Source organism: Citrobacter sp. MNAZ 1397 (assembly GCF_023613995.1).
GTDB classification, from domain to species: domain Bacteria; phylum Pseudomonadota; class Gammaproteobacteria; order Enterobacterales; family Enterobacteriaceae; genus Phytobacter; species Phytobacter ursingii.
The window spans coordinates 115343-173013 of the sequence record NZ_JAKIVH010000001.1 but is presented as its reverse complement, the minus strand read 5'-3'; the positions used below and the strand labels follow the sequence as shown (position 1 = coordinate 173013).

Below are 57671 nucleotides of genomic sequence, written 5' to 3'. Positions count from 1 at the left end.
GAAGCACTGCTGAATACCCGGGGGACCACCTGGCGTAAACTGGATGAATCGCTTCGCGCAACCATCACAAACGCGGATTCCGCAGCCGCGCTGATGTTAGAAATGCCGGCAATTATCAAACGCCCATTGCTCTGGGCGCCCGGTAAGCCTATGCTGCTGGGTTTCAATGAATCCAGTTATGAGACGTTTATCAACGAGGTGTAGTTTATGTCGTGCCCGGTTATTGAGCTGACGCAACAGCTTATTCGTCGCCCTTCTCTGAGCCCCGATGATGCAGGGTGTCAGGCGTTAATGATCGAACGTCTTCGCGCCATCGGTTTTACCATTGAGCCGATGGATTTTGGCGACACACAGAATTTCTGGGCATGGCGAGGACAAGGTGAAACACTGGCCTTTGCCGGACACACTGACGTTGTGCCTTCCGGTGATGCGGACCGCTGGATCAACCCGCCGTTTGAACCGACCATTCGCGATGGCATGCTGTTTGGTCGCGGCGCGGCCGACATGAAAGGCTCGCTGGCAGCCATGGTTGTTGCCGCTGAACGTTTTGTTGCGACTCATCCAAAGCACAAAGGCCGTCTGGCGTTTCTCATCACCTCTGATGAAGAGGCCAGCGCGGCAAACGGCACGGTGAAAGTGGTTGAAGCCTTAATGGCGCGCAACGAACGCCTGGACTACTGCCTGGTGGGCGAACCCTCCAGTACCGAAGTGGTGGGCGATGTGGTTAAAAATGGCCGCCGCGGTTCACTGACCTGTAACTTAACCATTCACGGGGTGCAGGGCCATGTTGCCTATCCGCATCTGGCTGATAACCCGGTACACCGCGCAGCGCCAATGCTCAATGAGTTGGTGGCGATTGAATGGGATCAGGGTAATGAATATTTCCCGCCGACCAGCATGCAGGTCGCGAATATTCAGGCAGGCACTGGCAGTAACAACGTGATTCCGGGCGATCTCTACCTGCAGTTTAATTTCCGCTTTAGCACCGAGCTTACCGACGCGATGATCAAAGAACGCGTTGCCGCACTGCTGGAGAAGCATCAGTTACGCTACACCATTGACTGGTGGCTTTCTGGTCAGCCTTTCCTTACCGGTCGGGGCAAGCTGGTGGATGCGGTGGTAAACGCCGTTGAGCACTATAATGAGATTAAACCGCAGTTGTTAACCACTGGCGGGACGTCAGATGGTCGCTTTATCGCGCGGATGGGTGCGCAGGTGGTGGAACTGGGGCCGGTTAACGCCACTATTCATAAAATCAATGAATGTGTGAACGCTGCCGATTTACAGCTGCTCGCTCGTATGTATCAACGCATTATGGAACAACTCATCGCCTGACGGGGAGGAACGCATGGACTGGCTAGCGAAATACTGGTGGATTCTGGTGCTGGTTTTTTTACTCGGCGTACTGCTGAATGTGATCAAAGATCTCAAACGTGTCGATCACAAAAAATTTCTCGCCAACAAACCCGACCTTCCACCGCATCGTGATTTTAACGATAAGTGGGATGACGAGGACGACTGGCCGAAGAAAGACCAGAAAAAGTAACCCTGCCCGATCTGCCCGGCCGCAGTGCGCGCCGGGCACGTTTTAATTAGATCAATTCAATAATGTCATCATCATCCGGTTTCCCGCCACTCAGCGCTTCATCAAAATAGTGCTTCGGTACGGTATAACGCAGGTGATCGAGGGCGAACTGCAAACTGCGATCGTCTATCGCATGCCCCAAATCCTCCACAATATCGAGCGTCACATCGCCGCCCGCACGCAGCAACGCTTCCTGAGCGGCAACCGCATGCGCCAAATCAATGACACGATCTTCACCACCGTGAATCAGGTGGATAGTCGACGCCGTCGAGGCCGTTTGCGGCAGGCTGGCATAGCGTCCATTAAAGGCGATTACGCGGGAGGCCAAATCGGGCTGCGCTTTCACACCTTCCAGCGCCATGATGGAGCCTTGCGAGAAACCAATCAGGGCCGTGGCCAATGCATTAACGCCGCTTTGCTGTTGCCAGTAGCGAACCGTTTCAATAAATACCGGCATGATGGCATCAATACGCGCCTGGCGATTTTCTTCGGTAACGCCCTGCACGGAGAACCACTGACGTCCGGTCGGCCCACAGGGTTCTATCCCCCCGACGCTGACAATCAACGCCTCCGGAAACAGCGGCGCGAAGTAGCTCGCTATCTGCCCCATGTTCGCCGGGTTATCGCCAACGCCATGAAAGAACAGCAATAATTGTTTCGCGGCGCTTTCCGGTTGTTGAACAACAAAATGGTCATGTTTCATGGCGGTCTCCTTAATTCGTTGCCTGCAGTGTACGCCGGGGAAGAATAATCACCATGCCATTTAACTGAATGAGTTAGTTAAAAAAATTGCAGTTGCCGCACCTGCTCTTTCAGTAAAACGATGCGTTCGGGGTCGAGTGAGGACAATGCCGATGCGGCCTCCTGGCGCTGCGTTGCAAGTAACGCTTTACGCCCGGAAAGCGCCAGCGCGCTACAGATATCTGCCTCACTCCGCTTCCCGGTAAGCTGCATACGTAATGCGCTGAGGGGTAAATCAACCTGCATCAACAATCTTTGCAACGCTCCTGCTGCCGAAGAAAGCGGGCGATGGGCAAAGGCAAACCCGGCCAGTTCCTGCCAGTCATCATCATTAAGGGTAGTCTCTGGATTAAGAGTCAGGGGCAACGTTTCCTCTTTCCATGCATCAAGCCAGGATAAATCTCGCGCCAGCCTGCGCTGCTCATTGTCGGCCAGCGCCTGCCCTGCTGCCGTCAGCGGCAGTATCGCCATGGCGGTATAGCAGCCACTGCTCGCCTCCCGGTGGCTACCGAGTCTGACCAGATGGAACCCGCATCGCTGCCAGAAGCGCCACAGATCTGCCGTATAGCCGAAACTGACCGAGAGATAATCGCAACCCGCTATATGGTTACGCGTATGTGCAATTAAAGCCTGTCCCAGCCCTTCCCGCTGACGTGACGGATGGACCGCAATGCGACTGACGCGTAAAGCGCGCAACGTCGCCGCAAGCGGGCTGCCGCCGTGGGCGGCCAGCGACTGCGCCACCAGATTACCGCGAGGACGACGAAATCCCGCCCAGACCGCCTGGCTGAGTCCGGCGGACAATCCCCCCTCTTCCACCAGCCAGAGCGCTGCCAGTAATGCATCAGGGGTTTTCGTCAGCCAGAAATATTGCCCTGGCGCGTCCATCATCCGGCGCAAATCCAGCGGTGAGGTGCGGTAATGGGCGCTGGCAAGCAACCGATACAGCGCGGCGGGAAGCGCCGGTTGTGTGGACCACGCCGATGCCTGGAGCGGCAGGATAGTCGCCTCACCCGCCGGTTGCTCCAGCGCCGACGCATCGTCAAACAACAGCACCGTGCTGATAAACGCTTCCAGCGGGCAGCCCTCGGCCCAGCGCAATGGCGTATGCAACTGGCGGTGGATGAGATGAGGAAAACCGGCACAGAATTTCAGTAAGAAGCCCTGCCCGGTCCCTTCGTAGCCCTGCACCGTGGTGGTTAGCAGGACATAACGAAACGCCGACACGAGCGTCGCCAGCAATGGTCCCGGAATGGCCGCCGCCTCATCAACGATAAGCCAGTCCGACAACGGTTCCCCCTGCGCAACACGCGCTCGTAACGCATCCGGAGCGACGAAATTAATCTCCCCGGCATAGTGGGCAAGCACATCCGTTGCGGCACGCCCCGGCGCAGTCACCGTGGCCGTCGTTGCCAGACGCGCAATATGCATGCCCGCCAGCGCCGATTTGCCTCGCCCGCGAGGTGCCGTCACCACCATAACGCCCGGCGGCATGTCGGCGAGTTCAGCCAGAACCTCAGCCTGTTCGCGTTCGGGCGCGCCTGTTGCTGCATGCCAGGCAGGGCGCGCAGTAAATGCAGGCAGAGGGAATTGAAACGAGCGTGACCAGAGAATGACGTTTTCGTCTTGTTGCAGCGCCCGACAAAAGTGTTCGACAAAGCGCGGTGTGGCAATCGGCTCGGCGGTATCACTCCAGCGACAACTGTCCTTATCAGGCCGTTGCGCCCACTCGGTAAGCGGTGGCGTCAGCAGCACCAGAAAACTGCCTGGTTTCAGCGTACCGCTGAGCGCCGCCAGCGCGGCGACATCAAAACCGTAACGCGCGTCCAGCACGGCATGCGTGAATTCGCGGCCAAGCAACGTGGTGAGCGCGCGCGGCGCGCAGTGGAGAGGCCAGTCGGTTGTTTCCCCCACCCACAGCCAGTCGCCGGGCAATGAGGAGCGAAGGTCATTCGCCTGTCGCGCAGACACTTCATCGTCATCCGCGATAACCAGCAAACGGCGAATCCCTTCATCTGCCATCCGGGCGCATAATGCGGCTAATGACATTCACATAACCTGGCGTCTGGCATCACAGCGTGCCGCTAAACGTATCGCACTGCGCCGGTTCGCCGCTGTCCATACCGCGTTTAAACCAGTTATAGCGCTGTTCGGAGGTACCATGGGTGAACGTGTCGGGGATAACCAGCCCCTGGCTGCGTTTCTGCAAACGATCGTCGCCCATTGCGGTCGCAGCATTCAGCGCCTCTTCAAGATCGCCTGCATCTAACACGCCTTGTTGTTCCATGCTGTGTCCCCAGACCCCGGCGTAGCAATCAGCCTGCAATTCCAGACGTACCGACAGCGCATTGGCCTCGGTTTGCGTGGCGTTTTGCTGGAGCTGGCGTACTTTAGCCTCGGTGCCGAGTAATTTTTGCACGTGATGTCCGACTTCATGAGCAATGACATACCCCTGGGCGAAATCACCGTTCGCCCCGAGCTTGTGCTTCATGTCGTCATAAAAGGAGAGATCAATATAGACTTTACTGTCGGCAGGACAATAAAACGGCCCCATGACGGATTGCCCCGTACCGCAGCCAGTTGTAATTCGGTTACGGTACATGACCAGTTTGGGTTGCTGATAATGGCGCCCCATCTTTTCGAAAAGCTGCCCCCAGGTATCTTCGGTCGTCGCGAAGATAACGCTGGTGAATTTTGCCGCTTCATCTTCTTGCGGGGTGATGATGCGCTGCTGAGAACTGTTATTCACCGGTTCCCCGGTAATAAGGCCCGTTAAATCCACGCCGTAGTAACTGGCGAAAATGACAATCACCAGCAGAATAATGCCACCCTTGCCGCCCGGCAGGCGGAAACCAGGCCCCTGGATAACGGGTCCGCCCGATTCATCACGTCGGTCTTCAATATTGTTGCTTTCACGACGCCCTTGCCAGCGCATAACCACCTCATTATCTAACGTATTAATAATGATCGTAGGCGGTTGCGGGGAGGATTACCATAAGAAAAAAGAGGCAGGGAACCAGAGGATGCGCGCATCCTCTGGTTTTCAGCATATTATCGCTTAGTCGAGCTTAACGCCCAGACGATGGGCAACGGCTTCATACGCTTCAATCACGCCGCCGAGGCTCTGACGGAAACGGTCTTTATCCATTTTTGCCAGCGTTTCTTTATCCCACAGACGGCTACCGTCCGGAGAGAATTCATCGCCCAGAACCACTTCGCCTTTGAACAGACCAAACTCCAGTTTGAAGTCAACCAGGATAAGGCCTGCGTCATCAAACAGTTTTTTCAGAACATCGTTCGCTTTGTAAGTCAGCTCTTTCATGCGCGCCAGGTTCTCTTTGCTCACCCAGCCAAACGTTTCACAGTAGGATTCGTTCACCATCGGGTCATGCATGGCATCGTTTTTCAGGAACAGATCGAACAACGGCGGGTTCAGCTCGATACCCTCTTCAATCCCTAAACGTTTCACCAGTGAACCCGCAGCACGGTTACGCACCACACACTCTACCGGTACCATGTCCAGCTTTTTAACCAGGCATTCGGTATCGGACAACAACGCTTCCATCTGAGTCGGGATACCCGCTTCTGCCAGTTTGCTCATAATGAAATGGTTGAATTTGTTGTTAACCATGCCTTTACGCTCGAACTGCTCAATACGCGCGCCGTCCCCTGCTGACGTATCATTGCGGAATTCGAGCACCAACAGGTCCGGGTTTTCCGTGCTGTATACGGTCTTCGCTTTGCCACGATACAACTCAGCTTGCTTTTGCATCTTTGTCACTCCAGGTGTGATGATTTAACTAAAAAAAGCTATTTTACACCGACGCACACGTTTGCGTCAGCCAAATAAAAAAAGGCCGGAGATATCCGGCCCTTATTCTTACTTGTTAAACGCGGCCTCGAACGCTGACACCAGTGCGTCGTTTTGCGACTGCGTTAACGTATGACCTTTCGGGTCGATAAACTGGAGGCTACTGCGGTTATCTAAATCGCCTACCTGCAGTTTATAGTCGCCAGACGCCAGGCCTGGGTCACGTGCGCCCAGATCGCGCCATGCGCTATCGGATAGCGGTTTATAGGTTACCGCAACGCTACCGGTAGAACGGGTGCTGTCGGTCACTTTCATGCCCACTTTTTCCAGCACTGTCGGCAGACGCTGCCATACGACGTTGAACGGGCCACGTACCACCAGCATCGGCAGACCGGTATCATCCGCGCCAGACTGAACATCAAGCGACTTCACGCTGCGGTTTTCGGCGGCAGCCTGGGCGTCAGTGGATGTTTTATCCAGACTCTGGGAGATAACGTTCAGCATTTCCGTACTGTAGCGCTGTAACGATGCGCTATCCGCGACCGGCTTACCCGCCTGCTCCAGATTGACGAGTTTAACGGTCACCGCCTGCTGATAACCCTGCGGTTTCACCGAGATTTGATAACGCCCACGATACTGCTGATCTTCATCGAGGCGGTTCCAGTCAACCCAGTCGGTCATTAATGTCTGACTGGCGTCGTCACGCTTCGCGATGGCGTAGTTTTTCGCCTGGATAATGCTGACAACCTGAGGCCACAGGTTTGTGTTGCGGCCATTTTCAACCATCAGGGTTGCCGTATCGCCAGTAAACTGAGTGCGCGCACCCGTTACCAGAGCCAGCGGCTGCGCCGGCGGACGAATATCCAGCTCTTTACCCACAGCACCACTGCCGTTAGTGGCAGGAATGTTATATTCGCCATTCTGCACCGGCAGGATCATGCCAGCAGGCGCATGAAGTTCCGCAAGCGGCGCGGCATCCAGATAGGACTCGTCACCGCTGACCTGACGTTTGTAGCGTGAATCCGAACTGCAGGCAGCGAGTAACATCACAAATGAAACTCCCGCCACCTTCGCCAGGCGCGACTTCTGTACTGAGTAAGCCATCAAATCTCCCTAAACTTTACAGCAATCCGGCATGCTTAAGCGCAGAGCGAACCACTTCACGACCGTGATCGGTGATCGGTGTCATCGGCAGGCGCAGCGTATCGGTTGCCACAAGCCCCAACTCCTTACATGCCCATTTCACCGGGATAGGATTGGGTTCGACAAATAGTTTGTTATGTAACGGCATCAGGCGCTTGTTGATTACACGCGCTTCGGCGAACTGCCCTTCCGCTGCCAGTTTGCACATGTCGGCCATGTCACGTGCCGCCACGTTCGAGGTAACGGAAATAACGCCGTGACCACCGAGTTGCATAAAGTCCATCGCGGTTGCATCGTCGCCGCTGAGCAGCAGAAAGTCATCTGAAACCAGCTCTTTGATCTGATGAACGCGACTTAAGTTCCCGGTTGCTTCTTTAATACCGATAATATTTTTGATTTCCGCCAGACGACCCACGGTTTCTGGCAGCAAATCGCAGCCGGTGCGCGATGGCACATTATACAGAATCTGGGGCAGATCGGTGTGTCCAGCGATGGCTTTGAAATGCTGGAACAGGCCTTCCTGTGTCGGACGGTTGTAATAAGGGGTTACTGTCAGACAGCCCACAACGCCGCTGTTATTGAAACGTTGCGTCAGGCTGATGGCCTCCGCGGTGGCGTTTGCGCCAGTCCCTGCGATGACAGGAATACGCCCGTCAGCCAGTTCCAGCGTCATCATCACCACATCCCCATGCTCTTCATGGCTGAGCGTGGCGGATTCCCCGGTCGTTCCTACAGAAACAATCGCCGATGTTCCACTGGCGACATGGTAATCAATCAGTTTTTTCAGGCTTGGCCGACAGACTTTACCGTTATCATCCATTGGCGTAACAAGCGCGACTATACTTCCCGTGAACATGGGCCATCCTCTGTGCAAACAAGAATCTCAATGGTACGTGTGGTGCTGTAATAAAAGCAAGTGACGTGAGGCGTTCCGGCGGTTGTATGCCGGTTTTTTTTATGCTTTCCTTATGATTATCTCTGGTTTGACAGGAAGCACAGGTTTGACTGCCTCATCACAACATTTTCTGGTTATTACTGCGCTGGGCGCCGACAGGCCGGGTATCGTAAATACCATCACGCGCCACGTCAGCAGTTGCGGTTGCAATATTGAAGACAGTCGTCTGGCCATGCTGGGAGAAGAGTTCACGTTTATTATGCTGCTCTCCGGCTCATGGAATGCCATTACGCTGATTGAATCAACATTGCCGCTTAAAGGCGCGGAGCTGGATTTATTGATCGTGATGAAGCGTACCGCCGCCCGTCCCCGCCCTGCCATGCCTGCCACTGTCTGGGTTCAGGTTGAAGTCCCTGACTCTCCGCATCTGATTGAGCGTTTTACTGCCTTGTTTGACACCTTTCAGATGAATATCGCTGAGCTGGTCTCCCGCACACAACCGGGCGACGCCACCAGGGCCGCGCAGCTTTTTATTCAGATAACCGCTCACAGTCCTGCGTCGCAGGACGCATCAAACATTGACCAGGCATTCAAAGCCCTATGTACAGAATTGAATGCACAAGGCAGTATAAACGTGGTCAACTATTCACAGCATGATGAACAGGATGGAGTTAAGTAATGAATCCACTGAAAGCCGGTGATATCGCACCGAAATTTAGCTTGCCGGATCAAGACGGAGAACAAGTAAATTTGGCCGACTTCCAGGGACAGCGTGTTCTGGTGTATTTCTACCCGAAAGCGATGACGCCAGGCTGTACCGTACAGGCATGCGGCCTGCGCGATAACATGGATGATTTGAAGAAAGCGGGCGTAGAAGTATTGGGTATCAGCACTGACAAACCGGAAAAACTTTCCCGTTTCGCCGAAAAAGAGCTGCTGAACTTCACGCTGCTGTCCGATGAAGATCACCAAATTTGCGAGCAGTTTGGCGTCTGGGGTGAGAAGTCCTTTATGGGCAAAACCTACGACGGCATTCACCGCATTAGTTTCCTTGTCGACGCAGATGGCAAAGTCGAGCATGTTTTTGATGATTTCAAAACCAGCAATCATCACGACATCGTGCTCAACTGGCTGAAAGAGAACGCCTGAGCGGGCTCATATTGCGTCACCACTCTTCCGGGCGTTCCGTCTACGGCCGCCCTTTTTTCCTGCATTTCGCATTTTCTCTCCCGGCCAATTATTTGAAGTTGATCACACTTTATCAATCATCTCGACACTAGTGCCGACAACGGTTACTTCTCGTTCAACCCTGACCATCACTTTTGTTGGCTCTCCGCCTGAAATCATAATAACCATCTGATAAATATACACTTTAACATTTGGCATGACTTGTGCTTAAGAAGGCTCAACGATTTTCTCGCTTTCTTCTCAAGGAGCCGACATGAACCGCTTTGTGATTGCAAATCCCGAGTGGTGTATAGGATGCAATACCTGCCTTGCCGCGTGTTCGGATGTTCATAAGATTGAAGGGTTGCAGTCTCACCCCCGATTAACGCTGGTTAAGACGGACACCAAAACTGCGCCGGTCATGTGCCGACACTGTGACGATGCCCCCTGCAAACAGGTTTGCCCGGTGAACGCGATTTCCTTTAAGGATGACGCGGTCTATCTCAACGAAACGCTCTGTATCGGCTGCAAACTCTGTGGTCTGGTCTGTCCGTTCGGTGCGATTACCCCGTCAGGCAGCCGCCCGGTCAATACGCCTGCACGCTACGAAAACTTTGTTCCGGAAGAACAACTCCGGGATGTTCCTGCCAGTCCGCAAACCATGCAGCCGTTTTTACGCTGGAACGCGGGTGTTCAGACCATCGCCGTCAAATGCGACCTCTGTCACTTCCTGCCGGAAGGCCCCGCCTGCGTCAGATCCTGTCCGACACATGCGCTGCATCTGGTGCAGGAAGACGCAATCAATAAACAGTTGAAAGCACGCAGGCTGCTGGCCGCGCTCAACACGACGGACATGACCTTCGACTCTTCTTCACCTACGCCGGAGCAACGCTAATGGATGCCCTGCAATTATTGATGTGGTCAATCTTGTTATATGTCGCTGGCGGCGTCGCGTCACTGTTACTGGCCCGTCAGGAGGAACTGGCGATTAAGGTCGCCGGTCTGTCGGCGATGGCCGGCGGGTTACTGGGTCTGGCGAGTGCCGTCACCGCGTTAACAGGTACGGAAACGCTGCACTGGCAGGCCATCGGCCCCTTCGCGTTTGCCCACTTTATTGTACGCATGGACAGCCTCGCCGCCTTTATGGTGCTGGTGATTTCCCTGCTGGTGACCGTCTGCGGCCTCTACTCACTCTCCTATGTGCGTGAGTATGTCGGCAAAGGTGTCGGCGCGATGGGCTTCTTTATGAACCTGTTCATCGCATCGATGGTCGGCCTGGTGGTGATGGACAACGCATTCTGGTTCATCGTGCTGTTTGAAATGATGTCGCTGGCCTCCTGGTTTTTGGTCATCACCGATCAGGACGACGAATCCATTCACGCCGGCCTGCTCTACTTTTTTATCGCCCACGCCGGTTCGGTACTGATCATGGTTGCCTTCTTCCTGATGTGGCGTCAAAGCGGCAGTCTGGATTTCTCCAGCTTCCGCGAACTGTCGCTGTCACCGGGCGTTGCCTCCGCCGTCTTCCTGCTGGCGTTCTTCGGCTTTGGCGCCAAAGCGGGGATGCTGCCATTGCATAGCTGGTTGCCGCGCGCGCACCCGGCAGCGCCGTCACACGCGTCGGCATTAATGTCGGGCGTGATGGTCAAAATCGGTATCTTCGGGATTATCAAAGTCGGTATCGACCTGCTCGGGCATAGCGGTACTCCGCTGTGGTGGGGTGTGGTGGTACTGGCTTTTGGTGCTGTCTCGTCGGTGCTGGGTGTTCTCTATGCGCTGGCAGAGCATGACATTAAACGCCTGCTTGCCTGGCACACCGTTGAAAACATTGGCATCATTTTGATGGGGGTGGGTGTCGGTATGGCAGGCATTGCGCTCCATCATCCGGTTATCGCCGCCATGGGTCTGCTCGGCGCCTTGTTCCATCTGCTCAACCACGCGCTGTTTAAAGGGCTTCTCTTCCTGGGCGCCGGAGCGATTATCTTCCGTCTGCACACACGGGATATGGAAAAGATGGGCGCGCTGGCCAAACGGATGCCGTGGACGGCTGGTACGTTCCTGATTGGCTGTCTGGCGATTTCCGCCATGCCACCGCTCAATGGCTTTATCAGTGAATGGTATACCTACCAGTCTCTGTTCTCCCTCACCCGCGTGGATGCCATTATTCCCCGACTGGCAGGCCCCATCGCCATCGTTATGCTGGCTATCACTGGCGCGCTGGCCGCGATGTGCTTCGTCAAAGTCTACGGTGTGAGTTTCTGCGGTAACGCGCGTAGCGAAAAAGCCGACCATGCCCGGGAAGTTCCCTGGCCAATGGTGATTGCCATGGGTCTGCTGGCGCTCTTCTGCATACTGGCAGGTGTCGGGGCGAATCTCGTTGCGCCACATCTGCTGCACATTGCCCAGTCGCTTTCCTCTCAGGAAACGCTGGCCGTGGCGCAAGGCGCAACGCTGATGCCAGGGGATGCGCAGCAGGCAGTGCTGACACCTTCAGTGGTCTTCCTGCTGCTTATCGCGATGCCCGTGCTGCCGGGCCTGTTCTGGTACATCAATCGGCACACCCGCGGCAACTTCCGCCGCACCGGCGATGCGTGGGCATGCGGCTATGCCTGGGAAAAAGGCATGGCACCGTCTGCCGGAAGCTTTACACAGCCCCTGCGGGTGGTATTTGGCCCACTGTATCGCATGCGTAAACAACTCGATCCTGCCCAGCCGCTACAGCGCAGCCTGGGCGGCGTAACTGTTGCGGCGACCCGCACAGAGCCGTTCTGGGACGACAAAATCATCCTGCCGCTGGTCGGGATAACCAAACGCATTGCCCGTGCGGTGCAGTATCTGCAAAGCGGCGATTTCCGTCTCTATTGTCTGTATGTGATCGCCGCGCTGGTGATCCTGCTACTGACTATCGCCGTCTAAGGAGGGAGAGAAGATGATACAACCAACCCCTGACTGGTCACTGGGTCTGTTTGCCCTCTGCCAGGCGGCGTTTCTGCTGGCATTAACGCCATTATTTACCGGGATCTCCCGGCAGATTCGCGCACGGATGCACTCTCGCCAGGGTCCTGGCATCTTACAGGACTACCGCGATCTGCAAAAATTGCTTAAGCGCCAGGAGGTGGCTCCGGCCTCATCCGGCATGATGTTCCGCGTCATGCCCTGGGTGCTGCTGAGCAGCATGCTGGTGGTGGCAATGACATTACCGCTGTTTGTGCGTACCTCGCCTTTCGCCGGTGCGGGCGACTTGATCACCCTGATTTACCTGTTCGCATTATTCCGCTTCTTCTTTGCCCTCTCCGGCCTTGATACCGGCAGTCCGTTTTCCGGTATTGGCGCCAGCCGCGAACTGACCCTCGGCATTCTGGTGGAACCGATGCTGATTCTCTCGCTGCTGGTACTGGCGCTGCTGGCAGGGTCGACCAACATCGGCGCAATCAGCACCACGCTGGCGACCGGTTGGGTCTCCCCTGTTGCCACGCTGCTGGCGATGCTCGCCTGCGGATTCGCCTGTTTTATTGAGATGGGCAAAATCCCCTTCGACGTGGCAGAGGCGGAGCAAGAGCTACAGGAAGGGCCGTTGACCGAATACTCCGGAGCAGGACTGGCGCTGGTGAAATGGGGGATCGGCCTGAAACAGGTGGTGATGGCCTCGCTGTTCCTGGCGCTCTTCTTCCCGTTCGGCAATGCCGGCTCACTGACTATCGGGGCCCTGCTGCTCTCGCTGGTCATCACGCTGGTCAAATTACTGGTGGTGTTTGTTATTGCGTCGGTGGTGGAAAACTCGCTCGCTCGCGGACGGTTTTTACTGACGCACCACCTTACCTGGCTCGGTTTTAGTCTCGCCGCGCTGTCATATGTTCTTTGGTTAACCGGTCTGTAAGGAGCGCTGAATTACTATGGAAACAATTGCCCTGACGACCCTGCTCCTGCCGTTTATCGGCGCGCTGGTCGTCTCTTTGGCCCCCAGACAGACCGCCCCCATGCTGTCCACGCTGTTTGCCCTGCTGGCAACTATCGCCACGGTCGCACTGGCAGCGGGCTTTCATGCCGCGGGTAGCGAGGTCGTCGACATCCCGCTGCTTAGCGCCGGACAGATAGCGTTGTTCGGCATGACGGTAGACAAAATCAGTACCCTGATTCTGTTTGTGGTGGTCTTCCTCGGCCTGCTGGTGGCGCTCTACTCTACGGGATATCTGACCCGCGGGAATAAAGAGCACCCGCACGACGGCAGTAACCGCTACTACGCGTTCTTGCTGATTTTCATCGGTGCAATGTCCGGCCTGGTGCTCTCGTCCACGCTGCTGGGTCAGTTGCTGTTTTTTGAAATCACCGGTGGCTGCTCCTGGGCGCTCATCAGCTATTACCAGTCTGAAAAGTCCCAGCGCTCGGCGATGAAAGCGCTGCTTATTACCCACGTCGGTTCGCTGGGATTGTATCTGGCGGCGGCAACGCTGTTCCTGCAAACCGGCACCTTTGCGCTAAGCGCGATGAGCCAGTTAAACGGCAGTGCCGCGTTAATCGTCTACGGTGGGATTTTGTTCGCTGCCTGGGGTAAATCAGCGCAACTGCCATTGCAGGCCTGGCTGCCAGATGCGATGGAAGCGCCGACGCCGGTCAGCGCATACCTGCACGCCGCGTCGATGGTGAAAGTGGGTGTTTACATTTTTGCCCGCGCTATTTCCGAAGGTGGGCAGATCCCGGAAGTCATTGGCTGGGTCGGCGTCACCATGGCGACAATCACCCTGGTGTACGGCTTCCTGATGTACCTGCCGCAAAAAGACATGAAGCGCCTGCTCGCCTGGTCGACGATTTCCCAACTGGCGTGGATTTTCCTTGCCCTGTCGATGTCGATTTTCGGTTCGAAAATGGCCTTCAATGCGGGGATTGTTTACATCTTTAACCATGCCTTCGCCAAGAGCCTGTTCTTCCTGGTGGCCGGGGCACTCAGCTACAGCTGCGGTACGCGTATGTTGCCGCGCCTTCGCGGCGTAATGCGCACACTGCCTATCGCCGGGATCGGTTTTTGCGTTGCAGCACTCGCCATTACCGGTGTCCCGCCGTTCAACGGTTTTTTCAGCAAGTTTCCCCTGTTTGCCGCCGGGTTCGCCCTCTCCGATCAGCACCCCATTCTGCTCGCGGTGATGATCCTGGCGCTGGTGGAATCGGTCGCCAGCTTCGGCTGGTTTATCTACTGGTTCGGGCGCGTCGTGCCGGGTGAACCCAGCGAAGAGGTAGCACAGGCGGCGCCGCTGCCTTATGCCATGAAGCTGGTGCTGGTGATTCTGGTGGTGATGTCGCTGTGCTCAAGCGTCATTGCCGCAGCGTGGATTGGATAAAGGGAGTCGAAGATGACGGGAACATTGATCGTTAACAATCTGGCGGGGCTGATGATGTTCACCTCGTTATTGGTCACTTGCGCCAGACGCTACACCGTCTCCTGCTGGTTGTACGCCCTGCAATCACTGGTGCTGGTGTCGATATTTTTCACCCTTGCGCAGTTGCTGGATGCTGAACAACTGCGGATATGGTCCATCAGCGCCTTCTTCACCAAGGTTCTGATGGTGCCGCTGATTATGGGCTATGCATTTCGCAAAATGGCGCCAGAGGGTCAGGGGGAACGTCTGTTTGGCCCTGCCGCACTGGTGTTGATGGCCGCAGGCATCGTGTTGCTGTGCTGGTTTGTGGTGCGTCCGGTGCAGTTGCCGCTGGTCGCGCAACTTAAGCCCGCGCTGGCGGTGGCGCTCGGTCATTTCCTGCTGGGGCTGCTGTGCATCATCAGCCAGCGCAATATCCTGCGTCAGGTGTTTGGCTACTGCCTGATGGAGAACGGCTCGCATCTGGTGCTGGCGCTGCTGGCATGGCGTGCGCCGGAGCTGGTCGAAATTGGTATCGCCACCGATGCCATTTTCGCGGTGATCGTCATGACAATACTGGCGCGAAAAATCTGGCGTACCCACGGAACGCTGGACGTTAATAACCTTACGGCGCTGAAAGGATAACAACATGAGTCACGCATTGATGTTCACCTTGCTGCTGCTCACGCCGCTGGTCATTTCCGCACTCTGCTTCCTGTGCCGTCTGCGAGGGAATGCCGCGCGCGGTCTGGTCACCGCCGTGCATTTCGTCGGTATCACCGTGCTGATGGTCGTGGCACTGTGGACGGTCGCAGAAGCGGTGACTGCGAGTGAGATTTTTGCCGCCCATCGCTGGCTACATATCGACAGTCTAAGCGGTCTGTTCTTGTCGCTTCTTGGGATCATCGGTTTTATTACCGGGTTGTACTCCATTGGCTATATGCGCCATGAAGTCGATCACGGGGAAATTACCGTCGGCACTCTGTGCAATTACTACGGTTTCTTCCATCTGTTTCTCTTCACCATGCTGCTGGTAGTCACCAGTAACAACCTGATTGTCATGTGGGCAGCCATTGAGGCCACGACACTGAGCTCTGCGTTTCTGGTGGGGATTTACGGCCAGCGTTCTTCACTGGAAGCCGCGTGGAAATACATCATCATCTGTACCGTGGGCGTCGCGTTTGGCCTGTTCGGTACCGTACTGGTGTACGCCAACGCCGCCAGCTTTATGGCAGAGCCCGATCACGCGATTTTCTGGACCGAAGTTCTTAAAGAGAGCAGCAAACTCGACCCAACATTGATGGTACTGGCATTCGTCTTCGTGCTGATCGGTTTTGGGACCAAAACCGGCTTGTTCCCGATGCACGCCTGGCTGCCGGATGCCCACAGTGAAGCGCCAAGCCCGGTAAGCGCCCTGCTCTCAGCGGTGCTGCTGAACTGCGCGCTGCTGGTGCTGATTCGCTATTACATCATCATCTGCCATGCTATCGGCAGCACGTTCCCCAATACGTTGTTGATGATCTTCGGCCTGCTTTCCGTCGCGGTGGCGGCGTTCTTTATCCTTGTTCAACAGGATATGAAACGTCTGCTTGCCTACTCCAGTGTGGAAAATATGGGGCTGGTGGCAGTGGCGCTCGGTATCGGCGGCCCGCTGGGCATTCTCGCCGCGCTACTGCACACACTGAACCACAGCCTGGCCAAAACACTGTTGTTCTGCGGTTCCGGCAACGTGCTGCTGAAATACGGCACCCGTAACCTGGACGTGGTGTGCGGCATGCTGAAAGTCATGCCGTTTACCGCGGTCCTCCTTGGCGGCGGCGCGCTGGCACTGGGCGGAATGCCCCCTTTCAATATTTTCCTCAGTGAGTTCATGACCGTCACCGCCGGGCTGGCGGCGGATCATCTGCTGGTGACCATCGTTCTGCTGCTGTTGCTGACGATCGTGCTTGGCGGACTGGTGCGCATGGTCGCCAGAGCGCTGTTTGCCGCCCCGCCCCAGGAAGTCGCCAGCGGCGAGCTGGGCTGGCTGACCACGGCACCGATGGTCATTTTGCTGGTGATGATGCTGGTGATGGGGACTCATATTCCGCAACCGGTAAGCAAAATGCTGGCAAACGCCTCGGCCATTGTGATGTCCGGTAATGATGAACAATCAACACAATTCAGTTGGCTGTGGGCGTCGTTTGACACCACCGCCGCAACACCCGCGCGGGTTCAGGGAGAGTTAAAGTGAGTTATTTAGAGAGTGTCAGTCTCGATGCCCCTCGTGGCGGTGCCTGCCTTGCGGCGTTAAACGCGCAATTTCCCGGTGCCATTCTTGAAGAAGAGCGGCAAACCTTTGAGCAGACCACCATTACGGTAAAACTCAATCTGCTACCGGATATCGTTCATTATCTCTATTACCAGCATGACGGCTGGTTACCGGTGTTATTCGGTAACGATGAACGTACCCTCAATGGTCATTACGCGGTCTACTACGCCCTTTCTATGGAAGGGGCGGAAAAATGCTGGATTGTGGTTAAAGCGCTGGTCGATGCCAACACACGTGAATTCCCCTCCGTCACCCCGAAAGTGCCCGCCGCCGTCTGGGGCGAGCGTGAAATTCGCGACATGTACGGGCTGATTCCGGTGGGCTTACCGGATCAGCGCCGTCTGGTGCTGCCGGACGACTGGCCGGACGATTTGCATCCGCTGCGCAAAGACACCATGGATTATCGTCTGCGTCCGGAACCGACCACCGATACGGAAAACTACCCGTTTATCAATGACGGCGATAGCTCGGCGCGTATCGTGCCCATCGGTCCGTTGCATATCACGTCCGACGAACCGGGCCATTTCCGTCTGTTTGTTGATGGCGAGCGCATTGTCGATGCCGACTACCGTCTGTTCTACGTTCACCGGGGGATGGAAAAACTGGCAGAAACCCGCATGGGTTATAACGAAGTGACTTTCCTGTCAGACCGCGTCTGCGGGATTTGCGGCTTCGCCCATAGCGTGGCGTACACCACCTCGGTGGAAAACGCGCTGGGCATTGTGGTACCGCAACGCGCTCACACCATCCGCTCAGTGCTGCTGGAAGTAGAGCGTCTGCACAGCCACCTGTTAAACATCGGCCTTTCCAGCCACTTTGTCGGCTTTGATACCGGTTTTATGCAATTTTTCCGCATCCGCGAAAAATCGATGACCATGGCTGAACTGCTGACCGGTTCGCGTAAAACGTACGGCCTGAACCTGATAGGCGGCGTGCGGCGCGACATCCTGAAAGAGCAGCGCATTAAAACCATCCAGTTGGTGAAAGAGATGCGCGCAGAAGTGATTCAACTGGTGGATATGCTGCTCTCAACGCCAAATATGGCACAGCGTACCCAGGGGGTCGGGGTGCTGGACCGTCAGATTGCGCGCGATTATAGCCCGGTCGGCCCGCTGATTCGCGGCAGTGGTTTTCAGCGTGATCTGCGCTTTGACCATCCTTATGCTGACTACGGTAATCTGCCGAAAACGTTGTTTAGCTGGCCTGCCGGGGATGTTTTCTCACGCGTGATGGTGCGTATCAAAGAGACGCTTGATTCCCTCTCAATGATTGAATTTGCCCTTGACAATATGCCGGACACTTCGCTGTTGACCGAAGGGTTCAGCTACAAGCCGCATAAATTCGCACTGGGTTATGTCGAAGCGCCGCGCGGCGAGGATGTGCACTGGAGCATGCTCGGCGATAACCAGAAGCTGTTCCGCTGGCGTTGCCGTGCGGCGACCTATGCTAACTGGCCGGTGCTGCGCTATATGCTGCGCGGCAATACCGTTTCCGATGCGCCATTGATTATCGGTAGCCTCGACCCCTGCTATTCCTGTACGGACCGCGTCACGCTGGTGGATGTGCGTAAACGCAAATCCACCACCGTACCGTACAAAGAGATCGAGCGTTACAGTATTGAACGTCGCAATTCGCCGCTGAGATAAGGAAGATACGATGCTTAAATTGTGGAAAACCATTATCAGAGCGGGCGAAGTCACGGTGAAATACCCGTTTGCGCCGCTGGATGTCTGCCCCGGATTTCGCGGGAAACCCGAGCTCAATCCCGAGCAGTGTATCGCCTGCGGCGCCTGTACCACCGCCTGCCCTGCTAACGCGCTGACGATGGAAACCCATCCGGATGACAACGCCCGCATCTGGCAACTGTTTATCGGCCGCTGCATCTACTGCGGCCGCTGCGAAGAGGTGTGCCCAACGCACGCCATTCGCCTGTCAGAAGAGTTTGAGCTGGCGGTGACCCGCAAAGAAGATCTCTACGTGCGCGCGACCTTTCGGTTGCAGCACTGCAGTGAGTGCCATGCGCCGTTTGCGCCGGAAAAATCCGTCGCCCTGGCGGCTGAATTGCTGGCGCTTCATCAATCGAACCCGACGCTTGTGGAAACACTGCGCGCCCAGGCGAATGTCTGCCCGGCATGCAAACGTCGGGCGGCACTGGAGCATCGCGGCAGCACCAACGTTCATTATTATATTGAGGAGCAAGCATGAGCGCCGATTCCCTGACGTTAAAGCAGCATGTCAGTCAGCCCATAACGCTGGATGAACAAGCGCAAAAACTCAAGCAAGTGCTGCTTCGCGATATTCAACGTTCTGCCTATGTTTACCGCGTGGACTGCGGGGGATGTAACGGCTGTGAAATCGAGATCTTCGCCGCGATTACCCCGCTGTTCGATGCCGAACGCTTCGGCATTAAAGTCGTCGCCTCGCCGCGTCACGCTGACATTTTACTGTTTACCGGCGCGGTCACGCGCGCCATGCGTATGCCCGCGCTGCGTGCGTGGCATTCCGCGCCTGACCACAAAATCGCAATTTCCTATGGCGCATGCGGGGTCGGCGGCGGTATTTTCCACGATCTCTACAGCGTCTGGGGCGGCAGCGATACCATTGTGCCTATTGACGTATGGATCCCAGGCTGCCCGCCGACCCCGGCGGCAACGGTACACGGTTTCGCCGTCGCGCTCGGCCTGCTGGAGCAGAAACTGCATGCAGAAGATCATCACCAGGCTGAAAATGAAACGGCGAGCGTCCGCTGGCCTGCCGTACCGCTGGCCATGCGCGTCAACATCGAACGGCTGGCGCGTCGTCTGGCAGGCTATCGCCAGGGGCGTGAAATTGCCGATCACTTCTTCGCACTGTTAACAGAAGGCGACCCACGCGAAAGCTCAGCACGCATTAATGCCTGGCTGCAACAGGCCGCCGATCCGCGCCTGGACACCATCGTGCAGCAACTGCGCGCCGAGATGGAGGGAAAGCATGTCTGAACAGGGCAGTAAAGTGATGTTCTGGACGCTGCGGCAGAAGTTTGTCGATGACAGCGTCAATGTCGAGGAAAAGAGCCGCCAGGTGATGTACTACTCGCTGGCCATTGGTCACCACGTGGGGGTAATTGACTGCCTCAACGTGGTACTGGAATGCCCCCTTGCCGATTACGAGCGCTGGCTTGCGTTACTGGAAGATGGCGCACGCAAGAAAATGCAGGGGCTGCTGACGTTTGGCGAAATCATCATTGATGCCAGTCACGTCAATAAACTGGCCCCCGCATTTGCTAAACTGGCGAAAGACGCGGATGATCCCTGGCGCAGCTGGAGTCAGCTCATATTGCAACAATTGCAGGATATTGCCGGTGAACCGGCGATTTATCTGATGGTGCGGCGGCTGGATTAACCATTAGTGATATCAATAAAATGTCAATTCGTATGACAATTAACTATACGTGAAGCGGGTAACACTACAAAATAAGGGGGTATAGTAGTATACCGGGTGGCCCGCTCTCTTACCGAAGCACAATCACTTGATATGAAAAAACGGATAAGGAAGTCACATTATGTTGATTTATGGCTGTTTCTGTCTGCTTTTCTGCACAATTGATTCTGGAAGGATGCAGTATCCATGATTTTACAGCATTTGCTGGAACAGAAAGATAAGGCGTCCGTCCTGCGGGCGTTCATTCCTCTACCCCCTCCGTTCAGCCCCATTCAGTTTGTCGAACTTCGCCTGAGTAATTCGCGATTCTACCGCTGTTTTGATGACGGAAGCGTTGAGTTCTGCACCAGTGAATATGCCGGTTCAATCAGCGATAGCTCGACACAGGTGATTTTACTTGCCGGGGAAACCATGGCCGAGTTGCGCTTTGTGCGCACCGATGGCGGTAAATTTTGCGAAAAAGACAGCATCATGTTTGCCTGGCTGGCACGCCTCGCGGCGCAAGGTTTAGAGGGCGATATCGAACGCGACAAGCTTGAACAATCCGTTTCACTGTTGCGCCAGGAACTTGACCATGACCGGGTACTGGTCGATATCACCAACTCAGTACTGTCGCATCTCGATATTGATGAACTGGTGGCGGATGTCTCGCGGGAGATCCACCGCTTCTTTGGCGTAGACACAGTCTCAATGGTGCTCCGTGATGCCCTGCGCTCGCGTCAGCTTATGTGGAACGCGACGGATTTCACGGTACACCCGCCGAAAAGCCAGCAATACCCGTTACGCAGTGAAAGCCCGTTGCTGCATACGGCGCTCAATGAAAATCATGCGACCCTGTTGCAAAAAAAGGACGAGCCGCAAAGGTGGCTAAACGATCCCCTGCTGCAACAACTCGATGCGCAAGGCCTGGAGACGGTGTTTATTCTGCCGCTGGCCTTTAGCCATCAGTCCACTGGCGTGCTGATGCTGGCGCATCGGGATTTGTCGATTTTTAACGCGCAAAACTGTCGATTACTCCGACAGATTGCCGACAGAATTGGCATTGCTGTCGATAATGCCGATGCCTATCGCAAAGTGACGCATCTGAAAGAAAATCTCAAAAATGAGAACAATAAACTTAACGAGCAAATTCTTTCCAGCCAGAGCTTTGGCGACATTATTTATCAAAGCGACGCCATGCGTGATGTGCTTCAGCAGGTCAATATTGTTGCCCTGAGTGACAGTACGGTGCTGATTCTTGGCGAAACCGGTACAGGGAAAGAGATTATCGCCCGCGCCATTCACCAGATGAGTCTGCGCAAAGATAAACCGCTGGTGAAAATCAACTGCGCCGCTATTCCGTCGACGCTGCTGGAAAGCGAACTGTTTGGTCATGATAAAGGGGCGTTTACCGGGGCGATCAACGCTCACCGTGGACGCTTTGAAATGGCAGATGGGGGGACGCTGTTTCTCGATGAAATCGGCGATATGCCGATTGAACTGCAACCTAAGTTATTGCGTGTGCTACAAGAGCGAGAGATTGAGCGCATTGGCGGCACCCGCACCATTCCCGTTAACGTTCGGGTCATTGCCGCGACTAACCGCGACCTGAAACAGATGGTCATTGACCGGGAGTTTCGCAACGACCTGTTTTATCGCCTGAATGTCTTCCCGCTGGTGTTGCCGCCGCTGCGCGATCGCCCGGACGATATCCCTTTGCTGGTCAGGTACTTCACGCAAAAGCTGGCGCGCCGTTTAAACCGCCAAATCGACACGATCCCTGCCGATGCCATGCGCCAGTTGATGCGCTATGAGTGGCCAGGCAACGTGCGCGAACTGGAAAATATTCTGGAACGTGCGGTGCTGCTATCACGCGATAATACGCTGAGCCTGCATTTAAATGCCCAGCCCAGCAGCATGGTACAGCCCGTGGCTCACGATCCCTTTCCTTTTCCCCTTCCCCGCGTGGCGGAAATGATGCATACCGAACCGCCGGAAAACGATGAAGAGGAACGTCAGCGCATTATTCAGGTGCTGCGGGAAACAAACGGTATTGTCGCCGGGCCGCGCGGCGCAGCGTCAAAATTAGGGATGAAACGCACCACGCTGTTATCGCGCATGCAGCGTCTGGGTATTAGCGTGCGGGAAGTATTGTAATTTAGTTCCTGAGTTTAATTGTGAGCGAATTAACGCTTTCAAGGCGATACCGGCAAAATGGCTGGTACGCCCTATGCATATAAATGCGGGTGTCGATATGGCTCCCTCATTTATGTATAGACTCAGGAGATTCTCATGGATACCAGCAATGCTTTTGATCTGCGGCTTCCCGCAGAAATGGCAAAGGTTGCCGAACAGGCAGGTTTATATAAAGTCAGCAAGAAGAAAGAGCTGTCATTCTTTCTCGCGGTCACGGCTGGTGTATTTATTTCCATTGCGTTCGTTTTCTATATTACCGTCACGACAGGGCCTGCCCCGGCAACCGCTCTGGCAAAACTGGCGGGCGGCGTCTGCTTCTCGCTGGGCCTCATTCTGGTCGTGGTCTGTGGCGCAGATTTGTTCACCTCGACAGTATTGACGGTAATGGCAAAAGCCAGCGGACTCATAAGCTGGCGACAGTTAATTATCAACTGGATAATCGTCTATTTGGGTAACCTTGTCGGTGCACTGTTTTTTGTCGCGCTGATTTGGTTTGCCGGGCAATATATGAGTGGTAACGGCCTTTGGGGATTAAATGTATTACAGACTGCTGATCATAAAATGCATCATACATTCGTTGAAGCCGTCTGCCTGGGGACGTTATGTAATTTAATGGTGTGTCTGGCCGTATGGATGAGTTATTCCGGACATACGCTAACGGATAAAATCATGGCGATGCTGTTGCCTATTGGCATGTTTGTCGCCAGCGGCTTCGAGCACAGCATTGCGAATATGTTTTTGATCCCGCTTTCTGTTGTTATTCGTTATTTTGCCCCCGAAGGATTCTGGACCAGTATTCATTCCAGCGCGGAAAATTTTCCGGCATTAACAGTGAGCAATTTTATCACTGCCAATCTGATACCGGTGACTATCGGTAATATCATCGGCGGCGGATTACTGGTTGGGATTACCTACTGGATTATCTATTTGCGTAATCAACATAACGCGCACTAACCGCGTCCCGGATGGCGCTGTGCTTATCCGGGTACAACCTCAGTAGCCCCGCTAAGCGTCGCGCCAGCGGGGAAGACATCAGGTCAGACGTGGTGGTCGTCAACCGCAACGGTATCCGGCCATGCGTGAATCACCGCCTGTACTAGCGTCGCCAGCGGGATGGCGAAGAATACGCCCCAGAACCCCCACAGGCCGCCGAAGATGATCACCGACAGGATAATGACCAACGGGTGCAGGTTAACGGCTTCGGAGAACAGCAAGGGCACCAGCAAGTTGCCATCCAGCCCCTGGATTATCAGGTAGACGGCAAAACAGCTCCAGAACTCGGTGCCCGCGCCAAACTGGAACAGCGCCACACCAATCACCGGTATAGTGACCACAAATGCGCCGATGTAAGGAATCAGCACCGAGAATCCCACCAGCACCGCCAGCAGCAAGGAATAGTTAAGGCCGAAGAGTTGAAAACCTAACCAGGTCGCGACACCGACGACAATCATCTCGAGTACTTTGCCGCGAATGTAGTTGGTTATCTGCTGGTTCATCTCTTTCCAAACCTGCCCTGCCAGCCCACGATTGCGTGGCAGCACACGGCGCACCGCATTGAGCATCTGTTCTTTATCCTTCACCAGGAAGAAGACCATCAGAGGCACCAGCACCAAATAGACCGCCAGCGTCAGCAGACCGACCAGCGACGCAAGGGAGTATTTGACCACCGAATCCCCCAGCCCCAGCATTCGGGCACGCATGTTTTCCGCCATGGCATCAATGATGCCCGCATCCATTAACATCGGATAACGTCGGGGCAGCGTGGCGGCATAATCGGACAGTTTATTGAGCATTCCCGGCATGTCGCGAATCAGATTCATCCCCTGCTGCCAGGCAACCGGCATCACCACAAATGCCATAATCATCAGAATGCCGACAAACAGGAGCAGTACCATTGTTGCTGCCCAGCGGCGGGAGAAACCAATTCTTTGCAGACGAACGGTTGGCCATTCAAGTAGATAGGCCAGCACAATGGCGACCAGCAACGGCGCAAGAAGACCGCTAAAGAAGAAGAGAATGACAAAACCAGCCAGTAAAATGACCAGCAGCGCGATCGCTTCCGGGTCGCTAAAGCGACGGCGATACCACTGCATCAACAATTCAAGCATATGTTCCTTCCAGAAGCCGGATTGACCGGTGTGAGTTCAGGAATTGTATCGAAATGTCACAAAAAAGACTTCGCTTTTCGTCGCCTTTACAGGAAACATGGTGAGCAGGTAAAACGGTGTCATTCCCCTTTCAGGGCGGATAAACTCTCTGTTTTATTTCGCCGGAACGAACCCCGGCGCCTCAGGTCAAATGATTACCCCAAAAATTACAGGATTGAGGTTATGTTCAGGCAGTTGAAAAAAACGCTGGTCGCAACCCTTATCGCCACGCTGACGCTCGGCCAGATGATCCCCGCGTTTGCGGATTCTGCAGATACGCTGCCCGATATGGGAACCTCCGCAGGAAGCACCCTATCCATTGGTCAGGAAATGCAGATGGGCGACTATTATGTTCGCCAGTTGCGCGGCAGTGCACCGCTGATCAACGACCCTTTACTGGTTCAGTACATTAACGGACTGGGTATGCGCCTGGTCTCGCATGCAAACTCAGTAAAGACCCCGTTTCATTTCTACTTAGTCAATAATGACGAGATCAACGCTTTTGCCTTCTTCGGCGGCAACGTTGTATTGCATTCAGCGCTGTTTCGCTATGCGGACAACGAAAGCCAGCTGGCGTCGGTGATGGCGCATGAAATTTCCCACGTGACCCAGCGCCATCTGGCGCGTGCCATGGAAGACCAGAAACGCAGCGCCCCCCTCACCTGGGCTGGCGCGCTTGGATCCATTCTGTTAGCCATGGCAAGCCCGCAGGCCGGGATGGCGGCGCTCACCGGTACACTGGCCGGGACGCAACAGGGCATGATTACCTTTACGCAGCAGAACGAACAGGAAGCGGACCGCATCGGGATTCAGGTCTTGCAACGCTCCGGCTTTGATCCGCAGGCAATGCCGACATTTCTGGAAAAATTGCTTGATCAATCGCGTTACGCTTCACGCCCGCCGGAAATTTTGCTGACGCACCCGTTACCGGAAAGCCGTCTTGCCGATGCGCGTAACCGCGCCAATCAGATGCGCCCGGTGGTCGTGCAATCCTCCGAAGAGTTTTACCTGGCCAAAGCCAGAGCGTTGGGTATGTATAATTCCGGGCGTAATCAGCTCACCAGCGATCTGTTAGATGCCTGGGCGAAAGGGAATGTGCGTGAACAGCATGCCGCCCAATATGGTCGTGCCCTACAGGCCATGGAGGCGAAGAACTTCGCCGACGCGGCGAAAACCCTGCAACCGTTGCTGACTGCCAATCCGACAAATGCCTGGTATCTCGATCTGGCGACCGACATTGATTTAGGGCAGAACAAGAGCACCGAAGCGATTAACCGTCTGAAAAATGCGGCAGAAATTAAAACCAACCCGGTATTACAGCTCAACCTGGCAAACGCCTATCTGACCGGCGGTCAGGCAGCCGCGGCAGAAGCAATACTCAACCGTTACACCTTTAACTGGAAGGATGATGTCAACGGCTGGGAACTGCTGGCGCAAGCGGAAGCCACCTTAGGCCATCGCGATGAAGAGCTGGCGGCGCGTGCCGAAGGGCTGGCGCTGACAGGCAAGCTCGACCAGGCCATTACGTTGCTGGGGAGCGCCAGTTCGCAGGTTAAATTGGGCAGTCTGCAGCAGGCCCGTTACGATGCGCGTATCGACCAGCTTCGTCAGTTGCAGAAAACGTTCCGCCCGTATCAGAAGATGTAACAAGGAGAACCGATGACAGACGCGGTGAAAATTTACCATAACCCTCGCTGCTCCAAGAGCCGCGATACCCTCAGCCTGCTGAAAGCTAACGGCATTGATCCGCAGGTTGTCCTGTATCTGGAGACACCGCCGGATGCCGACACGCTCAAAGCGTTGTTGCATATGCTGGGGATGACCAGCGCGCGGGAACTGATGCGCCAGAAAGAAGATCTTTATAAATCACTGGGACTGGGGGATAGCCATCTCTCAGAAGAGGCGTTGTTGCAGGCGCTGCTTGATAATCCCAAACTGATGGAACGTCCGATCGTCGTGGCGAACGGGCAGGCGCGCATCGGTCGTCCGCCAGAGCAGGTCCTTGAGATCGTCGACTAACGCCGCAGGCCCGGTGGTGCGATGCTTGCCGGGCCTACAGTTTCAGAATGTCTTTTACGAAGGGAATGGTCAGCTTACGCTGGGCGGTAATTGACGCGCGGTCAAGTTGATCGAGCGTATCAAACAGCGTGCGCATTTCGCGATCCAGCCGCTTGAGCAGAAAACGTCCCACATCTTCCGGTAACTCAAATCCGCGCAGCCGCGCCCGCAGCTGTAGCGCCTGAACTTTATCTTCGTCAGATAGCGGTTGCAGCTTGTAGATCTGTCCCCAGTCCAGACGCGAAGCCAGATCGGGCAACCCCAGATTCAACTGCCGTGGCGGACGATCGCCGGTGATCAATAGCCGCGTTTTGCCTGATTCCAGAATGCGGTTATAGAGATTGAAGATGGCCATCTCCCAGGGCTCATCGCCTGCGACACACTCGATATTATCGATGCAGACCAGCGAGAGATGTTCCATCCCCTCAAGCACTTCCGGTACAAACCAGGTGCGTTTATCGAGCGGCACATAGCCGACGGCATCGCCACGCTGCGACAGCTCAGCACAGGCTGCATGAAGCAGATGGCTACGTCCTGCCCCTTCGCGCGACCAGAAATAGATGTATCCGCTATGATCCTGGCGTAGGACATTTTGCAACGCCGCCAGCAAAGAAGGGTTATCGCCCGGCCAGAAACTCGCAAAAGTTTCATCGTCAGGAAGGTAGAGTGGCAGGGAAAGTTGCGCCGGTGTGTTCAGACGTACCTCAACAGGGCTTTAACAAAACGCGGTAAGTTTATCATAAAACTTTACCGCGTTTGAACCGGGCACGACGCCCGGTTTGCAGAGCAACGATTAATGCTGATTCGCTTCGCTGTCTTCGGCGTCCAGTACCACTTCTTCCGGACGCAGGACACTGATCAGTTTGAAGATCAGGCTCAGCGCAACACCGACGATGGTCGCCAGCGCCATGCCTTTCAGTTCAGCCGCGCCAATGTGCACTTTCGCGCCGCTGACGCCGATGATCAGGATAACGGACGTCAGGATCAGGTTTTGCGCTTTGCTGTAATCCACTTTGGACTCGATCAGCACGCGAATACCGGATGCGCCGATTACCCCGTACAGCAGCAGAGAAACGCCGCCCATTACGGGTACCGGGATAATCTGAATTGCCGCCGCCAGTTTACCCACGCAGGAGAGCAGAATCGCGATGATGGCCGCGCCACCGATAACCCAGGTACTGTAGACGCGGGTGATCGCCATAACGCCAATGTTCTCGCCATAGGTGGTGTTCGGGGTTGAGCCGAAGAAACCGGAAATAATCGTTGAGAAGCCATTGGCAAACATGGAACGGTGCAGGCCTGGGTCACGGATCAGATCGCGTTTCACGATGTTTGCGGTAACGACCAGGTGGCCCACGTGCTCAGCAATCACCACCAGCGCCGCAGGCAAAATGGTGAAGATAGCAAACCATTCGAAACGCGGCGTATAGAAGGTTGGCAGCGCGAACCAGTGCGCATTGGCAATCGGCGTAGTATCAACCACACCCATCGCAAACGACAGCGCATAACCAGCCAGCACACCGATCAGAATCGGGATTATCGCCATAAAACCACGAAACAGTACGGAACCAAATACGGTCACACCCAGCGTTACCATAGAGATGAGGACGGTTCTGGAATCAGCAGACTGACCTTCCGCAGGCAGCAAACCGGCCATATTGGCAGCGACGCCGGCCAGTTCCAGACCGATGACGGCAACGATTGCGCCCATTGCCGCAGGCGGGAACATTACATCCAGCCAGCCGGTGCCCGCTTTCTTCACGATGAAGGAGACAATGCAAAACAGCACGCCGCACATGATAAAGCCACCCAGCGCCACTTCGTAGCCCAGCGGCAGAAGCAACAGTACCGGCGAAATAAACGCAAAGCTCGATCCCAGGTAAGCCGGAATTTTGCCCTTACAGATAAAGAGATAAAGCAGCGTCCCGATACCATTAAACAACAGTACGGTGGCCGGATTAATATGAAACAGGATTGGCACCAGCACGGTTGCGCCAAACATAGCGAACAAGTGCTGCAAACTAAGCGGGATTGTCTGTAAAAGCGGCGGTCTTTCACTCACCCCGATAGCACGGCGCGTCATAGTGTTTTCCTCTGAGTGTTGTTGTTTATCCCCGTCACCCTTCTGGTCGCAGGTGCGTTGGCCGTACTCGTTCACCCGAAGCACTTACCAGAGTAAGATAATCAGGATTCGCTCGTGTGCCGCCTGCCTGCAATTCGAATTGTTTAGGGTATATGTTCCGCTCATCACGCATGCTGCAGTTTTGTGGACTGCATCATGAAATCAGGCGGATTCTGTTCTGGTTTACGCCAAAAAAAAGCCGACTTTCAAAGTCGGCTTTTGATTTTTAAAGCATTTATTTCGTACCAAAGATTTTGTCGCCGGCATCGCCGAGGCCCGGAATAATGTATCCGTGCTCATTGAGGCCCTTGTCAATGGACGCGGTGTACAGCTCAACATCCGGGTGCGCTTTCTCCAGCGCAGCGAGGCCTTCCGGGGCAGCAACCAGCACCAGCACTTTGATGCTGTGGCAGCCTGCGTTTTTCAGCAGGTCGATGGTGGCAATCATAGAACCGCCCGTTGCCAGCATCGGGTCAACGACCAGCGCCATACGCTCGTCGATGTTAGAAACCAGTTTCTGGAAGTACGGCACCGGCTCCAGGGTCTCTTCATTACGATAGATACCCACCACGCTGATGCGCGCGCTCGGAACGTGTTCCAGCACCCCTTCCATCATGCCCAGACCGGCACGCAGAATAGGGACGACGGTGATTTTTTTGCCTTTGATTTGTTCGACTTCTACCGGGCCATTCCAGCCTTCGATAGTCACACGTTCAGTTTCCAGATCGGCGGTCGCTTCATAGGTCAGCAGACTACCGACTTCCGAGGCGAGTTCACGAAAGCGTTTGGTGCTGATGTCATTTTCACGCATCAGGCCCAGCTTGTGTTTGACGAGTGGGTGTTTTACTTCCACGACCTTCATACTCTTCTCCTTCCCCAAAACGGTGGCAGCCACAAAAAAAATCGCCGGATTATACCGCTTTTTCTCCGCCACGCTACAGGTGCGGCGTTGATCCGGATCAAACAGACTGGAAAAGAGTATACCGTAAGAATCCTCAACGGCCTGAAATAATGGACTCGCAAACGTTTGCCTTCACTGTTAGAATTGCGCCGAATTTTATTTCCAAAACCGGATTAGTTCGGGTAACAGCCTGAAATATGACGGGTGAACCGCAAGCAAACGCGTGGGGACTCAAGCAGTGACCGATAAAACCTCTCTTAGCTACAAAGATGCCGGTGTTGATATTGACGCAGGCAATGCTCTGGTTGACCGAATCAAAGGTGTGGTGAAGAAAACCCGTCGTCCGGAAGTCATGGGCGGTCTGGGCGGCTTCGGCGCGCTGTGCGCATTGCCGCAAAAATATCGTGAGCCAGTACTGGTTTCCGGCACTGACGGCGTAGGTACCAAACTGCGTCTGGCGATGGATCTAAAACGTCACGACAGCATCGGCATCGATCTGGTGGCCATGTGCGTGAATGACCTGGTCGTTCAGGGCGCAGAGCCGCTGTTTTTCCTCGACTATTACGCAACCGGCAAACTGGATGTCGACACCGCAGCCAGCGTTATCAACGGTATCGCGGAAGGCTGTCTGCAGTCGGGCTGTGCGCTGGTAGGCGGCGAAACCGCTGAAATGCCGGGCATGTACCATGGCGAAGATTACGATGTTGCCGGTTTCTGTGTTGGCGTCGTTGAAAAATCAGAGATCATTGACGGTTCCAGCGTGGCCGACGGCGATGTCCTGATTGCACTGGCGTCCAGCGGTCCACACTCCAACGGCTACTCTCTGGTACGTAAAGTCATCGAAGTAAGCGGTTGCGACCCTGAGACGACACAGCTTGAAGGCAAATCCCTGGCCGATCACTTGTTGGCCCCGACCCGCATCTATGTGAAATCGATCCTTGAGCTGATTGAAAACGCAGACGTGCACGCTATCGCACATCTGACCGGCGGCGGCTTCTGGGAAAATATCCCGCGCGTACTTCCGGACAACACCCAGGCGGTGATCGACGAGTCTTCCTGGCAATGGCCGGCCGTCTTCAACTGGCTGCAAACGGCGGGCAACGTCAGCCGTCATGAGATGTATCGCACCTTTAACTGTGGTGTCGGTATGGTTATCGCCCTGCCTGCTGATGAAGCAGATAAAGCCATCGCATTCCTGAATGCCAAAGGTGAAAACGCGTGGAAAATCGGTATCATCAAAGCATCCGATTCCAGTGAACGCGTGGTCATTGAATGAAAAACATTGTGGTGCTCATTTCCGGCAACGGAAGCAATTTGCAGGCGATAATTGATGCCTGCAAGCAGAAGAAAATCAATGGCACCATCCGGGCAGTATTCAGTAACAAAGCCGACGCATTCGGCCTTGAGCGTGCGCGGGAAGCCAATATTCCCGCCCATGCGCTTCTTGCCTCTCAGTTTGCCAGTCGCGAAGCATTTGACCGCGAACTGATGCAGGAGATTGACGCTTACGCCCCGGATATCGTTGTGCTGGCTGGCTACATGCGTATCCTCAGTCCGGCCTTCGTGGCCCATTACACTGGTCGCCTGATCAATATTCACCCTTCCCTGCTGCCTAAATATCCCGGTTTACACACCCACCGCCAGGTCCTGGAGAACGGCGATGAAGTTCACGGTACCACCGTGCATTTTGTTACCGACGAACTGGACGGCGGCCCGGTGATTTTACAGGCACAGGTGCCGGTGTTTGAGGGCGATACCGAAGAAGACGTGACCGCCCGCGTCCAGACGCAGGAACATGCGATTTACCCGCTGGTCGTGAGCTGGTTCGTCGATGGCCGTCTGGCTATGCAAGAAAACAAAGCCTGGCTTGACGGCATTTGCCTGCCAGAACAGGGCTACGCGGCCGATTAAGCAACGCTTTTCTTTGCCTGCGCGTAACATAACGTTGCGCGCAACACCTTTCTGCGGGTAAAACCGGATTACTGTCATACTTATCTGTCACAGTTGGACATCTACTGGCAAAGCTCGCCATAATAGGAATGTCACTCAAACGAACGCCAACACGTTTACCTGCACACGAGGGCACTGCCATAGCGAGAAGAAATTGCCGTGTCCCGAGAGTTAACCGGAGTGTAAGTTGTAATGGGTCAGGAAAAGCTATATCTGGAAAAAGAACTAAGTTGGTTGTGCTTTAACGAGCGCGTTCTGCAGGAAGCGGCGGATAAGAGTAACCCGCTCATTGAACGCATGCGCTTTTTAGGGATTTATTCCAACAACCTTGATGAATTCTATAAAGTTCGCTTTGCAGAACTGAAACGCCGCATCATTATTAGCGAAGAACAAGGACAAGGCACCAACACCCATTCACGCCACCTGCTGGGTAAAATCCAGTCTCGCGTACTGAAAGCCGATCAGGAATTTGACGGTCTCTATAACGAACTACTGCTGGAAATGGCGCGTAATCAAATCTTTTTGATTAATGAACGCCAGCTTTCCGCCAATCAGCAAAACTGGCTGCGTCACTATTTCCGACAGTATCTGCGCCAGCACATTACCCCGACGCTGATTAATCGCGAAACCAATCTGATTCGCTTCTTAAAGGACGACTATACCTATCTGGCGGTGGAAATTATCCGTGGCGATGATATTCGCTACGCCCTGCTGGAAATTCCGTCTGATAAAGTGCCGCGTTTCGTGAATCTGCCGCCGGAAGCGCCGCGCCGTCGCAAACCGATGATCCTGCTGGATAATATCCTGCGTTATTGCCTGGATGATATCTTCAAAGGTTTCTTTGATTACGACGCGTTGAACGCCTACTCGATGAAAATGACCCGTGACGCCGAATACGATCTGGTGCACGAGATGGAATCGAGCCTGATGGAGCTGATGTCTTCAAGCCTGAAACAGCGTCTGACGGCAGAGCCGGTACGCTTTGTTTACCAGCGTGATATGCCGGATGCCATGGTCGAGATGCTGCGCGAGAAACTGACCATTTCCCGTTATGACTCCATTATTCCCGGCGGCCGCTACCATAACTTTAAAGACTTTATTAGCTTCCCGAACGTCGGGAAAGCGAACCTGGTGAACAAACCGTTACCGCGCCTGCGCCATGTCTGGTTTGATAAGTTCCGCAACGGTTTTGACGCCATTCGCGAACGCGATGTGCTGCTCTATTACCCATATCACACCTTTGAGCATGTGCTGGAACTGCTGCGCCAGGCATCGTTTGACCCAAGCGTGCTGGCGATAAAAATCAACATTTACCGCGTAGCGAAAGACTCGCGCATTATCGACTCCATGATCCACGCCGCCCATAACGGCAAGAAAGTGACCGTGGTGGTTGAGCTGCAGGCGCGTTTCGATGAAGAAGCTAACATCCATTGGGCGAAGCGTCTGACCGAAGCCGGCGTGCAGGTGATCTTCTCGGCGCCGGGTCTGAAAATCCACGCCAAGCTGTTCCTGGTGTCGCGTATGGAAAACGACGAAGTGGTGCGTTACGCTCATATCGGTACCGGCAACTTTAACGAAAAGACCGCGCGAATCTATACCGACTACTCCTTGCTGACCGCCGATGCGCGTATCACCAACGAAGTGCGCCGGGTGTTTAACTTTATTGAGAATCCGTACCGTCCGGTGAATTTCGATTATTTATTGGTATCGCCGCAAAACTCGCGCGATCTGCTGTACAAAATGATCGACACCGAAATTGCCAATGCGCAGAACGGTATTCCGTCCGGAATTACGCTGAAAATCAATAATCTGGTGGATAAAGGTCTGGTTGACCGGCTGTATACGGCCTCCAGTTCTGGCGTGCCGGTGAATTTACTGGTGCGCGGTATGTGCTCGCTTATCCCTCAACTGGAAGGCATCAGCGATAATATTCGCGTAATTAGCATTGTTGACCGTTTCCTTGAACACGATCGCATCTATATTTTTGAGAATGGCGGCGATAAAAAAGTGTATCTGTCGTCTGCTGACTGGATGACGCGAAACATCGATTACCGTATTGAAGTAGCGGCGCCGTTGCTCGATCCGCGCCTTAAACAGCAGGTACTGGATATCATTGATCTTCTGTTCAGTGATACCGTCAAAGCACGCTACGTCGATAAAGAGCTGAGTAATCGATATGTGCCGCGCGGCAACCGCCGTAAAGTACGCGCGCAGCTCGCGATTCATGAATATCTGACATCACTTGAACAGTCTGACTAATCTATGCCGATAAATGAAAAGACAGCACGACCGCAGGAATTCGCTGCGGTCGACCTGGGTTCGAACAGTTTTCATATGGTGATTGCCCGCGTTGTTGATGGCGCCATGCAGATCATTGGCCGTCTGAAACAACGCGTACATCTGGCGGATGGCCTCGACAGCAATAATATGCTGAGTGAAGAGGCTATGGAGCGCGGTCTCGCCTGTCTGTCGCTGTTCGCGGAACGCCTGCAAGGCTTTGATCCGTCAAGCGTGTGTATTGTGGGAACCCACACGTTGCGTCAGGCGCTCAACGCACCGGAGTTCCTTAAACGAGCGGAAAAGGTTATTCCCTACCCCATTGAAATCATCTCTGGTAACGAAGAAGCGCGCCTGATTTTTATGGGTGTCGAACACACGCAGCCGGAAAAAGGCCGCAAGCTGGTTATTGATATCGGCGGCGGTTCGACGGAACTGGTCATTGGCGAAGATTTTGAACCCAAACTGGTGGAAAGCCGTCGAATGGGCTGCGTCAGCTTCGCGCAGCTTTATTTTCCGGGCGGAACCATCAATGCGGAAAACTTCCAGCGCGCCCGCGTTGCAGCGACGCAGAAACTGGAAACGCTGGCCTGGCAGTTTAGAATTCAGGGCTGGGATGTCGCGCTTGGCGCATCCGGCACCATCAAAGCGGCCCACGAAGTTCTGCTGGCACTAGGGGAAAAAGATGGTTCTATCACCCCTGAGCGCCTGAAAAAACTGATTGCCGAAGTCGTGAAGTTCAAAAGCTTCGACGAGCTGAACTTACCGGGTCTGTCCGATGAACGTAAAGCGGTCTTCGCCCCAGGTCTGGCCATTCTCTGCGGGGTTTTTGACGCCCTGGCGATTAACGAGTTACGCCTCTCAGACGGTGCGCTGCGCGAAGGCGTGCTGTATGAAATGGAAGGCCGTTTCCGTCATCAGGACATCCGCAGCCGCACGGCGCAGAGCCTTGCCAATCAGTACAACATCGATCGTGAACAGGCGCGTCGCGTGCTGGAAACCACCATGCACATCTACGATCAGTGGCAGGCGCAAAACCCGAAGCTTATCAACCCGCAGCTGGCAGCACTGCTGAAATGGGCAGCCATGCTGCATGAAGTCGGTTTGAATATTAACCACAGTGGAATGCATCGTCACTCGGCTTATATTCTGCAAAACAGCGATCTGCCCGGTTATAACCAGGAACAGCAGTTGATGATGGCCACGCTGGTGCGCTATCACCGTAAAGCGATAAAGCTGGATGATTTACCGCGCTTCACGTTGTTTAAGAAAAAGCACTACCTGCCGTTAATTCAGCTTTTGCGCCTGGGGGTGTTGCTGAACAACCAGCGTCAGGCGACAACGACGCCGCCGACCCTGCGCCTCAAGACCGATGATAACCACTGGACGCTGAGCTTCCCGCATGACTGGTTCAGCCAGAATGCGCTGGTTCTGTTCGACCTGGAACGGGAACAGGAATACTGGGAGGCCGTCACCGGCTGGCGACTCAAAGTCGAAGAAGAGCAGTCACCCGGCGTGGCCGCATAGCATCAGGCCGCCTGGATCTGCCCTGGCAGATTTTCCAGCGGCTCTGGTCTGCCAATCAAATAGCCCTGCAAATAATCGATACCCAGCGCAACCACTGCGCTGCGTATCTCTTCATTCTCGACGTACTCCGCCACGACCCGCATTTTTTTCATGCGCGCCAGATGGCAAATTGAGGCGACAATCTGGTAATCCAGACTATTGGAAACGATATTGCGGATAAAACTACCGTCAATTTTCAGGATATCGGCATTCACATTTTTCAGCCGCGCATAGCTGGCATAACCGGTACCAAAATCGTCAATCGCTACGCTACAGCCCATTTTTTGCAACTGGCCGAGCGTTTGATTTGCCTGCTCCAGATTCGTTAACGAGTTACTTTCGGTAATCTCGAAGATCAACTGCCATGCCTCGACGCCATATTTTTTCAACAGGCGGGCCACATCCAGAGAAAACTGCGCCCGGCACACGGAGGCAGGCGACAGGTTAATGGCAAAACGCTGTGCGGGTAACGTTGTGCGATGAGCAGACATAAAACACAGGACATGCTCCACAACCCAAAGGTCGATACGTGACGACAGACCAAACTCATGGGCTACCGGCAGAAAATCATCCGGGTTAATGTACTGGCCGTTCTCTTCGTTCATTCGCAGCAGGATTTCGTGGTAATTATCACCGCGCATCCCGGCGATAGGCTGCACCAGCAAACTAAAGCGATTCTCCTCCAGCGCGAGCTGCAGGCGGTTCATCATATCCACTTTATCCTTAAGGCTACGCTGAAGGTTCGCCGCCCCACGGTGCTGCAAGCTTTCCGGATGATTTGTCGCCAGCGACAGGTCCGCAATGGTACTCAGTTCGCCAAGCAGCAAGTAAAGATGCTGCACCGGCGAGCGTACATAGCAATAGCTCATACCTACCTGTGGTTGTAGCGGCATATCATCCCAGAAGAAACGAAACGCCTTAATTCGGGCATCCAGCGCGTCTATACGGCTCTGGTGCGACTGGGTGTTAAGGCGAATGGCCAGATCATGACCAGAAAGATGGTAGACACGTTCATCATCATCAAGGCTGTTTTTAAGCCAGTCCGACAGTTTTTGCTTGTACTGAATACGTAGCATCACGCCATAGTTACGCCCCAGGACTTCCAGTTCAGGCACCGTTAAATAGCAGAGCACGGACCAGGGCGAACCCGCCAGCGCACGGTTAAGGGCGCGCAGATTGGGTATCTGAACAACGGGATCAAGATAGGCAAGACGACGGGCACGGGCGTGAACATGCCGTTGCCGGGTCGCCAGTACCGATACGCAAAGAATGATAAACGAGTAGACCAGGTAGCTCGACGAGGCGATAGCCAACTGAATTTCATAAGCCGGATAGACGGGAAGATAGCGATAAAAATAGTGTACCGAAACCATCAACAGCAGCGTCCAGAGCACCGATATAAACCGGTATCCATAGCGCAACGCGCCCCACAACATGACAGGCAAGACCAGAGAGAGTGTGTAATTGGTGCTGAAAATGGAGCTATTTTCATTCAGTGGCATGAGCAAAAGAATGACCAATCCCGTCAGGATACTCAGCCAGATAACCATCTCACAGCGGGTCACTTTTGGATCGAATTCATGGCGCAGTTGCGATAACCAGCTTCGCAGATAACGCGGATGACGAACGATACGAATAACCAAATAGCACAGAGGAATGCCAGTCATAGTACCGACCAGTAATGCCTGATAATCAATCAGCAAATGAATATTCAGCGACAATATGTCAGTTTTACTAAAATCCGTGTCGTACAACGCCAGCCAGATAACGAACTCGAGAATAATCAAATAAATCGTTGACGGGCAAAAAACCTGCCAGAACATGCGTTGGGCAATAAAGGCGGAGTTTCCGTAGGCAATATTTTGCCGACGCGTAACAAAAACACGATAGCCGCCCCAACTGATCACCACGGGAATAAGTAAATGAAAAATTTGCGCGACAAGTTCAGAGATATCGTGCGTGCCGATATGCAGTACCAGTGCGAGAATCATACCGGGTAGCGCCGCCCAGCCAAAGACCACCATCAGACTGAACATCAGCGCCATTGGCAAAGAGAAAAGTACAACCGTTTCACCCGCGACATGGGTATAGGTATTCGCCAGGTTAAACAGTGGCAGCAAAAGACAAGGCAACACGAGCGGTAATGCCCACCATTTATCTTTATGCTGATGATATTTTTTCAACGAAGTCATAGATGCTCGACAAAAAACCCAATTTCCCAATGGGTATTTCAGGCAGGCATCCAACCTGACTGTAAACGCGTAAATAGCAAATGAGCGTGAATTTTAGTTCTGTAGGGCATCCAGTGATTGATGCATATCAAATAAAACTCGCCGAATTAATTAATTTTTACGCTTTTTAAAAAGAGAGGCAGATTAGCATTCATGACTTAAATACTTAATTTATTTTATATAAAATTGACTAATATTTTCCACGGGTGAAATTTTGCATGGCGAAGAATTGACCTTGTCCGCACTCTGTGCCTTAATGTCAAAGTCGCCCTTTTTTGAGGGTATACCTTAAGGAACCTTTTGTGAGTCAGGCAACCCCTATGCGAAAACGACATCGATTTGACAGTCGCATGACCCGTATCGTACTTCTTATCAGCTTTATCTTTTTCTTTGGTCGTTTTATCTATTCCTCAATCGGTGCCTGGTATCATCATCAGGATAAGCTCCAGTCACAACAAGTAAGTCAACCTATCGATTCCTCTGCGCAACGCTAACGTACTGTTTTTATTCACACACGTCTTTACGTGGGATTTGTCACATCACCGCATGACGCACCATCGTCAGGATCATCACCGCGCCAAATCCGGCGAGGATCGCTCCGGCTGTGCGCTCGATAATGTGCACATATGCTGTGATACGCATCTGCACAGCGGATAACCCAATCAACGCCGCGATGGCCATATTCCACACCAGTACCGCCAGGCTCATCCATGCGCCGGAAAAGAGCTGCTGTGGAAAGGTGACATTTGCGCCAAGAATTGAGGTCATCAATGCCAGGTAAAAAAGCGCATTTTTGGGATTAAGCAACGCAGAACCCAGCCCAAGCAGGAACTGTTTTCGCCACGACGGGCAATCCATCCGGGTAGCGCTGAGCGCCAGGTTCTGCTTACGACTGCGTAACAGATGGCCGCCAATCCAGATTAAATACAGCGCTCCGGCAATCTCAATCAGACGAAACAGTACTGCATAATCCTGCAACAGCTGCCAGCCATACATCGCCAGCACAATATAGACCGCATTGCCCAGCGCGATCCCCGGACCAATCCCGACACTTCCCCGCAGGCGATAACGGATGGCATAACCGGCGAGCAAAAAGAAATCGGGACCGGGGCTTACCAGTGCGACAAAATGTGAAAGCGCAAGCAGTGGAAACGCGGCGGGAATAAATTCGGGTAACAGAGACATAGCGACCTCATCAGTAAAACGACGAGGTCACTTTATGGCGTTGGCCGACTTAATTATTGTCTGATATTGATCGCCCCAGCGCATACTGCCGGGGCGTGGATGAGGTAAAACTGACGAACGTACGGTGGAAGTGGCTTTGATCGGCAAAACCACTTTGATAACCCACATCGGCAATATCTCTGCCCGCCCGCAACTGCACTTTGGCAAACTCCACACGGGCATTATTAACCCAGGCTCCTGGCGTAAGCCCTGTTGCCAGCTTGAACTGGCGAATCAGCGTCTCTTTACGCAGCGTGTACCGCTGTGCCAGGCAATCCAGCGACGGCGGTTGCTGAATATCGGCCAGCAGCGTCGTTTGCAGGTGGTCGCAAAATTCAGCTGGTTGCATCGCAGTTTGCAGGCCAGGCAGGCTGACAAGCAGCGCGCGTACCGCCTCCTGTAATGCCCCGATCTGGTTATCTTCCATTAGAGAAATAATGTGCATAAAGGCGGTGAAGAAGGAAGGTGTGCGTAATACGGTCTGTGCACAGTAAAGATATTCCCCCGGCGTCCCCCCCAATTGTTGCAAACACCACGCCTCATCAAGATATAACATGTGATAACTACGTGGACGTTCGGCTGACGGGTTGCAACTGTGCGCTTCACGGGGAGCAATCAGCACCATATCGCCCGGATAGAGGTGATATTCACGGTCGCGGCAACGCGTGAGGGTCTCGCCGTCGATAATCGCGCCAATGGATAACTGTGGGTGCTGGTGCAGTTTGTAGGCCTGCGTACTGTCTACGGTAGAACGCCATTCGATCCACGGCACACGCGAAGAGCGCCAGAAGCGTTGTTCAATATTCCGCGTTGTCATCTCCCCTTCCTCCTCACATTATTCCATCCTTCGACACGACTACTTTTCGGCAACGCGCGTAAGCCACTCAGTATAGGCCGGACTGGTTTGCGCTGGCATATTTTGCTGCCCGGCGCTGAATTCATCTTCCATGCCGAATATTTTCCAGACCAGAGGCGCCAGTTGTGCCGCCGGGCTGTTTTCCTGCGTGGCGGTGCGTAATAGTTCCAGCGTACGCGTTTTATATTCAGCCAGCACTTCTGACTGGTAATCAAAAGCTTTCCCCAGCCCGGAGAAGTACATCATTTTCGGCACTTCCGCCTGCGGCCATTGCAATGCCATATTCAGCGGCCACTCCAGCATTGTCCGCTCACCCCATACGGCGGAACGGGGCACCTGCTGGTTGGCGACCAGCGTTAACATAAAAGCCTGACCCAGTTCACCAAGATAGATATCCATCGCCTCAACGGAGGGACGCGCATAGAACGTATCCAGCGGCTGAGGGTTCACCGGCCCCATTTTCGCCAGCAGACCTTGCTCCATCTTAAGCACCTGCGCTCCCAAATCAGACTGCGCTACCGTACCACTCTCAGTCGCGCATTGGGTCCGTTGAGTACAATCCCAAAGGCTGAGAGTAAGCTGCCACTGACGTTGCGGCCCCTCTCCTGAACAGCCGATCTCCCCGGTCACAAAGTATTTCATTTCTGGCGGCACAAGGTCGAACAGCCCATAACCATCTAACGGATGGGTTGAGACAACCGGCCCGATGCCCGCAGCGACCTGGACATAACAACGGGCAGCATAATCGCTCCAGTAGTGGGTTGCTTCGGCAAGATACAGAGGAATAGCACGAGTAAGACGTCCCAGGTCATCCTCACGCTGCGACTCGGACGGTGTCGCGTCATCGTCGATTTTACTCAGCACAAAGAAACCAATTGTGTTTGCCTCTTGCGGTTTCTGCCCGAAAAGCCAGTCGGCATTACACAGCCCGTACTGCCAGACAGGCTGCGTAAGGGCCAGCGTATTGATTTCCACCTCGCCCGGATCGGTGGCGGTACCTTGCGCATGCTGCTCGCGCATCGTCTGAAAGGCGCGGGCGGATTCATCCAGATACTGTTTAAGCGGCGGGTAGTCCAGCGCATACATCCGGCTCAACAGCTTTTCCCCCTCGTCGGGATTGCCCAGCTCCTGATAAGCGCGCAGCAAATTAATACCGGCCATCGGATCGTGGCGCTTTTCGTCATACACAGGGGCGATGAGTTCAACAAGCAGCGGTATTTCGCCGTTCCTACCCAGATCGCCTGAGATCATCATCAGCGAACTGCCGTCGTATTGCCCCTGCGCCAGTACGTCGTCATACAGCGCTCTGGCAGCCGCAACGTTGCTATGTTCGAGGTAAAAGCGCGCCAGCCAGAGTTGTGCACGCCAGGATCCAGGCAGCGCTGCAACGGTCCGCAACCCCGCGACATATCCCGCTTCCCCTTCACGCTCCTGCTTAATACTCGCCCACCAGAGCAAGCCGTTATCGAGATTGGGATCGGCTTCAATAGCCTGCCAGAGCAGTTCCTCGGCACGGCCATCGTCACCCTTGTGAGAGAAAACTTTGGCCAGATTGGTCAGCAATGTTCCCGTGGCCCCGACTTTCGCTATACCCGCCTGCAACGTGCTTTCAGCCTCGACCAGGCGTTTATTTTCCATCAGCACAATGCCCTGAATGGTATGGCTGCGTTCGGGATCGTCGTCAATCTCCACCAGATGCGCGGCAGCAGGGATAAGATCGGTGGCAAAACCATCGTTCAGGCCACTCAGGATTGCATCATAAAGTTCTGCCGCGTTATTCCACTTTTGCGCAAGACCGGGCAGGAAAACACGGTTACGCCAGTCGTTGCGGGCGATATGTATCTCTCGCCCGTTGGCGTCCCAGGCGACAATCATCTCTTCATCTGGAACCGGGACGTATTCTGCCTGCGTGTAGTCAGATTCCGCAGGGCCTGGGGTTTGTTCTTTTTTGCCGCTAAGAGCCGAGAGAAGTTTTTTAAACATAGTGAGCATCGTGGCGAATGAGGTGGGCTGATGTCCGTGTTCCGATCTTGATTCGCCCTTCGCTCTCGCCTTCCTCGTATCCGATGAGGCCGCAAGCGCAATATAGATAAAACGTCGATGAGCAAATCCAGGGCATACAAAGAACACTCAGCCAAAAGGTTGGCATAAAACGCCCGCCCCGTCTAATGCCTGGAATGGTGGGATAATGCGTCTGCCTGTTACAGGTTTAAGCGCCTGCACAAAATATCGTGCACATATTTTTCAATCACAATGTGGTTCTCTTTGCTTACTTGCACGACAAAAGCCTCGAGAAAATCGCGCGATGAATGGAGCGTATCTGCGACAAGACCATCGAAGTCGTCTTGGGTAAAACGGGCATTGCCAGGAAGAGTTGAACGCTGGAGCAACGTGTGTGCAATAACCTCAAGCACCGCACGTCGATAGTCATCGGAAAGCAGAACATCGAGGTCGGCCTGTCGAATAGCAAACGTGAAGCTAAAACTGACAAACCCGGAGTCGACGGGCAATGAATAGCTCAGTTGCTCCCCCCATTGCTCCACATGCGGTTCATATCCGTCACCCATTAAACGTACAGGCTGCATATCGCGGACTCCCTTAAATTTGATGTTGGATAGCAGAAAGCGGCGCCGGATACCCCGTTAGCGACTGCCTATTACATATCATTAATTTGCTAACCCCACATAAAAAAACACCAGCAGCGCGAGGCTTACTGGTGTCTTCGATTTCAACGCTTATGAGCAGAAGCGATAGCGCTTATTTCCACTCAATGGTTTAGAAACCATCCAACATATTGCTATCAAAGCGTTTTACGACAACCATTTCCAGACGATACCGTAATAAATACCGTCAAAATGATAAAATTTATAATATTCATCATGTTGTTATGATGATTTACACACACGCTCTCTAGATTCGTATTATTGCCGTACAACACGCATTAAGGGTTATCAGGCCATAATCAGACGCTTAAACAACAACTGCTGGATGTCCTGTCGATGTGACAGGATGGCATGTGCTGTCACTAATGCTCCCTCTACTGCATACAAAACCCGGTAACCGTCAGCGTGGTTAAATTCCCGGTACTTTGCACAGCCAATTTTCAGCAGTTCAGGGCAAATTTGGCATCCCAGCGGGAACTGACCAACGGTACTCTCAAACTGTGCGAGAATATCGACGATAACGGGGCGCGGCTCGACATCAACACGGCGCAGATAAGTCACTATCGTGTCGATACAGAGTTTTACAGTTAGCGTGTACTCAAAGGTAACCTGCTGCTCCATAGAAGTCCCTTAGCATTGCGTGTTCTGCGTTTAATCCGCAAGTCCATCCAGTAATTGGTCTTTTGAGAATACACGCCCCTCAGCTTTATCTTTCTCTGACAGGGTTAGCAGCTTCAGCAACGCGATGGCGTTTTCTCGTTCCTGCTGCTGGTCATAGGACTCTATGACATAAGCAGGAACGCCATTTTGCGTCACCAGAATGGGTTCAGAGACATCCAGTGTCGCGGCGTTTTTTTTAACGTAGCTAATTGTCTCAATTTTCATTGCATATCCCGCTTATGCTCTTCTTCGTGCAGATGGTTTTAATATAGACCATATTCAGACCACCAGCAATAAACCATCGGTTTTGTCTTTTCTGATAAATGGTCAGAGAAATAAAAAACCCTCCGTAAAAACAGAGGGTTGATTTAGTTTCTCTCTACCCGAAAGGCAGAAGGACGTTATTGCTTATTCCCACTCGATGATCAATGCTGTCTTAAAACACTATAAAATCAATAAAATAGCATTATATCTGCATGTCGATACCATACAAAATACCATGGTAAGAAAACTTGGAGACTGTACTGATCGTGTCGCCCGACGCAAAACGCTTTTAGACTGACAACTTGCACACCACAAAGGATATTCGTCCAAAAGCAGTTATTCAAAGAAGTCAACGCCCTGGGTTGGATCTTCCGCTTGCCTCCACCAGACTTACATCATCACGAAGCAATGTCACCATCGCTTCATGATGTGCTGTTATCTGCTGATCGTCCCAGTTTGTATTTCGGGTGATTTCCGCCATTCTCTTGAGCTTGGGACTTTGAAGTTCAATTGTATCCTTGAAGTTTTCGGCCTTTGCTCTGGGGAGGCTATTGCTGAATTTTGAGTTCGCGCTGACGCTTACGAGCGCGAGGTTGCCAAGCAGGTTAAGGCTAGAACCTGAAACAACCGCGCCCGACTGTTCTTTGTCAGGATGCTGTGGATAGAAGTGCTCAATGGAAGTTCTGAACTGAAATTTGAAATCTCGTTTTGAGGAGTCACTCAACAGAAGATAGTCGAGATACGAAAAGACGATACGGCTGATACCAAACCCTTGTGGTTGCTGATCTTTCTCAAAGGAGAATGTCTCTTTAACCTTGCTGCGGGCATATCCCTTCAACAAATCGGCAAGATCCGCATGTTTCACGTCTCGAGGGGCTTTAACGGAGAGCCAGCGAAGAACTTTGGTAATCCAGTGCATCGTTCGCGGAGAAGTGTAGGTAATCCGAAGCATGGACTGAAGCAGCAATACATCTCGGGTATGTGGGTCAGCACTCCCGTCCTCCTCTAAGCTTCCATTGCTGGCCGAGAAAACATGGATGTACGTCGGGGTTGGCTTCTTGTCCCCGCCTCCTTTTTTCAGTCGCTGGAGAGACCAATCGCCATCGTCACCGATGTTTGCCGTGAATTGACGCTTCAAGATGAAGCCATCGAAGAGGTTGCGGCACTTGAGAAGCATAAATGCAAAACTACGCACCCAATCGGCTTTAGCATCGGGTACATTATTTACGGCGTCGTCAAATGACTTGATGAGGCGCTTGTCGTCAAGCAGGCCTTCGTCTTCGACCTCATCGCCTTTCATAATTCTTAGAACGTGTAGCAGAAAGGCCGGAAACTCAATAGTTGAACGAAACCGCTCGTTGCCCTCGTCTTCAGTGGAATTTGACTCGAGCTCTTTAGCGTATTTTGACAACGCCTCATCCAAGGACAACGATACCCCTTCGGAGGATTGCCTTGATGAATTGATGCCGGATTGCGGACGACTTTCCATTAGCGAAGAGAAGCTGGTCACCTCCAGCCAGGACCATTCATCACCAAATACTTTGTTTCGCAAACTTGTGTCACCACGGGTCAGAGACATCTGGACATAAGAATCCATGTCAGCACAGGAATCCCAAACCCACGCAAAGCATTCGCGTTCATATTGATTGGGCAGTTTGCTCATCAGGCGAGCCTTAACAATATCAACCTGCTTGAGTTGCTGCCCACGAGTGTTCATGATCTCGAAGTAGCGATTGAGGTCGGTATTGGGTGGCAGCGAGGCACGGACGACAGTCACCTTCGTTAGCAAGAAATCGGAGAATTTTTCGCGTGAGCGATTAAGGTTTTCATTTTGTTTGAAGAACTGATTGATGATGCTGTAGCCTTCATGAATGCCAGCATCTGCATTACTCGTGGAGCCCTGCGGTCGAACGTGCTCCTTAGCCGCCTCCTGTGCTACTCGCAGCAGGGCCTCAGTTGCCCGTGCGCGCGACTCATATTGCAAGTGGCCTGCATGGCCAACCGACGGCTTCTCACCCTCACCGTCTTGCTCCAGGAAGGTAAGAAGCAGATAGAGGGTTGTAAGTCGTTGTTGTCCATCTATGACCTCGAACTCATCCTCTCTACCCCGCTTGATTACAACAAGGTTCCCAAGAAAATAGTTGTCCTGGCCCCCTACCACCGAGTCTTGAATATCGCTAATAAGTTGCTCAATCTGTTCGGCCCGCCAAGCATAGTTCCGTTGATAAATAGGAATCAGATAATTGTCAGTGAATAACTTGCCTACTGTTAACAGTTCAGGTTTCAACTCCTTCTTGCTCATTGCAGCCCCTTGATAAAAGCAACGAGTTCCTTTTCGTGGTTATCGCTGTATGGCTTACTTGTTATTGGAAGTTTGCGGACAACACTTCCAGTCATCGCATTACGTAGCAAAACAAAAGGCGATTTATTTGCATCGTTTTTACCTCGCGCTCGGTTGTCAGCAGATACAAATTGCACACGAAGTAACTCGACCCGCAAGGCATATGCCCATGCGAATAACCTATTTCGCACTTCATCTACATCTTCATCGCCAAACTTGTTTGTATAGCAAAGCAGCGCGGCAATGAACAATTCGTACACGTAGCGGTAGCGACTTTGAGATGGGCCAAAGTTTTTGAAACCTCTGTCAATAACCTCTTGTTCCAGTATCTTCAATTCGTCAAGCATGAATGTCACCATCTCGAAAAATGAGCGTCCTGCGATTATCGGGGCATCAAGCTGAAAGCGGCTGCGCCCGGCATTTCGTGCATCATGTGTAGAGGATACCGACCATGCACTTAGAAGTGGCATAGCGGCTTGTGCTGCAAGGTGATATCGCAGATTTGGCGAAAATGACCTGTGGGATCGTGATGAAATGCCCTTGAACATGCCGATGTCCCGAATAGTAAATTCGAGCGAGCTTTCGCCTCGTGACCACTTGGATATCCGGTATAAAAAAGTAGAAAAAAGCCTGTCCAGATCCTCATCGTTTACGGCTTCCCAAGCCTCAACGACAGCCACTTTCATAGCAGCGGACTCATCGTGCATTTCGCGCAGGTGGTGTGCTTTGAGCAAGTCGTGAGGGGCAAGCGGTTTGCCGCGATAGTTCTGGGAATCAAAGACACGAAATGCCTCATCAATATCGTCCGTCACAATACGCACCAACTGACATTTGTGACAGATAAAATCCAAAAACTCTTTTTTATCTTCCAACTGCGACAGGCGCCTTTGAAGCTCTATCCAAACTAGGGAGACAGGAGTTTCGCTGTTACCAGACATCGAAATTTGATGATTTATCGGATCTAAGGCCGCAAGAATCATTCGCAAAGTCAGCAGGCGCTGCTGCCCGTCGACTACATTGAGATACTCACCATCATCGTGAAGAATGATTGCACCCAAAACATAGGGAATATCTTTTCGTTCGGTATCTCGAAGAGCTTCGCTGATATCATCCACCAGTTGTAGAGCAGTCGATACATCCCAACTGTATGGGCGTTGATAGTTCGGTATCCGAAGGCCTTGCTTGAGTAGTTCATCCACGGTGACTGCACTAACACCGTTCTCTCCGTTAATCGCCATTCCTATGTCCCTTCATTGACGCTTTTCTATTTTCTCAGCGTATTTTCCGCAAACTTTATTCACCTATATGGATACTTCGATTCCGAGTGGCGGCTGTCTTGTTCACAATTTCTATCACGAGGTGCTCCTCTGGCGCATATTTAACGATCTGGGGCATGGGTCGAGAGAGCGGTTCTGATCAAAGCGAGCATCGATGGCATCAGCACAGCGCTGCAATGCACCCGGTTGTCGATACCATGGCATTTGCTGATACGGTCACATGGTATTTGCTATATCTTCGATTCAGCGTCGGCCTTAAACCATAAAAAATGCCATTGATAATGCAGTCATATCATCAATGGCACTCACTAAATCAAATAAAACAATAGGCTAAATAATAGCCTCACTCCCACTCAATTATTTTATGATAATCAATTCACATTAAAATCAAATAGTTAAATATAAACTCATCGGTGATACCAAAATTAATACCACGTCAGGAAAATACTGTTTTTTTGAATGGAGCGCCCTATACCGCAGCAACTCTACATTAGACTACCGATCCAAGAGAGGAGTGAAAAGGTCTCGAAGAGCTCTGTCGTCAAACTTCTCCCGATCATTCTTCTTCGACGACGGGAAACTCGGAGAGGGAACGGGACTGCTCCGGTTTTCAATCTCGCCGATTCGGTCCTCAATGGCTGAGACTGCGTTACTCAACACAGAGTCCGGCACACCGAAACGCGGCGCGAACTTTTTGAGAGCATCAATACGATCGGATAAGGAGGACTCGCTATCATCTTCGCTGATGCGGCTGGTATTCTCCTCGAACTCTTCTAACACAGCCGTCTGCAAGGCATAGTTGATGGTGGGCGGCAGCCCTTGCGCTGCATCCACTGCATCCACGAGATTGGCAAGCATGTCACTTGAACTCCAGCGTATAGTGTCCGTGATCGCCTTCTCGAGGAGCTCCAGTAATTCGGTTTCGTATATGAATGGACGCCCATAACCCTTGTCACCTAGCCGACAAAACAAGTCGATCAAGGCCTCTCCATCTGACCATGCACCAAAGCCCTGCTGTGGATTGCGGACAATTGTCATGATGCTATCAGCAAACGTCCGTTCGTTCGTGAGCCACCACCAGTCCATCAACATCCCTAAGCGTTTGGAGTTTGCGGCGTCGTTGTATTCAAGCGAGCGCGCGTCGCCAGCCCGAGGGCGCCAGTGCGGACGCGTTTCGATCATTTCCAGCATGCCAGCGCAGGCTCGGGCGATCTTTGTTTGATCGTCTTCGCTAAGACCGCGCGGATAAACGAAATTCCACAATCTCGACAACCAATCTATGGAGAAGGCTGTGGGGACAAGACGAATGAGTAGCTCTGTGTCCAATAGATAGGATGAGAGATAGTCCTTGAGCGAAGGGTTGAGAAAGGACACTCTTGGTCCGCTGATGTTGACAATGTTGACGAAGCTACCTTCTAGAATGCGAAGGGCCTCTTCGAAATCCTTAGGCCCGTGCGGTAGACCGTAGGCTGTGCTCATCGCTGTATGTAATGGCTCGAAAGACGCACGAAGCGTACCAAGGGACACCCCATACTCCGTGAGAAAAAACATCGCCATCAAGAGATGTCTGCACCGATGATCGATGTGTGTCCGGAATGCGGTATCCCAAATCTGGCTAGGGTTATTTAGAGCACCGATAAAGGCCGCAGGATAGTCAGCGGGTTCGATATCACCAATTCGAAATTCATCGGTCATGGCCTCAATGACACGCGGGTTATAATTCTTATGATCAATAATTTCCGCAAGCTTGTTACTTTCCAATAGCGCATGGATATGCGACTTCGGTGTCTCTGACACATATAGATGATTGTAAAGAATCCGCGCTTTAATCCGGCGAGTATAAACACCAACATCGAGAACGTACTTCGTTACATCGAGGCGCTGGTCGCCAAGATGTTCGGAAACCCTCCGGGCTTCTTCAAATATGTATCCCCGCGTCGTAAGGATAAAACGAGCATTTGGGGAACGACGTACGCGGCTCATGAACCGCGCTAAATCAGAATCCTTGTGCGCCAGAGCTTGCCGGTCGAGGGCAACCTTTCCTAGGAAGTCGTCAAAAAGGAAGACCTGCTTTTTGCTGTCGATAATGGCCGCGAAGCCGTCCTCTAGACTACGGATAGGAACGAGCTCCCACTGCTCATTCAGGAAGGTGTAACACAGCATCTCGGCCAGTGTCGTTTTACCGACACCCGGGGGCCCTGAGATGATAAGAAGCCGATGCTTCTCCAGTGTAGCCAATGATTCATCGAAGCTCGGGTTTGATGCGTAGACTCGAACCTTCTGCTCAATATCTTCTCTCGTGAACGCTGCAAAGGTATGGGCCGCCGCGCGTACGACGCGTTCTAGAACACCCGCACCTGAAAGCCATAGTTTGATGTGCGACTTGAGAATATCTGGGTACTTCCGTAGAAGACCGTTGAGGTCCTCCGGACCAAAAATATCCGCTTCAGACCTCAGACTAGGCCCTATGAGTGGAGCGAGTTTACCCTTGCCAAGCGGGGTGAACTTACAGGAAGTTGCTAAAATGTAGCGAACCGGGCCGAGCTTATCGATTGAAAATCGCTCACGCTTCATAATGGCTGTCAACTTGCCGAACGGCGAACCTTCATAATGCTTCGCCTGTAGAATGACGTTACCATTAGCCTGCGCGTGCCGACCATCAATGCCGCCATCTGGCCCTGCACAAAATGCTTCGAAGCGAAGTCCTTCTTCTCGCCCTATGAGGTCTCGAACAAGATCCTCAAAGTCGGCCCATGATAGATTTTTGAAGTCGTAACTCATGCTGCCGTATCGCCCACGGCGTCGGTGGTTGTGTTCACATTCGCAACTGCTAGAGTAGCTAGCGCTTGTGGCCCCATCATCATCTCGTAATGTGCGAGGTGATTTGTAACTTCGAAAATTCTGCGAAAAACATCGAGATAACGGGTGACCATCGCGTCATCGGCAGAAATGTACAGGTCATCGTTGAAACTGTGTGACCCATCATTCACCCAAGAAAAGAGCGAACCACATATTTGCTGGTCTCGTCCCTCGAATCTCGCGCAGATGTCATCCTTATCGAGGTTTCCGAGAATCTTGAAGTAATTCTCGAGGATGCGCCTTAGCGTGTTCTGGATTGCGATATTTGATCGGTTCGGCGACCTCACCTCCGCCCAAAGGAGCTCATAAGAAGTACTGATCGGGTTGTGATTGTAGCCGGTGATTACGGATACATTGTTTACTTTCCGTACGATCCAAAACGTCTCGTGTGCTCGGCACTCTGTGCCGCGTTTGGGATCGAAAGATACTTCCTTATGGAAGTAGATGTTGTGCGTCATTAGAAAGACCTGTTTTATAAACCCAGTCCCACTGCAAGCCTCATCAAGCACTCGTTTGATCAAAGCACTGACGATAAAGAGCACATCGCTGTCGAGGCTCGAGACAGGATCATCGAACACAACAACTCGCTCCGCGTTTATCCCGCTTGCGTTCATGCTGCCTCTAATGAGATGGTAAAAGTAGAGGAAAGTGATAAAGGTGCGCTCTCCCTCGCTAAGGCTGGTAGCCGCTTCGCTCCCATCCCCTCTCACAATTTCATAGAGGTTTTCTTGCTGGCCAGCTGTCGCGAGGCGGAACCCCGTAAAGCCGAACGATCTTAGAATAGCGTTAATCTCCGTAACTGTTGGCTTAACACTCGTTACTTCACGTTCCAACTCAGCAAGTTCATTACTGGCCTTTGCTAGCGCCGCTCGTTTTGAAGCAAGACCGGCGGTCAGGCCAGTAACGGCACGATCGAGCCCCCTTTTCGCGGTATCGTAATCAGTTAATACGAGCCTCGATTCCTCAAGTAAACATCTCCAGATTTGCGATACAAGAGTGGCCCGCTCGGTCGCCAGATTGTCAACCATCGCATTGTGCTTATCGATCTCAGTATTCGCATTGGAGATAGCTTCTTGGAGGGAGGTGACGATTTCACCAACAGGCTCAAGCGTGACTTGCGAACTTGCCTCTTTCCGTTTGCCGTCGATTTGCCGAAGATTCAACTCTAACCGTGCCGAGAGTCGATCAATGTCGGCGCGAAACGCTACCAAATCAAGATACTTGCTTCCCGCGTTGTGGATCAATTCGAGCCGAGCCAAAAGGTTTTTGGAGTGAGATTCATATGAGTCACTTATGCGATCGATTGCAGCGATATCATTAAGATAGGTCTCGTCAAAGTAGTCATTCAATTTTGTTTTTAGAGAGTCATTCATCTCCTGCTGGCAGAATGGGCACTGTGACCCCGCTTCGTCTACATAACCAAGGCCTTGCCGTACCCAATCGCTGTTACCGAGGAGACGTATGAGTGCAGCGATGTCGATGTCCTCTTTCCCTACTATTTTTTTCGAAAGAACTGCCGAGCCTTCGAGGATAACAAGGTCGTTGGCGTCAAACACTACGATGGGTGTGAGCCGTTCAAGCCCTTTCTCAAAAATTGTCAGTGCACGTTGTTTGAGCTCGTCAAGCGGAACAATCTCAGCAGAATTCTGAGTCCACTCCATTAGGATCTTGTTGCAAAAGCTGACCTTAGAATTTCGGAAACCAGTGAATGCCTCTTGAAAATGAGGATCGTGGACTGTCTTGATCTCCCAGCATTTCTGTTCGATGCCAGCCCTTAAAGTCTGGAGCTCCCCGCGCTTGCCGAAGCTTACGTCGCCCAAAGTATTTTGGAGTTGGGCAATGTCGCGGGTCAGGGATTGCACTTGGGCGTTCGCCGCTTCGATCTTGGCAAGCGTTTCAGCCTCGGCCTGCCCTAGCGTGAAAATGCCCGGCATTTGTTGAGCATAATTCCGAAAACAAAAGTCACTGTTGTAGACCAGACATTCTAATGGCTGGCCAGTCCATGTAACTGCGCAGGTAGGTTTTCCGGCGGGGTTCGCAATGACACGCGAAATAGTTGTTTTACCCGACCCGTTGGTGCCAAAAATAAAATTGATAGAACGGAGCCCTGACAGACGTTGCGTATTTGCGCCGTAACTTGCTTCGTTTGCTATTTCAATATTAGCCAGCATTATTTTCCCCTTTCGCACGACTCCCACGTCGATTATTGGTTCCCCAAGGCGCGAAAATGCTACGTTGTCAAGACTACTCCCAATATAATGTTCAATATCAAATCTAGGCACGTCATGGCAAGAGCTTCTGATGACAGATAGTTTTCCGTGTAAAACCTATAATATCATGACACTTGAGGGGCGGTTCAATGCATGACATATAATGGAGACATAGGTCAATCACCCCCATCATTTTCAGGAAGGTCTCGTGAGTTCTTAAGGTTACTCCAGAAGTCCTCATCAGTTCCAAACATGCCTGCAAGAAGGCGCTCCTCATTAGCGTTGAGACAGCGCTGCCCGCATATGATATCCCCAACATCCTGCCGAGAAATCCCCATAGCTTCCGCTAGCTCATCATGAGACATGTTCAGCGGTTTTAAAAACTCCTCTGTCAGAATTTCCCCCACTGTCACAGTCCCAGCGGTATCTGCTTTTGTGTAGTATGCAAGAATCTCTGAACGCCCCTGCTCATATGTCAGCTCACCTAAAATAATACGTGCTTTGACGGACTCGTAGAGCGGCGTGCCACTGGGGTCCTTTCCTTCAAGTCTCAGAGAAGCCTCTGCTTTGCGGAAGCCCTCGATGCGTAACCGTGAATCGAGAGTTCTAGACATAGTTTTTCCTTTGAGTTGCAGAAGTAAAGTTCGCTCAGTGAAAGCGTCAGCTCGCGCTCCCCCGTAAACTGACACGCGTGATTCAAGATTTATTATTGCCGGATAAGCTATCTCCGGCAAAATCATCTTGTTCGCGGTTATCCCGACGAGTAGCTGTTTGTTTACGTATATGTGTCGCCAACTCCCCTCCAATAGTTTGTTGGGTTCGGGAAGAGTTGCTACTTCGCTTCATTGCTTGGTACTCAGCAGCCCCGTTAGCCATACTGCTTCCCATATGGCTTGCCATGCGGCTAGCACGAGAGAACGATGCAGCAAAACCTTCGCTTCCCCCACTGGAACTACCTTTACCAGATGGTTGCTGTCCCGACGTTTCTACAGAACCGGTATCTACACCACCACCAAATCCGCCGCTTGAACCACCACCGACAGATCCGGATTCTTCGGCCATTGCCGTTTGTGCAGATTCAAATGCGGCTTTTAATGCAGAAGCCCCACCACTGACTTGAGCTGTAGCGCTCATTGCCATTGTTCCAGCACCACTAATTGCAGTAGCAGCAGCGCCCGTAATCATACCTGCTCCAAAACCTCCGATGCCTTGTAAGGATGCTCCTCCTACAACGCCAGATAGCAACAACGGTAATTTATTAGTCAATACTAAAAGAATGATTGACGCCAGAAGCAAAACGATAAGACTATTAAGATCAGGAACATCATCTTTAATAATAGAAAAATATTGATCTATAAATGATTGTCCAACCCCAATAATTAATGTCATCGTGAATAATTGAATGCCAATCGATAAAACAGTTCGTAAGTAATTAATTGCTATATCTGAGGTCCATTTCGAACCACCAAAGCCAAGCAATATAACTCCTGCATAACATAACACCCATGCAGAAACCAACATGATTAGCATATTTATCGCTATAAGGGACATCACTACCAGAACGATTATCGCGACTGTTATCATAATGGTGGATATCATTGGCGACCAAATTGATGCGGCTGAACTGACCTTTGTCAATATCGCAAACGCCATATCAACTATGCTTGATGGTGAAATACCAGCACTTATTCCTAAAGCGTTTGCTGCAAGCTGTCTCATTGAGTTAATTATGGATTGCGATATGGCTGGGCCGTTGATTAAAATATAATAAAAAAAACCAATGACGGCAAAAAAGCGAACTATTTCTGCAAGTACACCAGTCAACCCCTCCCCTTGGATCGCCATCATACCAAATCTCCAAACCATACTTATTAATACCAACCCCCAGAAGAGCCAATTCGCATAATTACCAATTACTGTTATCCATGTGCTAGCTACTTGTTGAAACTTATCTAACAAAGTATCAAGTAACCCACTACTATCTAATTGACCAGCGTAGGCGTTTACAGAAAAGAAAAGTATGGTACCTAAAAAGGTGAGTTTGCTTACTGTTTTCATAATTACCATTCTCGTTTAGGGCTTGGATTGTTCTTACTACGCAACGCACACTTATCGTATCTATGTGCATCTAATTTATTATCTGGCGTCGATAAACAATCTTTATCGTTTTTTTCGCAAGAACATAGAATCAATGAACTAATTACTATAAATGCCATCATAATTTTCTCTTTCATTCAGTTGCTCCTCACCAAATTCGCTTCGGACTTGGTGTATTCTGTCCAGCTAATACTTTTTGATCGGCTACTATTTGTTGGGCTTCTTTATCGGCCTGCACCTGTGCCAGGGTTGTAGCCGCATTTTGTTGCGCCACAAGTAATGAGCGGATTTGGAGTAACTGATTTGCCTGTGCGCTGGCCAGCTGATTAGCTGCCTGAATGGCTTCCATCTGCCCTTGTGCACCGCTTGCCTGACTCTGCAATCTGACAAGGTTATCAGCATCGCTTTGGAGCATTATCTGCTGTTCATCGAGAGCCTTAAAAACAGCATCGTTTGCTTTCTTACGGGCTTCTGAGTTGTTCTGTTCTGCTTTACGAAGTGCACTAATTTCAGACGCAGCACACTCATCATTACTATTAAAACATGGCGAGGATTTATAGTAGTTAATGTCCTGATAGCGCTTCAGATATGAATCCAGGCTACCCGCCTGATCCTTGTAGTAGTTCAGTGTGTCCTGCGCCTGCAGGAGTTTATTAATCGTTGTGTTTGTCTGGTCCCATATATATGCGGCAGGTGCGACTGTATTTTGTAACATGTTTTCGTATTGCTGCAGTTGCGTCTGGTATTGCTGGATTTGTTTTGCCACTGACTGAACGTTGTTGACTGCGCTGATTGTGGTCTGAACCACGTTAGTTCCATCAATAACAGGAATGCCTGCTTTCACCGGAAATGCCACGATGGACGCCACGAAGGAAGCTACTAAGGCATTTTTAGCGGCTAAAATGCCTCTCTGCGATGAAAATACTCGGAGCATAAATTTCATTTGCTTACCTCAATTTCAAGTGATTAATAACATTGAACTCTCGGACTGATAACAGATGCTGATATATAGGAAGCCATGCATTTATTTATCCAAGATTCTATCCATAATATTCCTTAGTTCTTGACTAGTTGATTCTATTTTCGCAAGCAACGTTTTTATCATTGTCGGCGAAAAATTCACCGTGCGAGGATCTTTAGCCAGCCACAATTTAAGTAACCCACCAAGTCGACCGAGATCAGCATTTACTCGGCTCAGTTCATTAACCTGTTTTATGTCGACGATAGAATCAACTTGATAACCCATTGCAACTCTACGAACAAAACCGGTAACACTTAATCCAGATGCTTCTGCATTTTCTTGGATGAGAACTTTTTCTTCGGGTAAACAGTAAACTTTTATTGGCGTACTATTTTTTCTAGTCTGCGTAACTTTCATATAACTCTCCATACAGGCGGTAGCCTAGCAGCCTCGCAGAGCAGGACTGCCTTGAGCCGCGATGCGGCGAATAGGGAGTGGTAAAGTTGGAACACCCCAGCGGTGGGCCTACTTTACATGTCCTGCCCTCCAGTTGCCGTAGTATATCTGTGCACGTCGATGTGTATTTCGGTGTATATGTTGTGTTTCCTTAGAGTATTGATGCAGGATTCCTCGAGTAAAGTCATTCGATATATAGTGAGCCTCGGTCACTGTCTCAGTAGATATAAACTCAGCCATAACTGATTTCATCGCCCCTAACTCCTAAGAAAAATCATCGGATTTTAGCAGCTAAAATTTTTAAAGCCCCACTATAAGGGCTAACTAATTGTTTTTTCATGACAAAAAAATCTACCTCATGTGTCAATAATACAAATACAAGTTATAAATGCTTACAGCGCAAATCGTTTTCATAAGAAACAGATGACATTTAAAAAATGTATTTTTAGCTAAACAAAACTCAATAAAAAATCAACATTGAAAAATTGAACCGTGGTAATTAGGAATGCAATTAGACCCCATCGAATTTATCCACAAAATCTATACCTTAACTACAGGTTAATTTTTATATAGGTTAAACCTACAGGTAAACACTATAGGATGCCATGCAACCCTTTGTTACCAAAGCATTTATTAATCAAACAAGAGACAGAACATGCGCACCCCGAGACAAAACATGCGCAAACTTAGACAGAACATGCGCAGAATACTTTCTTTAAAGCGGGACAGAATATGCGTGGATAAGTTTCTTCATCCCCAAGCTTACACACACTTATAAAGTGCCAGATGATAGAGATTCATAACGCTTCAATATCCCTCAGTTATGTGTTTTTTCCTTCGGGGTACTTGAGGAGCACTTGGTTTTATAAGAAGTCCTTTTTCCGATGGTGTAGCGTCTAGCCCTGGCCATGCCCGCTGAACCTTTTCAAGCCCATCATTAAACCGTCGTCTAAAGTCTTTGACATCGGCATAATTAGATCCCATTTGCTCCATCAAACCTGACCAAGGGATCATTGTGACACGCTTTAAATAACTCACCCGATAAGTCGCCCAGCAATATATATCTAAGGCCATAGGAGAACGTTTAATCAGCCTCAGAACTCTCATATCCAACGGAACAGGCCTATCTACTATCAGTTGAAAAAATTTAGGCGATAGCTCTACCCAAGATTGGCTCAATAAATCACGTTCAGGATACTTTGCACTCCACCAAATATGTGAAACATCTGCGACTCTGGCTCCCATCTCGTCTTCACAAATATATCCATCTTCTTCATTTAACTCTGCCAACATAATACTAACCGTCATTTTGAATAATCGTCGCATCTGTTCACGAAGCGGGACAATAGAACCATTTTTACCACCGCTTGAGCGGAGCCCCAGTGCTTCCATAAAACGTCGCTGAGATCGTCCCAATTCAAGCTTACGTACTTCCTGCTCACTGATAATACCTTTATCTAATTTTGATTTATTTCTAATAGCCTGTGTACTAATCCAAACTAATAGTAATCGAGCATAACAACCGTAAGGCAAACCTACTGATGATGGTGCCATCATATGCATGGTTAAATTACCATTCTTACGGCTCCACTCATTCATTCTTGGCTTGCTGTGTGGAAGGGTTGCTTGAATTAAAAATCGAGCAATGAAACCAATCTCATTAGCCTCCAGAGCACTGCATTCATGTATTTCAATGAGTTTATCTACATATCTTGTATTTAACTTTACCTTATCGTTTGTCACTGAGATGCTTTTTTTCTGAGTCGTTCCCAAAGATTGAACATCTATTACATTTTTAATCGTCATGATGATTCACACTGACCACATAAAACCGGGTCTTGCTGCCTTTAAAGCAGATCTGCGCTTTGCTTCTATCCAGTTTTCAATCTCCGCTAAATCCCACGCAACACTTCGGCTCGTCAAAACAATACGCTGAGGAAACTCACCACGTT

The 57671-nt window shown here is 52.1% G+C and carries 51 protein-coding genes and 2 pseudogenes (2 of these 53 running past the window's edge); 25 read left to right on the top strand and 28 right to left on the bottom strand.

Annotation, left to right across the window (positions count from 1 at the left end):
- The 3 genes in view from L2097_RS00760 to L2097_RS00750 are tightly spaced (at most 13 nt apart) and all read left to right on the top strand, a layout consistent with a single transcriptional unit that may run on beyond the window.
- Nucleotides 1-204, top strand: partial view of an ArsC family reductase gene (locus L2097_RS00760; RefSeq protein ID WP_047369337.1) — the 3' portion only. The gene continues 153 nt to the left of window position 1, outside the view; the window shows 204 of its 357 coding nt (coding positions 154-357); its start codon lies beyond the left edge, outside the window; its stop codon occupies nt 202-204.
- 3 nt (nt 205-207) lie between these two features.
- A complete protein-coding gene (dapE, locus tag L2097_RS00755) occupies nt 208-1335 on the top strand; it encodes a succinyl-diaminopimelate desuccinylase (RefSeq protein ID WP_047369336.1) in 1128 nt (375 codons plus the stop codon).
- A 13-nt stretch (nt 1336-1348) separates the two neighbouring features.
- On the top strand, nt 1349-1546 hold the full coding sequence (locus L2097_RS00750; protein WP_047369335.1) for a YpfN family protein: 198 nt from the start codon (nt 1349-1351) through the stop codon (nt 1544-1546).
- Nucleotides 1547-1592: 46 nt separating this feature from the next.
- On the opposite strand, the gene ypfH is transcribed toward L2097_RS00750, so the two are convergent.
- The 6 genes from ypfH to dapA form a co-directional block, all read right to left on the bottom strand.
- Nucleotides 1593-2288 carry an esterase gene (gene ypfH, locus L2097_RS00745; protein ID WP_047369334.1) on the bottom strand — a complete coding sequence of 232 codons (696 nt, stop codon included), beginning with the start codon at nt 2286-2288 and terminating at the stop codon, nt 1593-1595.
- A gap of 77 nt (nt 2289-2365) precedes the next feature.
- Nucleotides 2366-4375, bottom strand: a complete 2010-nt coding sequence (locus tag L2097_RS00740) for a tRNA(Met) cytidine acetyltransferase TmcA (protein WP_250351939.1) — start codon at nt 4373-4375, stop codon at nt 2366-2368.
- Between the two features lie 22 nt (nt 4376-4397).
- Nucleotides 4398-5261 (bottom strand): KPN_02809 family neutral zinc metallopeptidase, encoded by an 864-nt coding sequence (gene ypfJ / locus L2097_RS00735; RefSeq protein ID WP_250351938.1) that lies wholly within the window; start codon nt 5259-5261, stop codon nt 4398-4400.
- Between the two features lie 123 nt (nt 5262-5384).
- On the bottom strand, nt 5385-6098 hold the full coding sequence (gene purC, locus L2097_RS00730; RefSeq protein ID WP_047369331.1) for a phosphoribosylaminoimidazolesuccinocarboxamide synthase: 714 nt from the start codon (nt 6096-6098) through the stop codon (nt 5385-5387).
- Between the two features lie 108 nt (nt 6099-6206).
- Nucleotides 6207-7241 (bottom strand): outer membrane protein assembly factor BamC, encoded by a 1035-nt coding sequence (bamC, locus tag L2097_RS00725; protein ID WP_047369330.1) that lies wholly within the window; start codon nt 7239-7241, stop codon nt 6207-6209.
- Nucleotides 7242-7257: 16 nt separating this feature from the next.
- Entirely contained in the window at nt 7258-8136 is an 879-nt protein-coding gene (gene dapA, locus L2097_RS00720; protein WP_047369329.1) for a 4-hydroxy-tetrahydrodipicolinate synthase, read from the bottom strand.
- A gap of 145 nt (nt 8137-8281) precedes the next feature.
- Here dapA and L2097_RS00715 point away from each other — a divergent pair, with 145 nt between their 5' ends.
- From L2097_RS00715 to focA, 15 genes and pseudogenes are all read left to right on the top strand, one after another.
- A complete protein-coding gene (locus L2097_RS00715) occupies nt 8282-8854 on the top strand; it encodes a glycine cleavage system transcriptional repressor (protein ID WP_197687997.1) in 573 nt (190 codons plus the stop codon).
- Nucleotides 8854-9324, top strand: a complete 471-nt coding sequence (gene bcp / locus L2097_RS00710) for a thioredoxin-dependent thiol peroxidase (RefSeq protein WP_047369328.1) — start codon at nt 8854-8856, stop codon at nt 9322-9324. The genes L2097_RS00715 and bcp overlap by 1 nt, the downstream gene beginning before the upstream one ends.
- 292 nt (nt 9325-9616) lie before the next feature.
- Nucleotides 9617-10237 (top strand): 4Fe-4S dicluster domain-containing protein, encoded by a 621-nt coding sequence (locus L2097_RS00705; protein ID WP_250351937.1) that lies wholly within the window; start codon nt 9617-9619, stop codon nt 10235-10237.
- Nucleotides 10237-12258: a hydrogenase 4 subunit B gene (hyfB, locus tag L2097_RS00700; protein ID WP_250351936.1), complete on the top strand. Its 2022-nt coding sequence runs from the start codon at nt 10237-10239 to the stop codon at nt 12256-12258. Before L2097_RS00705 ends, hyfB begins: the two co-directional genes overlap by 1 nt.
- A 13-nt stretch (nt 12259-12271) precedes the next feature.
- Nucleotides 12272-13219, top strand: coding sequence for a respiratory chain complex I subunit 1 family protein (locus L2097_RS00695; protein WP_047369325.1), 948 nt, complete (start codon nt 12272-12274; stop codon nt 13217-13219).
- 16 nt (nt 13220-13235) lie between these two features.
- Nucleotides 13236-14675, top strand: a complete 1440-nt coding sequence (locus L2097_RS00690; protein WP_047369324.1) for a hydrogenase 4 subunit D — start codon at nt 13236-13238, stop codon at nt 14673-14675.
- Nucleotides 14676-14687: 12 nt separating this feature from the next.
- Nucleotides 14688-15338: a hydrogenase 4 membrane subunit gene (gene hyfE / locus L2097_RS00685; RefSeq protein WP_047369323.1), complete on the top strand. Its 651-nt coding sequence runs from the start codon at nt 14688-14690 to the stop codon at nt 15336-15338.
- 4 nt (nt 15339-15342) lie between these two features.
- Nucleotides 15343-16926 (top strand): hydrogenase 4 subunit F, encoded by a 1584-nt coding sequence (locus tag L2097_RS00680; RefSeq protein ID WP_250351935.1) that lies wholly within the window; start codon nt 15343-15345, stop codon nt 16924-16926.
- Nucleotides 16923-18650 carry a hydrogenase large subunit gene (locus L2097_RS00675; RefSeq protein ID WP_047369321.1) on the top strand — a complete coding sequence of 576 codons (1728 nt, stop codon included), beginning with the start codon at nt 16923-16925 and terminating at the stop codon, nt 18648-18650. Before L2097_RS00680 ends, L2097_RS00675 begins: the two co-directional genes overlap by 4 nt.
- Before the next feature lie 10 nt (nt 18651-18660).
- A complete protein-coding gene (gene hyfH / locus L2097_RS00670; RefSeq protein WP_047369320.1) occupies nt 18661-19209 on the top strand; it encodes a hydrogenase 4 subunit H in 549 nt (182 codons plus the stop codon).
- Nucleotides 19206-19982 carry an NADH-quinone oxidoreductase subunit B family protein gene (locus tag L2097_RS00665; RefSeq protein ID WP_047369319.1) on the top strand — a complete coding sequence of 259 codons (777 nt, stop codon included), beginning with the start codon at nt 19206-19208 and terminating at the stop codon, nt 19980-19982. The genes hyfH and L2097_RS00665 overlap by 4 nt, the downstream gene beginning before the upstream one ends.
- Nucleotides 19975-20385 (top strand): formate hydrogenlyase maturation HycH family protein, encoded by a 411-nt coding sequence (locus L2097_RS00660; RefSeq protein WP_250351934.1) that lies wholly within the window; start codon nt 19975-19977, stop codon nt 20383-20385. The genes L2097_RS00665 and L2097_RS00660 overlap by 8 nt, the downstream gene beginning before the upstream one ends.
- A 219-nt stretch (nt 20386-20604) precedes the next feature.
- Nucleotides 20605-20946, top strand: a pseudogene (locus L2097_RS25830) (hydrogenase); the annotation flags it as partial.
- A 48-nt stretch (nt 20947-20994) separates the two neighbouring features.
- Nucleotides 20995-22560, top strand: a pseudogene (locus tag L2097_RS00655) (sigma 54-interacting transcriptional regulator); the annotation flags it as partial.
- 135 nt (nt 22561-22695) lie between these two features.
- Complete coding sequence (gene focA / locus L2097_RS00650) at nt 22696-23553, top strand: formate transporter FocA (RefSeq protein ID WP_047369316.1); 858 nt, start codon at nt 22696-22698, stop codon at nt 23551-23553.
- An 83-nt stretch (nt 23554-23636) separates the two neighbouring features.
- Here the strand turns inward: focA and L2097_RS00645 are convergent, their stop codons facing one another.
- The gene (locus tag L2097_RS00645) at nt 23637-24707 is read right to left on the bottom strand and encodes an AI-2E family transporter (RefSeq protein ID WP_142516193.1); all 1071 of its coding nucleotides are present in this window, start codon (nt 24705-24707) and stop codon (nt 23637-23639) included.
- 222 nt (nt 24708-24929) lie between these two features.
- On the opposite strand from L2097_RS00645, the gene bepA reads away from it, so the two are divergent.
- Both bepA and arsC read left to right on the top strand, forming a co-directional pair.
- Nucleotides 24930-26393 (top strand): beta-barrel assembly-enhancing protease, encoded by a 1464-nt coding sequence (bepA, locus tag L2097_RS00640; RefSeq protein WP_047369314.1) that lies wholly within the window; start codon nt 24930-24932, stop codon nt 26391-26393.
- A 12-nt stretch (nt 26394-26405) separates the two neighbouring features.
- Entirely contained in the window at nt 26406-26765 is a 360-nt protein-coding gene (gene arsC, locus L2097_RS00635; protein WP_250351932.1) for an arsenate reductase (glutaredoxin), read from the top strand.
- Nucleotides 26766-26799: 34 nt separating this feature from the next.
- Here the strand turns inward: arsC and L2097_RS00630 are convergent, their stop codons facing one another.
- The 3 genes from L2097_RS00630 to upp all read right to left on the bottom strand — a co-directional run bounded on the left by L2097_RS00630 (nt 26800) and on the right by upp (nt 29788).
- On the bottom strand, nt 26800-27501 hold the full coding sequence (locus tag L2097_RS00630) for a DnaA inactivator Hda (RefSeq protein WP_071845843.1): 702 nt from the start codon (nt 27499-27501) through the stop codon (nt 26800-26802).
- A 96-nt stretch (nt 27502-27597) separates the two neighbouring features.
- Nucleotides 27598-28887: a uracil permease gene (uraA, locus tag L2097_RS00625; protein WP_047369311.1), complete on the bottom strand. Its 1290-nt coding sequence runs from the start codon at nt 28885-28887 to the stop codon at nt 27598-27600.
- Nucleotides 28888-29161: 274 nt separating this feature from the next.
- Nucleotides 29162-29788 carry a uracil phosphoribosyltransferase gene (gene upp, locus L2097_RS00620; RefSeq protein ID WP_039079688.1) on the bottom strand — a complete coding sequence of 209 codons (627 nt, stop codon included), beginning with the start codon at nt 29786-29788 and terminating at the stop codon, nt 29162-29164.
- Between the two features lie 277 nt (nt 29789-30065).
- Here upp and purM point away from each other — a divergent pair, with 277 nt between their 5' ends.
- The 4 genes from purM (at nt 30066) to ppx (ending at nt 35581) form a co-directional block, all read left to right on the top strand.
- A complete protein-coding gene (purM, locus tag L2097_RS00615; RefSeq protein WP_085005448.1) occupies nt 30066-31103 on the top strand; it encodes a phosphoribosylformylglycinamidine cyclo-ligase in 1038 nt (345 codons plus the stop codon).
- Nucleotides 31100-31738: a phosphoribosylglycinamide formyltransferase gene (gene purN / locus L2097_RS00610; protein WP_047369309.1), complete on the top strand. Its 639-nt coding sequence runs from the start codon at nt 31100-31102 to the stop codon at nt 31736-31738. The genes purM and purN overlap by 4 nt, the downstream gene beginning before the upstream one ends.
- A 231-nt stretch (nt 31739-31969) precedes the next feature.
- Nucleotides 31970-34036 carry a polyphosphate kinase 1 gene (gene ppk1, locus L2097_RS00605; protein WP_047369308.1) on the top strand — a complete coding sequence of 689 codons (2067 nt, stop codon included), beginning with the start codon at nt 31970-31972 and terminating at the stop codon, nt 34034-34036.
- A 3-nt stretch (nt 34037-34039) separates the two neighbouring features.
- Nucleotides 34040-35581, top strand: a complete 1542-nt coding sequence (ppx, locus tag L2097_RS00600; protein ID WP_047369307.1) for an exopolyphosphatase — start codon at nt 34040-34042, stop codon at nt 35579-35581.
- Nucleotides 35582-35583: 2 nt separating this feature from the next.
- Here ppx and L2097_RS00595 read toward each other — a convergent pair whose 3' ends face one another.
- Entirely contained in the window at nt 35584-37812 is a 2229-nt protein-coding gene (locus L2097_RS00595; protein WP_250351931.1) for a sensor domain-containing phosphodiesterase, read from the bottom strand.
- 341 nt (nt 37813-38153) lie between these two features.
- On the opposite strand from L2097_RS00595, the gene L2097_RS00590 reads away from it, so the two are divergent.
- On the top strand, nt 38154-38345 hold the full coding sequence (locus L2097_RS00590; RefSeq protein ID WP_064572410.1) for a YfgG family protein: 192 nt from the start codon (nt 38154-38156) through the stop codon (nt 38343-38345).
- Between the two features lie 40 nt (nt 38346-38385).
- On the opposite strand, the gene L2097_RS00585 is transcribed toward L2097_RS00590, so the two are convergent.
- From L2097_RS00585 to L2097_RS00505, 17 genes are all read right to left on the bottom strand, one after another.
- Complete coding sequence (locus tag L2097_RS00585) at nt 38386-39036, bottom strand: LysE family translocator (protein ID WP_250351930.1); 651 nt, start codon at nt 39034-39036, stop codon at nt 38386-38388.
- A gap of 49 nt (nt 39037-39085) precedes the next feature.
- On the bottom strand, nt 39086-39892 hold the full coding sequence (locus tag L2097_RS00580; RefSeq protein WP_250351929.1) for an AraC family transcriptional regulator: 807 nt from the start codon (nt 39890-39892) through the stop codon (nt 39086-39088).
- A 39-nt stretch (nt 39893-39931) separates the two neighbouring features.
- Nucleotides 39932-41914: a tetratricopeptide repeat protein gene (locus tag L2097_RS00575; protein WP_250351928.1), complete on the bottom strand. Its 1983-nt coding sequence runs from the start codon at nt 41912-41914 to the stop codon at nt 39932-39934.
- A 218-nt stretch (nt 41915-42132) separates the two neighbouring features.
- Nucleotides 42133-42516 carry a hypothetical protein gene (locus L2097_RS00570; protein WP_229220568.1) on the bottom strand — a complete coding sequence of 128 codons (384 nt, stop codon included), beginning with the start codon at nt 42514-42516 and terminating at the stop codon, nt 42133-42135.
- A gap of 366 nt (nt 42517-42882) precedes the next feature.
- Nucleotides 42883-43215: a type II toxin-antitoxin system RelE/ParE family toxin gene (locus L2097_RS00565; RefSeq protein ID WP_250351927.1), complete on the bottom strand. Its 333-nt coding sequence runs from the start codon at nt 43213-43215 to the stop codon at nt 42883-42885.
- 30 nt (nt 43216-43245) lie between these two features.
- Nucleotides 43246-43479: a type II toxin-antitoxin system Phd/YefM family antitoxin gene (locus L2097_RS00560; RefSeq protein WP_047369300.1), complete on the bottom strand. Its 234-nt coding sequence runs from the start codon at nt 43477-43479 to the stop codon at nt 43246-43248.
- Nucleotides 43480-43867: 388 nt separating this feature from the next.
- Nucleotides 43868-45820, bottom strand: a complete 1953-nt coding sequence (locus tag L2097_RS00555; RefSeq protein WP_000037308.1) for a DUF262 domain-containing protein — start codon at nt 45818-45820, stop codon at nt 43868-43870.
- Nucleotides 45817-47097 (bottom strand): DUF262 domain-containing protein, encoded by a 1281-nt coding sequence (locus L2097_RS00550; RefSeq protein ID WP_016246209.1) that lies wholly within the window; start codon nt 47095-47097, stop codon nt 45817-45819. Before L2097_RS00550 ends, L2097_RS00555 begins: the two co-directional genes overlap by 4 nt.
- 534 nt (nt 47098-47631) lie before the next feature.
- Nucleotides 47632-49917 (bottom strand): nSTAND3 domain-containing NTPase, encoded by a 2286-nt coding sequence (locus L2097_RS00545; RefSeq protein WP_104658996.1) that lies wholly within the window; start codon nt 49915-49917, stop codon nt 47632-47634.
- Nucleotides 49914-52166 carry an AAA family ATPase gene (locus tag L2097_RS00540; RefSeq protein ID WP_250351926.1) on the bottom strand — a complete coding sequence of 751 codons (2253 nt, stop codon included), beginning with the start codon at nt 52164-52166 and terminating at the stop codon, nt 49914-49916. Before L2097_RS00540 ends, L2097_RS00545 begins: the two co-directional genes overlap by 4 nt.
- Before the next feature lie 215 nt (nt 52167-52381).
- Complete coding sequence (locus L2097_RS00535; RefSeq protein WP_104658998.1) at nt 52382-52819, bottom strand: HigA family addiction module antitoxin; 438 nt, start codon at nt 52817-52819, stop codon at nt 52382-52384.
- An 82-nt stretch (nt 52820-52901) separates the two neighbouring features.
- A complete protein-coding gene (trbL, locus tag L2097_RS00530; protein ID WP_250351925.1) occupies nt 52902-54263 on the bottom strand; it encodes a P-type conjugative transfer protein TrbL in 1362 nt (453 codons plus the stop codon).
- A gap of 2 nt (nt 54264-54265) precedes the next feature.
- Entirely contained in the window at nt 54266-54439 is a 174-nt protein-coding gene (locus tag L2097_RS00525; RefSeq protein ID WP_016247508.1) for a hypothetical protein, read from the bottom strand.
- 11 nt (nt 54440-54450) lie between these two features.
- Nucleotides 54451-55245: a P-type conjugative transfer protein TrbJ gene (gene trbJ / locus L2097_RS00520; RefSeq protein WP_104659000.1), complete on the bottom strand. Its 795-nt coding sequence runs from the start codon at nt 55243-55245 to the stop codon at nt 54451-54453.
- Between the two features lie 81 nt (nt 55246-55326).
- Nucleotides 55327-55680, bottom strand: a complete 354-nt coding sequence (gene traJ, locus L2097_RS00515) for a conjugal transfer transcriptional regulator TraJ (RefSeq protein ID WP_104659001.1) — start codon at nt 55678-55680, stop codon at nt 55327-55329.
- A gap of 846 nt (nt 55681-56526) precedes the next feature.
- Nucleotides 56527-57525, bottom strand: coding sequence for a replication protein RepA (locus L2097_RS00510; RefSeq protein WP_250351924.1), 999 nt, complete (start codon nt 57523-57525; stop codon nt 56527-56529).
- Between the two features lie 6 nt (nt 57526-57531).
- Nucleotides 57532-57671 carry the 3' portion of a helix-turn-helix transcriptional regulator gene (locus L2097_RS00505; protein WP_104659003.1) on the bottom strand. Its footprint extends 91 nt past the window's final position, so the window shows 140 of its 231 coding nt (coding positions 92-231); its start codon lies off the right edge, out of view; the stop codon is at nt 57532-57534.

What these genes read in the sequence shown, in the direction of transcription:
- arsC (WP_250351932.1), top strand. Translation starts at nt 26,406, where the DNA reads ATGACAGACGCGGTGAAAATTTACCATAACCCTCGCTGCTCCAAGAGC.
- L2097_RS00705 (WP_250351937.1), top strand. Translation starts at nt 9,617, where the DNA reads ATGAACCGCTTTGTGATTGCAAATCCCGAGTGGTGTATAGGATGCAAT.
- L2097_RS00740 (WP_250351939.1), bottom strand. Translation starts at nt 4,375, where the DNA reads ATGTCATTAGCCGCATTATGCGCCCGGATGGCAGATGAAGGGATTCGC.
- L2097_RS00680 (WP_250351935.1), top strand. Translation starts at nt 15,343, where the DNA reads ATGAGTCACGCATTGATGTTCACCTTGCTGCTGCTCACGCCGCTGGTC.
- L2097_RS00535 (WP_104658998.1), bottom strand. Translation starts at nt 52,819, where the DNA reads ATGTCTAGAACTCTCGATTCACGGTTACGCATCGAGGGCTTCCGCAAA.
- L2097_RS00565 (WP_250351927.1), bottom strand. Translation starts at nt 43,215, where the DNA reads ATGGAGCAGCAGGTTACCTTTGAGTACACGCTAACTGTAAAACTCTGT.
- L2097_RS00660 (WP_250351934.1), top strand. Translation starts at nt 19,975, where the DNA reads ATGTCTGAACAGGGCAGTAAAGTGATGTTCTGGACGCTGCGGCAGAAG.
- hyfE (WP_047369323.1), top strand. Translation starts at nt 14,688, where the DNA reads ATGACGGGAACATTGATCGTTAACAATCTGGCGGGGCTGATGATGTTC.
- trbL (WP_250351925.1), bottom strand. Translation starts at nt 54,263, where the DNA reads ATGAAAACAGTAAGCAAACTCACCTTTTTAGGTACCATACTTTTCTTT.
- L2097_RS00580 (WP_250351929.1), bottom strand. Translation starts at nt 39,892, where the DNA reads ATGACAACGCGGAATATTGAACAACGCTTCTGGCGCTCTTCGCGTGTG.
- L2097_RS00645 (WP_142516193.1), bottom strand. Translation starts at nt 24,707, where the DNA reads ATGCTTGAATTGTTGATGCAGTGGTATCGCCGTCGCTTTAGCGACCCG.
- ppk1 (WP_047369308.1), top strand. Translation starts at nt 31,970, where the DNA reads ATGGGTCAGGAAAAGCTATATCTGGAAAAAGAACTAAGTTGGTTGTGC.
- bepA (WP_047369314.1), top strand. Translation starts at nt 24,930, where the DNA reads ATGTTCAGGCAGTTGAAAAAAACGCTGGTCGCAACCCTTATCGCCACG.
- L2097_RS00570 (WP_229220568.1), bottom strand. Translation starts at nt 42,516, where the DNA reads ATGCAGCCTGTACGTTTAATGGGTGACGGATATGAACCGCATGTGGAG.
- L2097_RS00690 (WP_047369324.1), top strand. Translation starts at nt 13,236, where the DNA reads ATGGAAACAATTGCCCTGACGACCCTGCTCCTGCCGTTTATCGGCGCG.
- L2097_RS00585 (WP_250351930.1), bottom strand. Translation starts at nt 39,036, where the DNA reads ATGTCTCTGTTACCCGAATTTATTCCCGCCGCGTTTCCACTGCTTGCG.
- L2097_RS00540 (WP_250351926.1), bottom strand. Translation starts at nt 52,166, where the DNA reads ATGCTGGCTAATATTGAAATAGCAAACGAAGCAAGTTACGGCGCAAAT.
- uraA (WP_047369311.1), bottom strand. Translation starts at nt 28,887, where the DNA reads ATGACGCGCCGTGCTATCGGGGTGAGTGAAAGACCGCCGCTTTTACAG.
- L2097_RS00560 (WP_047369300.1), bottom strand. Translation starts at nt 43,479, where the DNA reads ATGAAAATTGAGACAATTAGCTACGTTAAAAAAAACGCCGCGACACTG.
- L2097_RS00525 (WP_016247508.1), bottom strand. Translation starts at nt 54,439, where the DNA reads ATGAAAGAGAAAATTATGATGGCATTTATAGTAATTAGTTCATTGATT.
- ypfJ (WP_250351938.1), bottom strand. Translation starts at nt 5,261, where the DNA reads ATGCGCTGGCAAGGGCGTCGTGAAAGCAACAATATTGAAGACCGACGT.
- L2097_RS00595 (WP_250351931.1), bottom strand. Translation starts at nt 37,812, where the DNA reads ATGACTTCGTTGAAAAAATATCATCAGCATAAAGATAAATGGTGGGCA.
- ppx (WP_047369307.1), top strand. Translation starts at nt 34,040, where the DNA reads ATGCCGATAAATGAAAAGACAGCACGACCGCAGGAATTCGCTGCGGTC.
- purN (WP_047369309.1), top strand. Translation starts at nt 31,100, where the DNA reads ATGAAAAACATTGTGGTGCTCATTTCCGGCAACGGAAGCAATTTGCAG.
- dapE (WP_047369336.1), top strand. Translation starts at nt 208, where the DNA reads ATGTCGTGCCCGGTTATTGAGCTGACGCAACAGCTTATTCGTCGCCCT.
- bcp (WP_047369328.1), top strand. Translation starts at nt 8,854, where the DNA reads ATGAATCCACTGAAAGCCGGTGATATCGCACCGAAATTTAGCTTGCCG.
- bamC (WP_047369330.1), bottom strand. Translation starts at nt 7,241, where the DNA reads ATGGCTTACTCAGTACAGAAGTCGCGCCTGGCGAAGGTGGCGGGAGTT.
- L2097_RS00550 (WP_016246209.1), bottom strand. Translation starts at nt 47,097, where the DNA reads ATGGCGATTAACGGAGAGAACGGTGTTAGTGCAGTCACCGTGGATGAA.
- purC (WP_047369331.1), bottom strand. Translation starts at nt 6,098, where the DNA reads ATGCAAAAGCAAGCTGAGTTGTATCGTGGCAAAGCGAAGACCGTATAC.
- hyfB (WP_250351936.1), top strand. Translation starts at nt 10,237, where the DNA reads ATGGATGCCCTGCAATTATTGATGTGGTCAATCTTGTTATATGTCGCT.
- L2097_RS00575 (WP_250351928.1), bottom strand. Translation starts at nt 41,914, where the DNA reads ATGTTTAAAAAACTTCTCTCGGCTCTTAGCGGCAAAAAAGAACAAACC.
- dapA (WP_047369329.1), bottom strand. Translation starts at nt 8,136, where the DNA reads ATGTTCACGGGAAGTATAGTCGCGCTTGTTACGCCAATGGATGATAAC.
- trbJ (WP_104659000.1), bottom strand. Translation starts at nt 55,245, where the DNA reads ATGAAATTTATGCTCCGAGTATTTTCATCGCAGAGAGGCATTTTAGCC.
- hyfH (WP_047369320.1), top strand. Translation starts at nt 18,661, where the DNA reads ATGCTTAAATTGTGGAAAACCATTATCAGAGCGGGCGAAGTCACGGTG.
- L2097_RS00750 (WP_047369335.1), top strand. Translation starts at nt 1,349, where the DNA reads ATGGACTGGCTAGCGAAATACTGGTGGATTCTGGTGCTGGTTTTTTTA.
- L2097_RS00695 (WP_047369325.1), top strand. Translation starts at nt 12,272, where the DNA reads ATGATACAACCAACCCCTGACTGGTCACTGGGTCTGTTTGCCCTCTGC.
- L2097_RS00510 (WP_250351924.1), bottom strand. Translation starts at nt 57,525, where the DNA reads ATGACGATTAAAAATGTAATAGATGTTCAATCTTTGGGAACGACTCAG.
- upp (WP_039079688.1), bottom strand. Translation starts at nt 29,788, where the DNA reads ATGAAGGTCGTGGAAGTAAAACACCCACTCGTCAAACACAAGCTGGGC.
- traJ (WP_104659001.1), bottom strand. Translation starts at nt 55,680, where the DNA reads ATGAAAGTTACGCAGACTAGAAAAAATAGTACGCCAATAAAAGTTTAC.
- focA (WP_047369316.1), top strand. Translation starts at nt 22,696, where the DNA reads ATGGATACCAGCAATGCTTTTGATCTGCGGCTTCCCGCAGAAATGGCA.
- L2097_RS00665 (WP_047369319.1), top strand. Translation starts at nt 19,206, where the DNA reads ATGAGCGCCGATTCCCTGACGTTAAAGCAGCATGTCAGTCAGCCCATA.
- L2097_RS00555 (WP_000037308.1), bottom strand. Translation starts at nt 45,820, where the DNA reads ATGAGCAAGAAGGAGTTGAAACCTGAACTGTTAACAGTAGGCAAGTTA.
- L2097_RS00545 (WP_104658996.1), bottom strand. Translation starts at nt 49,917, where the DNA reads ATGAGTTACGACTTCAAAAATCTATCATGGGCCGACTTTGAGGATCTT.
- ypfH (WP_047369334.1), bottom strand. Translation starts at nt 2,288, where the DNA reads ATGAAACATGACCATTTTGTTGTTCAACAACCGGAAAGCGCCGCGAAA.